Below are 57,671 nucleotides of genomic sequence, written 5' to 3'. Positions count from 1 at the left end.
TTCGATATTGTGCAGCGTTTAAACCAACAAGATAAACTCGTCCCAATTGCGGTCGAGAAAGTGCTACCAGAGATCGCTCAAGCCGTTGATAAGATCACGGAAGCATTTAAGGTCGGAGGTCGGCTGTTTTACATCGGTGCAGGCACCAGTGGTCGGCTCGGCGTCTTGGACGCTTCAGAATGCCCGCCGACTTTTGGCACGGATCCTGAGATGGTCGTTGGTATTATTGCGGGTGGAAAAGAGGCAATGTTCCGTGCAAAAGAAGGGGCGGAGGACGATCCAGCATTGGGTGAGCAAGATCTTAAAGAGAATACGCTAACACAACGCGATGTCGTCGTTGGTATTGCGGCAAGTGGACGAACACCTTACGTGATTGGTGGCTTAGAGTATGCGAACGAGCTTGGTGCCACCACTGTAGCACTATCTTGTAACCCTGACTCTCCGATTGCAGATATTGCTGATATTGCGATTAGCCCCGTTGTTGGACCTGAAGCGTTAACGGGATCCACTCGCTTAAAATCAGGGACGGCACAAAAACTCGTACTAAACATGCTCACTACCGCAAGCATGATTCGCCTGGGCAAAAGTTATCAGAACTTAATGGTAGATGTGAAAGCGACGAATGCAAAGCTAGTTGCAAGAGCGACTCGTATTGTTATGCAAGCAACAGATTGTACTAACCAAGAGGCTAAAACGGCGCTCAAAGAAACGGACTACGACGCCAAGTTAGCGATTTTGATGATTTTAACCGGGCTGGATAAAGAAAGCGCGACTGAGCAACTGAACGCCAAGCAAGGATATTTAAGAAAAGTCGTGATCGCGCAAACTAATCAATCTTAATCAATAAAGCGCCTCACTTATTTAAAAGTCAGGCGCCTTTTATGGCTTAATTTAGTAGTTCAATCGTTCAATGTGAGTAATACCGACTTTACCTTCAAGGTCACTGAACATATGAACCATTGCTGGGTATGGTTGTGCTCCAGGGTAGACAACTTCTGCATTACAGAAAAACGCATAGTTTTGTCCGGCTACGACTTGAGTAGCCACAACCAAAGGGGAGTATTTGACACCGACAAACCCCTCGATACCTTTAGCAAATACTTCTTTATTCTCTGCTGTGAGTTCATGAAATGGACTCCAGCCACCAGCCATTTGCGTTGACATAATGTGATTCCTTTTTTTCTGTGCTCACTATCAAGCAATATGAACATAGTTTAATAAGGAAAATTTTGCCACATTTATGTGATGCAGACAGTGTAACAACGGCTTTATTGACTATTAATTTGAGTATTCATTCCAACCACGTTGCCATTCCATGCGGAATTTTTGCGCTTGCTCAGTACCTTCACAAACCCCTTCGTAATACTGACCAGATAACCCCATTTGATACGCAAAAGCAGGATTACAGTACTCACGTAAACCTTCTAAATAACCTTGGTCGTAGTCACTTTGCTTAACACTACCCAACTCACGAAGCTCGCTCATCGTGCGCGATGTGTGTCCGGTTATGCCATCTTGATATCCGATCTGATGCCAATCTCCCGACTTGGCAAGATCTGCTGTCGTTGCTGTGCATCCTACAAGTAAAGCCAGTGCCAGACCTACCGTTACCTTTTTCATGGTTCTTCCTTAAGTAATTGTTTTCAAAAATAAGCTTACCACTAATTATTGGCGCTTGCCGCTGAGCTTGCAGATTTAACCACTGATGACTCAAATCAGCCGCTCAAGACTGTCATCAACCTTTCGCCATTTTTAAAAACCGCTCAAGCAGCATATCGACCACTCAGTGCTCTATTCGACCACTCATCTACTAACCGAATGCATTTAACACAAGTGACGCATAACATGCATCCTGAGATTAAAAAATTACCCTACCCAACTAAGACCAAGGACAATTGCTATGATGTGGTTTCTAACCTGTGTCGCAGCCCTAATCGGCGGATACTTCATCTACGGCGCTTTCGTCGAGAAGATTTTCGGCATCAATGAAAAACGCCAAACGCCAGCTCACACCAAATCGGACGGTGTTGACTTCGTTCCAATGTCAACAAAGAAAGTTTACCTAGTTCAACTACTTAACATCGCAGGTGTTGGTCCAATTTTTGGCCCGATCATGGGGGCACTATACGGTCCTGCGGCGATGCTTTGGATTGTAGTCGGTTGTATTTTTGCTGGTGCAGTACACGATTACTTCTCAGGCATGCTTTCAGTGCGTAACGGCGGTGCATCTGTACCTACCATTACAGGTCGCTACCTAGGTAATGGCGCAAAACACTTTATGAATATTTTTGCCATTGTCCTATTGCTTCTAGTTGGCGTAGTGTTCGTTTCAGCCCCTGCTGGCATGATTACTAACCTCATCAATGATCAAACAAGCTTGAGCGTAAGCATGACTACAATGGTTATTGCTATTTTTGCTTACTACATCATTGCGACGATTGTTCCTGTCGATAAAATCATTGGTCGTTTCTACCCACTGTTTGGCGCCCTACTTATCTTTATGTCTGTTGGCCTAATGACAGCCGTTGCTTTCTCTAGCGAACACACAGTAATGGGTGACTTCCAAGTTTCGGACATGTTCTCTAACCTCAACCCAAATGACATGCCGTTATGGCCTGCATTGTTCATCACTATCGCATGTGGCGCTATCTCTGGCTTCCACGCAACTCAGTCTCCACTGATGGCGCGTTGTATGGAAAATGAGAAAAACGGTCGCTTCGTATTCTACGGTGCAATGATTGGTGAAGGTGTTATCGCGCTAATTTGGTGTGCTATCGCTCTGTCTTTCTTCGGCTCTCTAGACGCTCTATCAGAAGCTGTGAAAAACGGTGGCCCTGGTAACGTGGTATACAGCGCATCATTTGGTCTGCTAGGTGTGTTCGGTGGTATCCTTGCGTTCCTGGGTGTGGTTATCCTACCAATTACGTCTGGCGATACAGCGTTCCGTTCAAGCCGCTTGATCCTTGCTGAATACTTCAACATGGAACAAAAAACGCTACGTAACCGTCTACTGATGGCACTTCCACTGTTCGTTATCGGCGGTATCTTAACTCAAGTAGACTTCGGCATTATCTGGCGCTACTTCGGTTTTGCAAACCAAACAACAGCGGTAATGATGCTTTGGACTGCGTCCGCTTACCTACTGCGTCACAACAAGCTGCACTGGATTACCACTATCCCAGCTATCTTCATGACCACGGTATGTGTCACGTTCATCTTAAACAACAGCTCGCTAGGTTTTGGTCTGCCAATGCAACTATCAACTATCGTAGGTATTGTGTTTGCCCTAGCTGTGACAGGTTACGTTATCAAAACCTCTAAGGGTAAAGGTGAAACTGAACTGGCTGACGAAGAGAAACCACAAGCCGTATCAGAAACAGCGTAATACTCGTCACATCTGAGTGACTAAGATAGGAGCCTGCCAATTGCAGGCTCTTTTTGTTTTATACCCAAGTCACTTTAAGACTCAGAAAGCACAGCGCAGCATCATTTACTTAGCTGTTCTTATCTATCTGAGCCAAGCATCTTGAGGTTACTTAGGTATACAATAACAACATTGATTCTAGGTTAGGTTCACTATGGAACTGGTCATCTCCCTTTTACAACAGATGTGTGTGTACTTAGTTTTGGCTTACATGCTAAGTAAAACGCCAATCATCTTACCTTTGCTGAGTATTTCTTCGCGCTTAAGCCACCGCCTAATTTGTTACGTACTCTTCTCTGGCTTTTGTATTCTCGGCACCTATTTCGGTCTGCACATCAACGATGCTATTGCCAATACTCGTGCGATCGGCGCAGTTATGGGCGGGCTGTTTGGTGGACCTGTTGTAGGTTTCGCCGTCGGATTTACTGGTGGCATCCATCGATACTCTCTTGGTGGCTTTACTGACCTAGCCTGCGCAATTTCAACCACCGCCGAGGGCGTAATTGGTGGCTTGCTCCACGTTTACCTTATCAAGCGAAATAAAGGCGCATTGCTGTTTAATCCAAGCGTCGTATTCAGCGTCACGTTTGTTGCAGAAGTGGTGCAAATGATTTTGCTGCTCGCCGTCGCGAAACCTTTTGATCAAGCCTATGAACTGGTGTCCGCTATTGCAGCGCCTATGATCATCGCGAACTCATTTGGTGCAGCGTTGTTCATGAGTATCCTGCAAGACAGAAAAGCAATCTTTGAAAAGTTTTCTGCGACGTTTTCGCGTCGAGCGCTCACCATTGCTGATCGCTCAGTGGGAATTCTAAGCAACGGCTTCAACACCGAAAACGCAGAGAAAATCGCACGTATTATTTACGAAGAAACCAAAGTGGGCGCTGTCGCGATTACTGACCAAGAAAAGATCTTGGCGTTTGTGGGCATTGGCGATGATCACCATAAACCGAACACGCCGATTTCATCGCAAAGCACATTAGACTCCATGGAGAAAAACGACATCATTTATCTTGATGGTGCGGAGCGTCCATACCAATGCTCCATTGCAAAAGATTGCAAGCTCGGATCTGCGCTGATCATCCCACTGCGTGCAGGGAAAGAGGTCATTGGTACCATAAAGCTGTATGAACCGAAGCGTAAATTGTTCTCGACGGCCAACATGTCGATGGCGGAAGGAATAGCCCAGCTTCTATCTAGCCAAATCCTTTATGGCGATTACCAACAACAACAAGCCTTACTCGCCCAAGCAGAAATAAAATTGCTTCACGCTCAGGTGAATCCACACTTTTTGTTTAATGCACTCAATACTATTAGTGCGATTACTCGTCGTGACCCTGACAAAGCGCGCGAGCTAATCCAAAATTTATCGCACTTCTTCCGCAGCAATTTAAAGCAGAACATTAATACCGTGACGCTAAAGGAAGAGCTTGCACATGTGAACTCGTACTTGAGCATCGAAAAAGCGCGTTTTACGGACCGCTTAGAGGTTGAAATCGATATTCAACCTGAATTGCTGGACATCAAATTACCAAGCTTTACACTCCAGCCTTTGGTTGAGAACGCCATTAAGCATGGCATTTCAAACATGCTTGAAGGTGGTAAAGTTCATATATACAGCGAAGCACACCCACAAGGTCACTTGATTACCGTCGAAGACAACGCAGGCAGTTTTGAACCGCCAAAAGAAAACCACTCAGGGCTAGGTTTAGAAATTGTCGACAAACGTCTCACTAATCAATTTGGACGTGATGCAGCGCTAAAAATTACGTGCGAGCCACATCAATTTACTAAAATGAGCTTTATCATTCCCCCAAAATCATAAAAGCACGCTGAAGCAATAAAGGTAATGTTGGATGTTAACCGCACTCGTCATTGATGATGAACAGTTTGCTCGTGAAGAGCTAGCAGAGTTACTGGATGAAACAGGCCAAGTTGAGGTCGTGGGCGATGCCTCAAACGCAATCCTTGGCCTAAAAAAAATCAATGAACTTAAGCCTGATGTGGTGTTTCTCGATATCCAAATGCCTCAAGTCACGGGGATTGAACTACTTGGGATGCTTGATCCAGAAACCATGCCTTATGTGGTTTTTGTCACGGCTTATGATCAGTATGCGATTCAAGCATTTGAAGACAATGCCTTTGATTACTTGCTCAAACCTGTCGACCCATGCCGGTTAACTAAAACGGTCAAACGACTAAACAAAGTCATTAGCCAATCCGCCCTAACGCAACAACTGTCTGCTATTACGCCTGACACTTTAGATCAGATACCGTGCATCGGACACAACCGCATCGTTATCATGGCCACCGACACGGTGGAATGTGCTTACAGTGATATCAGCGGCGTGCATGTACGCTCCACCAGCCAAACCGCGAGCACCCAACTGACATTAAAAACGTTGGAAGAGAAAACCCCTCTAGTCCGCTGCCATCGTCAATACTTAGTCAGTATTAAAGCGATTAGCGAAATCAAGTTACTGGAAAATGGGTTAGCGGAAATCATCACCAAAACAGGCTTTGAGATACCAGTAAGCCGCCGCTACTTAAAGGTGCTCAAAGAGATGCTCGGCATTAGCCACTAACACAAAAACTTCACACATCATCGCTGAGTTTCCGCTAGCGTATAAATAGGACGCTCTGAAAAGACGAGGCGATGATGTATAAAGTTTTATTCATATGTAAGCACAACGCTGGACGAAGCGTCCTCGCGGAGTCAATCGCAACCAATATCCTGCCAGCAGATTTTAGTGTCACCAGTGGAGGCTCACATCCCACAGGCAAGGTGCACCCAGTGGTGCAAAAATATTTAGATGACCACCAACTCCCCATTCCGCATATCCACACGCATTCATGGGAGGAGCGAACTCAGTTTCTTCCCGACATCGTTATTATTCTCTGTGATTCTTTACATCAAGAAACCGCTCCTCAGTGGCTTGCAGGTGGTGTTCGAGTAAACTGGCAAGTTGATGCTTTTCCGACCGATGGTTCTGATGAAGACATGTACGCACATTGCGAAAAGGTTGCTCAATCGCTTGAGCGAAGAATCACGAAGGTGTCTGATATGATTATCGATGGTTTAGGAAAAGACCAAATTCGTGATTACCTAAATGAGTTAAGAGAGATGTAAAAAAGGCGACCCCACAGGTCGCCTTTTGAATATTCGATAAATGGAGACTAATCCACTTGCTTGATTTGCAGTTCTTTAGGTACTTCAAAGAACATATTCTCTTCACGGCCAAGTACTTCATCAACCGCTTCGGCACCAACGAGTTCTTTGATTCGCTCTAGAATCTGATTAACGAGCTCTTCCGGAGCAGATGCTCCCGCAGTCACGCCGACCTTTGTTTTACCTTCGAACCACTCAGGTTTGATATCTTCCGGACAGTCGGTTAAGTAGCCAGGTGTCCCTAGCTTTTCAGCTAGCTCTTTAAGACGTGTAGAGTTTGATGAGTTTTTAGAACCCACCACAACCATCACATCTACGTCACCAGCTAATTCACGTACGGCATCTTGGCGGTTTTGTGTCGCATAACAGATATCGTCTTTACGTGGACCTTGGATATCTGGGAACACGCGGCGTAGCTCTTCGATAACATCGGCAGTTTCATCGACAGAAAGCGTCGTTTGGCTTACGTAATGAAGATCGGATGGATCTTTCACAATCGCCTTCAGTTTCTCAACATCGGCTGGAGTTTCAACCAAGTACATACCACCGGTTTCACTGGCGTATTGCCCCATCGTACCTTCGACTTCAGGGTGACCTGCGTGACCAATCAGAACCACTTCCATATTACGACGGCTCGCACGCGCCACTTCCATATGCACTTTGGTTACTAGGGGACACGTTGCGTCAAATACGGTCAAATCACGCAGCTTGGCTTCCTGACGAACTGCCTGCGATACACCATGAGCAGAAAAAATCACAATGTTGTTGTCTGGCACTTCATGCAGCTCTTCAACGAAGACAGCGCCACGTTGTTTTAGCCCTTCAACCACAAAACGGTTATGCACCACCTCATGACGAACATAAATCGGTGGCTGATACATCTCTAGCGCACGCTCTACGATGCTAATCGCACGGTCTACACCAGCACAAAAGCCGCGTGGGTTAGCTAATAGGATTTTCATTTCATTGCTCATGGAAATTATCTTTATTGGGTTCGCTATTCTACTGACAAAATTTCAACTTCGAAAGTCACGTCTTGTCCCGCTAGAGGATGGTTGAAGTCCACAGTGACTGAATCGCCAGCAATCTCTGTAATAATGCCCGGGATTTCCATGCCATCAGGACCACTGAACGCCATGATTGTACCCACTTCTACTTCTGCATCACCTACAAACTTAGTGCGATCCATATGGTGTACATGGTCTGGGTTTGGCATGCCAAACGCGTCTTCTGCTTTTAACTCAATCGCTTTTTGTGCGCCTGTTTCGAGGCCTATCAAGCACTGCTCAAAGTTTTCACTCAAGCTGCCATCACCCATAACAAATTTCGCTGGTTTACCCATGTTATGAGTACTATCCGCAACCGATCCATCTTTCATTTTAATCGTAAAGTGAAGGGTTACTACAGATTCATTGGTTATTGTTGTCACGTTACTGCTTCCTTGTTCTTGGGTTATTACGCTGTCAGCTTGGTCTTTTTATACATTGATATGCTGATTGGCGCTCCAACATAATAAAAAGCGTCGCTCGAATCAACGGGCGACGCTTAGGGTTATTCAACTTTTCACAATATACACTGCCACTACTTAGGCTTTCGCCTCGTCTTTCTTTCGAAAGCCGTCAAGAATAATCATCGCGGCACCAATACAGATCGCCATGTCTGCAAGGTTGAACGCTGGCCAGTGATAATTACCCCAGAAAAAGTCCAAATAATCCACGACAAACCCATGTATTACTCGGTCGAATACGTTACCTACTGCGCCACCAATAATCATGGCATAAGCAATATTATTCCATTTCTCTTTCGCTGGTAGTTTACTCATCCAGTAAGTCAAAAGACCCGTAACGATAAAAGCAATACCTGTAAATAACCAACGTTGCCAGCCCGCTTGATCACTCAAAAAGCTAAAAGCAGCACCATAGTTATGCACGTACAAAAGATTAAAGAATGGCAAAATTTCTATGCGGTTTGCCCAGCCATATCCCATGTTGTTCATTACAACATACTTAATGCCAATATCAGCTAAAAAGATAACCACCGCTAACCATAACCAGCGAATACCAGATTGCTTTAAAGACAGTGCTTTTTCACTCATTACTTTACCTACAAACAGCCCCAGTAAATACTGGGGCTGTTAATTTTAAAAAAAGTTCAGTCGTTCTAGGCAATTACGCGAATTTACGTACTTCACCTTCGCCTTCTACGTTAGATACACAACGACCACAGATTTTCTCGTGACCTTCAATTGTGCCTACGTCTGGCGTGTGGTGCCAACAACGATCACACTTCTCGCCTTCAGCTGCTGCTACTTCAACAAACAAGCCTTCGATATCCGTGGCTTGTGCTGCATCAGTCTTCTCACCTAGAGGCTTAACTTTCGCCGCAGAGGTTAGTAGAACAAAGCGCAGTTCATCTTCAAGTTTGTTGATCTTCGCTGCTAAAGCGTCATCAGCAAATAGAGTCACTTCAGCTTGTAGTGCACCACCGATGGTTTTCTCTTTACGCGCATCTTCTAGAAGTTTGTTTACTGCACCACGAACCGCTTGGATCTCAGCCCAGAATTCATTGTTCAGCTCTTCACCTTCAGCAAGGCCGAATAGACCGTCGAACCACTCACCAGTGAATACGAACTTGTCGCGCTCGCCTGGCATTTCGTTCCAAATTTCATCTGCAGTGAACGACATGATAGGAGCCATCCAACGAACAAGCGCTTCAACAATGTAGTAAAGCGCAGTCTGACAGCTACGTTGAGCGTTGCCGCCACGTTTTGCTGTGTACTGACGGTCTTTAATTACGTCTAGGTAGAAAGAGCCCATTTCGATCGAACAGAATTGCATTAGACGCTGAGTCACACCGTGTGTGTTGTACTCTTCGTATGCTTTAACAATCTCTTCTTGTGCTGCTAGCGCACGACCAACTGCCCAGCGATCTAGCGCAACCATCTCTTCAACAGGAACGATGTCTGTTTCAGGGTTGAAGCCGCTTAGGTTAGCAAGGAAGAAACGCGCTGTGTTCCGGATACGACGGTAAGCATCTGCGCTACGTTTTAGGATTTCATCAGAAACCGCAACTTCACCAGTGTAGTCTGTTGAAGCAACCCATAGACGAAGAATATCAGCACCTAGCTTGTTAGTTACGTCTTTTGGCGCAACCACGTTACCGATAGATTTAGACATCTTACGACCCTGACCATCAACCACGAAACCGTGTGTCAGTACTTGTTTGTAAGGCGCTTCGTCTTTCATCGCGATAGATGAAATTAGAGAAGATTGGAACCAACCACGGTGTTGGTCAGAACCTTCTAGGTATAGGTCTGCACTGTTGCCGTTGTACTCTTCACGAGCATCAACAACGGAGAAGTGAGTGACACCTGAATCGAACCATACGTCTAGCGTATCTAGTACTTTTTCGTATTGGTCAGCGTCAGCACCTAGTAGTTCAGCGGCATCTACATCCCACCATGCTTGGATGCCTTTCTCTTCAACCAGCTTAGCGACTTTCTCGATCAGCTCTAGCGTGTTTGGATGAAGTTCTGCTGTTTCTTTATGAACAAACAGAGCAATTGGCACACCCCAAGTACGTTGACGAGAGATACACCACTCAGGGCGACCTTCGATCATACCTTCGATGCGGCTTTGACCCCACTCAGGCATCCACTCTACGTTCTTGATTGACTCTAATGCTTTAGCACGTAGGCCAGCTTGGTCCATAGAAACGAACCATTGAGGTGTAGCACGGAAGATGATTGGAGTCTTATGACGCCAACAGTGTGGGTAGCTGTGCTCGTAAGCGTGGTGGTGTAGTAGTGCACCTTTTTCTTTTAGTACTTCTACTACTGCATCGTTCGCTTTAAATACGTGCTGACCAGCAAATAGCTCAGTGTCTGGAAGGTAAACACCGTTTGAGCCAACTGGGTTCGCTACTTCTAGGTTGTACTTGTTACCAACCGCAAAGTCTTCTTGACCGTGACCAGGTGCAGTGTGAACAACGCCAGTACCTGAATCAGTCGTAACGTGATCACCCAGGATCGCCGGTACAGTGAAATCGTAGAATGGGTGTTGGAATTGAGAAAGCTCAAGCTCCGCACCTTTAGCAAAGCCAAGGTTGTGGAAGTGCTCGATACCCGCACGGTCCATAACGTCTTTCGCTAGTTCAGCTGCAACGATGATACGTTCAGGTTGCTCGCCTTCGACTTGGATAAGTACATACTCAAGGTCATCACGTAGACACACAGCACGGTTCGCGGGAAGCGTCCAAGGAGTTGTCGTCCAGATGACAATAGAGATATCGCCTTTACCTTCATGACCTTCAGTCAGCTCAAACTTAGACAACAGTGCCGCTTCGTCAGCCGCTTTAAAACGAACGTCGATAGATGGCGATACTTTATCTTTGTATTCTACTTCCGCTTCAGCAAGAGCAGAACCACAGTCTGTACACCAGTGAACAGGTTTGAAACCTTTTAGCAGGTGACCATTACTTGCGATCTTACCAAGAGCACGAATAATGTTCGCTTCAGTTGCGAAATCCATAGTGCGGTATGGCTTGTCCCACTCACCCATGATACCAAGGCGTTTGAAGCTCTCTTTCTGACCTTCAACCTGACCTGCAGCGTATTCGCGACATTTCTCGCGGAATTCTGCTGCCGTCACTTTTTGGCCTGGCTTGCCTACTTTTTTCTCTACCATTAATTCAATAGGTAGACCGTGGCAGTCCCAACCAGGAATGTAAGGTGCGTCAAAACCTGAAAGTGTTTTGGATTTAATAATAATGTCTTTAAGAATCTTGTTTAGTGCGTGACCAATATGAATGTCACCATTTGCGTAAGGAGGGCCATCGTGCAATACGAATGACTTTTTGCCTTTCTTAGCTTTACGGATTTCACCGTAAAGATCTTCTTTGTACCAACGCTTAAGCATTTCTGGCTCACGATTGGCCAGGTTGCCGCGCATTGGAAACCCTGTTTCAGGTAAGTTCAGGGTATCTTTATACTCACTCATCGATTCTTAATTCCGTTATATTGGGCGAAAATTAGACATTATGTTGAACGGTGGAATAAACCGCTCAACGCTTAAGCTGACGCAGCCACACCCTTGCTGCTTCAGCATCCAATTCGATTTGTTGTTTAAGTGCTTCAAACGACTCAAACTTTTGCTCATCTCGAAGTTTATGCAAAAGTTCCACTTCTAGTTGCTTGCCATATAAATTGGCATGAAAGTCGAATAAGTGTACTTCTAACTGCTGGCGAACGCCATTGACAGTCGGTCTTTGACCAATATTAGCGACACCGCCAATTGGCTTATTTCCTAAGCCAAGCGCTTGAACAACATAGACTCCGGAAACCGGAGAAACACAGCGTTTCAAAGGAATATTCGCAGTAGGAAAACCTATCGTTCTTCCCAGCTTTCTTCCGTGAGAAACACGACCGCTGATGCTGTAGTTTCTTCCCAGCATCTGTTGCGCGGAATGCAAATCGTCACGCGCCAGCGCTTGACGGATAGCCGTACTGCTGACACGTAATTGTTGTAAACAAAAGCTCTGGGTACTCACGACATCAAAACCGTACTTTTCCCCCGCTTCCTGCAGCATTGCAAAGTTACCTGTACGGCCTTTGCCAAAGCAGAAATCATCACCAACGACAAGAAACTTAACACCCAAACGCTCGACCAACAAGTCACGGATAAATTCTTCCGCGGTTAAACTTGCAAAATGACGATTGAAATTGACGCAGAGCAAGCGATCAATATCGAGCTTACTCAATTGCACGAACTTATCGCGTAATCGCGTCAACCGTGCAGGTGCCTTATCTTTGGCAAACAGCTCCATCGGCTGAGGTTCAAAGGTCATCACAACAGAAGACAATGATAGCCTGTCCGCTTGCTCAGACACTTGCTGCAATACTTGTTGATGGCCTTTATGGACACCATCGAAATTGCCAATAGTCAGCACGCAACCATGATGTCGCGGGGTGATATTGTGAATGCCTCTAATCAGTTCCATTGGATACTGCTTTCTGCCTCTGTTTTTACTTTACACTGTGTGAAACTGACGGATTATATACTAATCACCCTTAGTCTGTCCCAGCTTTTAGGTCTTTTAAGCGTGCACCCGTTAAAAATAGAACCACTAGGTAAACCACGGCTCCTAGACCGATCAACATTCCTAGTACACCGCTGCGGTGAGCAAAGCTCCAATCTAGCCACACTGACATGTCTTCCAATTGCCATAAGATCGCAGCCACCATCGCCGCACCTGCAATAACCAAACGTATAATAAAGAAGACGGTTCGTTTGGTGATTTGGTATACCCCTGCGATATGTAGACCACGATACAGCAATGCCATATTCACAAACGCCGAAAGTGCCGTCGCAATAGCCAAACCAACGTAACCATAAAAGTACGCAAAAATTGCGTTAAACACCATGTTGGTCACCATCGCAATGATGCCGTACTTTACTGGCGTTTTAGTATCTTGACGCGAGTAATAACCTGGCGCGAGCACCTTGATCAACATGAAGTTCAACAAACCTGAAGCGTAGGCAAAGAGCGACAATGATGCTTGATGTACGTCTTGAGGAGAAAATTCACCTCGCATAAACAGAACCATGAGCATAGGTTTTGCCAGTACCATCAGACCAAGCATTGCAGGAAGGCCAAGCAAGATCACCATGCGCACCCCCCAATCCATGGTTTGCGCGAAGCCTTCACTTTGTGCGTCAACGTGTTTACGTGAAAGCGCGGGTAAAATCACAGTCGCAATCGCAATACCAAACAGACCTAAAGGAAATTCCAATAAGCGGTCTGAGTAATATAGCCAGCTGATCGAACCGGTTTGCAAAAAACTGGCGATGAACGTATCAAACAACAGGTTAATCTGACTGACCGATACACCAAATAAAGCGGGGATCATCAAAGTACGGATTTTCACTACACCCGGATCGCGCCAGCCCCATTTTGGCTTAACCATGACGCCTGCTTTAATAAGGAAGGGAATTTGGAATAAGAACTGGACCAAACCACCTAAGAAAACACCAATGGAAAGCCCTATTTCTGGCATTTCCATTTGCGGCGAGATAAACCACGCCGCCAAAATAATCATCACATTGAGGAAAACAGGGGTAAAGGAGGAGACAGCAAATTTACCTAATGTATTGAGGATAGCGCCCGATAGAGCGACGAAGGTAATGAACCATAAATAGGGAAAGGTGATTTTGAGCATCACGCTAGCAAGCTCAAACTTTGCTGCAGCCGGGCCACCATGCATCCAGTCAAGGAACCAACCAAAACCAAACACTGCAGTGACCACGCCGGAGCCTAGGACACCTAAAATGGTAACAATAGAGACTATCACCCCTAACGTACCCGCCGCTCTAGCAATCAGTTCCCGAGTTTTATCCATGTCGCCTTGAGCATGGCTTTCCGTTAAAACAGGTACAAACGCTTGGGAAAAAGCCCCTTCAGCAAACAAACGTCGTAAAAAATTAGGAATTTTATTGGCGAAGAAAAAGACGTCTGCGCTTGCTCCTGCCCCCATTAAATTTGCCACTACAACATCACGAACTAGGCCAAGAACGCGGGAAATAAATGTCATAGCACTGACGATCATGCCAGACTTGAGTAGTCGTTTACTCACTGTAACCTCGGAATATCACCATAAGACAGCTAACCCTATACTGTTTCTCTGACAGGTGCTGTAAATAGACGTCAAAAATCTATCCGCGGGTTGTAAGGAATAAGTGTGCCTTTCGCGGATAATTATTAGCATTGGTATAAAAATGCTGTTAGAATCCCCGCCATCTTAACCGCGATAACCTCTCTTACCAAAATTTGTTTTGGCTTAGATCGGTTTTTGCACAAATCATTTGACATTTAAGCGCAAATGAGGGATATTCCTCGCCCTTAAATTGTCACAGAACTAAGTTTTTGGGAGTTAGACCCTTGGCAAATAGTAAATCTGCTAAGAAGCGCGCTATCCAAGCTGAGAAACGTCGTCAGCACAATGCTAGCCGTCGCTCAATGATGCGTACTTACATGAAGAAAACTGTTGCTGCTATCGAAGCAGGCGACAAAGAAGCTGCAACTGCTGCATTCGCTGTAGTTACACCTATCCTAGACCGCATGGCAACTAAAGGCCTTATTCACAAGAATAAAGCAGCTCGCCATAAGTCTCGTTTCGCTGCACAAATCAAAGCTCTTTAATAGAGTCCTGATTTTGCAGTGAAGAAAAAACCGACCTTGTGTCGGTTTTTTTATATCTACAAAATTTTCTTAATAAAAAAGCTGGCAATGCCAGCTTTTCTTTTTTCTGCACGCCTATTCAAAGGCATCAGCTTATTTACCTTATAAAGCTCAAACTGGAAAGCACTAATAAAACACTTGAGAACAAAGCAAATTGGTCGATGCGCAGTAACTCTACCATCAAAAGTTTAACGCCACTCTCAAATATTCCAACGAGTTAGATTCACAGCCTAAAATGAACGATATATTCGGTATATGTAATTAACGCTAAGCGCTTTCAGCACAATAAAGACTATGCAGTGTTTTTATTAACGCTTTCACTTCATCACTCTTTAATGTGTAGTACACGGTTTGTGCTTCTTTCCTTGTCGTGACTAGCTCATCACGGCGAAGCCAAGCAAGATGCTGAGATAATGCCGACTGGCTTAGCTCTAACTTTGCACACAGCTCTCCCACGGACAGCTCTTGGTTATGCAGCATACAAAGGATTTGTAGGCGTCTCTCGTTTGCCATCGCTTTGAGCAACACGACGGCTTTTGCGGAGTTCTGCTCCATTTCTTGTAGATTCATGTGTTGGACCTCTAGCTACAACTTACTTATTCCAACCCTGGCCAGCTTGTTGTGTTGCACTGATTTATATATCTAAGAAAATCAAGATACACTTCCAGAGTCTTCATTATTAGAACCTCTAATTTAGTTGTTAGTGATACACCAATATTATCCACCAAAGTGGAGAATTGATGCGCCATCAATAATTAATAGTTTTGCTCACTAAAACAAGTATCTTGAGTTACTTAGGTATTATTTAGAATTATATTTTTATTGATAGTAATCTATTTATTTGCGCAACGATACGGGTTTACTCAAACATTTGACTGAAATCAGCATCACAAACATTTTTTACCGCTGGGTGTTGGATCATTCGTTCCGCAAAAATCACGTAGTACTCTTCTTTTAACCCATCGACATGACCAATTAGCTGTAGATTTCGGTCGTCCTCAATCTCCGACATGTATACGGTCGGCGCTAAGAAAATCACATCATCGTGATACCGTGCGAAAGCCTTCATCAACGCAACATCATCAAATTCTCCCAACACATTAGGCTGAAGACCTTGACGATCAAACCACTGAATAACCTTACGCCCCATTGCTGTTCGGCTTGCAGGAATCAAAAGCTTTTTCTGTTCCAGAATCTCAGGGAAACGCACATTTTCAATTTCAGAAGAGGCGAAAAAGCTCATGCTGCTCTCACCTAGCTTTTTGCTATAAAGGCCAGGGCTTTGAGTTGAGTCAACGGGACAATCCGAGAGGATCATATCCAGCTTGTGCTGAGACAGTCGTTCAAGTAGCAATTCGTGGGTTGACTCATAACAGCGTAAATGAATACTGTTATCTTCCGGGACAGTCGTCATTAGTACTTTACTGACCAAGCGTTTAGATAACGCATCGGCTACGCCAACTTCAAACAGAATGTTCGAGTGCTGGCTGTAATTGACGATATCTAACATCTCATAACTCAAACCAAACATTCGGTCGGCGTACTTAAAAACAAGTTGCCCTAACTCAGTTGGCTCAACTGTACGACCATTTCGTTTGGTTAACTTTCCTTTCATGCGTTCTTCAAGCGCTTTAATCTGCCCTGTCACTGTTTGCGGTGTCAGGAAAAGCGCATCGGCCGCTTTAGTTACAGAGCCCTGTTTGCACACCATCCAGAAATAATATAGATGGTTGTAGTTTAGATGTGACATGATCAAGTCCCGAAAAGAAAGTGATGCTTTTTATACCAAATGTGACAGAGACAAACAATAAACTCGACAAAACCATACAATACATTACAAAAACATAAGTTTTACCGAATATATAAAATTAATACTGTCATAAAAGTTGAACTGAGGCGCATTTTATTTCTAAAGAAAACGCAATAACCACACAAAGCGAAAGCCAATTTTATTCATTAAATTCAAACAGTTAAAAACCTTCATTTTTCCCTACTCACACCACTATCAAAAAGAACAATAAAAATTACTCACAGCAAGAAATCTGTAATATTACTGAAATATTTGTTCTCTAACATCGCCCGCAGTTTCAACTACAGACCGAAAAATGAACTGAAAGGTCAACGGAGAAAATTATGATGAACCAAGCTACTTCAACAGTGGCGCCAATTTCGAGCACTGCTCGTTGGTTACGCTGGGCTAACTTGGCATTCATGTTGTATCTGCTTCTTCTAGCAGTATCTATGGTTGGTAGTGGCTTCAAATGGGCAACTGGCGATCAAGCTAAGGTGCTATTTGAGTTTGCCGCTCACCCTGTTGCAGGTCTAATGATCGGCTTGGTGGCAACAGCCTTAATTCAGTCCTCAAGCACTGTAACGTCTATTATTGTAGGTTTAGTTGCAGGTGGCTTACCAGTAGAAACCGCGATTCCAATGGTGATGGGTGCCAATATTGGTACCACAGTGACCAATACGCTTGTTTCTCTTGGTCACGTACGTTGTAAAGAAGAGTTCAAACGTGCATTTGCAAGCGCAACTATTCACGACTTCTTCAACTTACTTGCTGTTGCTATTTTCCTTCCGTTGGAAATGATGTTCGGCATTTTAGAGAAAGTTTCTCATTGGCTTGTTTCTCCACTACTTGCTACTGGCGATATGAGCATTAAAGGCTTCAACTTCATTAAGCCAATAACAAAACCAGTTGTGGGTGCAATCAAAGAGCCACTTTCAACATTCGGTGATACTGTTGGTGGCATCATGCTTATCGTTTTGGGCATTGCGACAATCTTCGTTGCAATTACGGTAATGGGTAAGCTAATGAAGAGCCTAATGGTTGGCCGCGCACGTGAAATTTTGAAAAACGCGATTGGTCGTGGCCCTATTCACGGTATTGTATCGGGTTCAATCGTGACTGTGTTGGTACAATCTTCATCAACAACAACTAGCTTGATGGTTCCACTTGTGGGTACAGGCGTTCTTAAAGTTCGTGATATTTACCCATTCACGCTAGGTGCAAACATTGGTACTTGTATTACGGCGCTACTAGCAGCAACAGCCGTATCGGGTGAGTTTGCGGTATTCGCGCTTCAAATCGCTCTGGTACACCTAGTATTTAATATCATGGCAACGCTGTTTATCTTTGGTATTCCGTTCCTACGTGAAATTCCAGTGAAAGGCGCTGAGATGATTTCTGAAATGGCTATCAAGAACAAAGCTGTTGTCGGTGGCTACCTAATGTCTGTATTCGTTATTTTACCAGGCGCGATCTTAGCCCTAACGACATAACAATAACTTACATACCATCGCTTATTGTTTAGGCTCCACATTGTGGGGCCTTTTTTGCGTTAATGACGCTGTTCAAATTCGTTGTCTGGTGATAATTTGAGCCATACCAGCATACTTATGCTGGGCTACCTCATTTGGAGTCGACAACATGACGCAGCTTAATGGCACTATTTCTGATCAGCTACTCGCAATAGACGAAAACCTAACTCAACTGGTTGCTGATATTGATATCCTCAGTAGCGTGAATCCTCTCAATTATGCTCAGGAAAGAGAGCGCTTTATTAAGAACAAATACTCTCAAGAGCCTAACTTCCAATACTCAACTACCAATCTAGATACTCACAGCGCAAAGCGACGTCTGTATGAACTGCCTTTAGAAAATATTCAAGACACCCAATTACAAAAGCTGTACGCGGATGTGATTCAGTCTTACGCAGATAAATTGGATCAAGTGAATACTATCGGTACACAAGAGTTTCTTTATAACTCCTTGCGCTATTACGGAGAGCCGAGCGCCAAAGATATTGCCAGCGCCCATTTCATTTTACACCTTCCCACGGAAGAAGAGAGCAAACCGCAGCATGATAGCCGTGCGATAGCACACTTCATGCAAAACTTTGCTCAACGTAATGGATATGAGTGTGAAATACAGGTGTTGGATGGGATGTTAGCAAACGCACTCGTTTCGGGGTCTCGAGTCAAAATTAACCACGCAGCATACATCACGACCGATGAGTTAGAGGCTCTCGCACATCATGAAATGGGTGTACACCTTCTTACTACGCTTAACGGTCGTCAACAACCGCTAAAGGTCCTGAGCTTAGGGTGCCCAGCTAATACAAACACCCAAGAAGGGCTGGCTATATTGTGTGAATATCTGTCAGGACATTTCAGTATCAAACGCCTAAGAACCTTAGCCTTACGAGTCCTGGCGGTAGAGTCGATGATCAAGGATCGCGATTTCCGCCATACGTTCATGCTATTAAAAGAACAGTATAAAACGTCTGACCTTCAAGCATTTACAACGACTGCTCGTGTGTATCGAGGAGGCGGTTTAACGAAGGATTACTTGTATCTAAGGGGGTTCCGAGAGGTGCTCAATGCCTACGATAAACTGGGCGATGACTTTTCATTGTTGCTATGTGGAAAAACAGAACTGAAGTATTTTGAGCTTATCCGCTCATTAGTGAGCAAGCAAATATTCACCCAACCCAAGTTTATTAGCCCGGCACTGTCTGCACCGATGCAGACCAACCCTATTCACCGCTATATTGTCAGTGCACTCAAGTAATACCTTCAAAGTACAAAAAGCAAAAAAGCTCCATTTGGAGCTTTTTTCATATCTTGAAGAACAACACTGGTTACACTGAGAATGGGTAACGAATAGGGTCGTGATGCTCGTATCCTTCAACCCAAAAGTCATCCAGTGTGACCCATGTTTCCAGATCTTCTAGAGATTTAATCTCTCGATTGATGTGGAACGTCGGCGCTTTTAATGGTTCACGTTTCAACTGAACATCACGCATCAGTTCAAGCTGATCTTCATAAATGTGCGCATTCACAATCTTATGAAATGCCTGACCAGGTTTCTTGCCCGTGATTTGCGCCATGATCGCCAAGAACACGTAAACTTGAACCATATTGAAGTTTAAGCCAAGCGGTACATCACACGAACGCTGAGTACTGTTTAGGTAAAGCGTATCATCCAGCAATGAAAAATGGTGGCTATACATACAAGGACGCAAGCACCCCATGTGGAATTCACCCGGGTTGTAGAAGTTCAAGATTTCACCGCGATCATCAACACCACGCGTTAAGTCATCCACTATCTTGCGTAATTGGTCAACATGCCCGCCATCAGGCTTCGCCCATGCGCGCCCCTGGACACCGTAGACACGGCCCATGTCGTCTTCACCTTTACGGTATGGATTATTTAACCAAGCATCATTTAGGTTGGCATTGGCATCCCAGGTTTTCGTGCCCAGCTTACGAAAATCTTCCGCATTATCGTAACCACGAATGTACCCTAGTAGCTCTGCAACGGCCGCTTTCCAAAAACTTTTACGTGTGGTTACCAACGGAAATTGATTGTTCGCAACATCGTAGGTTAAATCCGCGTTGATTACGGTCAGGCAGCGCTTGCCTGTACGCTCATTTTCAACCCAAACACCTTGGTCAACGATGCGTTGACACAAATCTAAATACTGTTTCACACCAATACCTTACTTCGTCTTTTGTGGTAACTCGTCTTTGTAATGACCACGTTTGTATGCCCAAACCATCATTAGGACACCGATAACTACCATTGGCAGGGATAAAATCTGTCCCATGGAAATAAAGCCACCGAATAACCCCAAATGAGCGTCTGGTTCGCGCACGTATTCTACTAGGAAACGGAAGGTTCCGTAACCCGCAAGAAAGAGTCCTGAAACAGAACCTAGAGGACGAGATTTCTTGATGAACCAATTCAAGATGAAGAAAAGTACGATACCTTCAAGCGCCATTTCATAAAGCTGCGATGGATGACGTGGCAGTGGACCACCATTTGGAAAAACGATCGCCCAAGGCACATCCGTTACTCGGCCCCATAGTTCGCTGTTCATGAAGTTACCCAAACGCCCCATACCTAAACCAAATGGCACAAGCGGCGCGATAAAGTCGGCAACGCCGAAGAACGTTCGCCCGTTTTTGTGTGCGTACCAGAACATCGCGGTAATCACACCCAGTAAGCCACCGTGGAAAGACATACCACCGGTCCACACTTTAAACAGATACAAAGGGTCAGCCAGGAAAAGCTCAAAATTGTAGAAAAGCACGTAGCCTACACGGCCACCAATCACCACGCCAAGGAAGCCTGCGAACAACAAATCAGAAACCTGTTCTCGTGTCCAACCACTTCCCGGCTTATCCGCACGTCGGTTCGCTAACCATAGGGCGAACATAAAGCCCACAAGGTACATCAAACCATACCAACGAACCGAAACAGGACCAATAGAGATTAAAACCGGATCAATATTGGGAAATTCAATATATCCCTGAGACATAAATCATTCTCTTCTTATCACAACAAAATAAATATACCCAAGTAACCTCTAGATGCTTGGTTCAGCGAGAATGACTTGGGTACAAACTTAGAGCAGCATGGTCGCTGCTACAAACATTAAGAACACCGCGAATATCTTTTTTAATACCGCAGTTGGAAGGTTAGTTGCCAGCTTTGCGCCCACTTTTGTTGTGAGCATCGAGGCCATGGCAATTGCTAATAAAGCGGGAAGATAAACATAGCCAATACTGTATGAAGGCAAGCCTTCTACTTTATAGCCATGTAAGATGAAACCGATCATACCAGAAATAGCAATCACGCAACCACAAACGGAAGATGAACCTACCGCTTTACGCATTTCTATCCCGTGTTTATTTAAAAATGGGACCGATAGTGAACCGCCACCAATACCAGCAAGGCTTGATACGACGCCAATCCCCGTGCCATACGCAACGGTCACCGGGCTGCTCGGCATAGGTTTACTGCTCGTAACTTTAATGGAACGGAACATTTGTACTGACAGGCAAAGTACAATCACACCAAATACTTTCGGCAAATAGTGCGTAGGGATCCACTCAGCAATATTGGCACCGACAAAACCACCTATAACCACACCTGGCATCAACCATTTTACGACGAACATATCGACATTGCCGAGCTTAAGGTGATTCATCGCCGATGAGCCTGACGTGACAATAATACTCGCTAACGAAGTGGCTAGGGCCATGTGCATACTCATTTCTGGAGAGATTCCAGCAAAAGGAAGCAAATACAACAAGGCAGGAACAACTATCAAACCACCACCGATACCGAGTAACCCCGCCATCACACCCACAAAAGCGCCTAGCGCCAACAATAACAAAAATAAAGAGACGGTCACGATTTCCTACTTTTTACCTGCACGGATAAAGCCCGCAAAACCCTGTTGGATGAAGAAGTCATGCATCATTTGATGAATGTCCTCCCCGTAGGACTTTGTCATTGCTTGCTCCGCTAATTTTTCTAATTCTTCTTGTTGGCTATGACGAATCAAATATTTCACCTTAGCCACGTTGGAGGTGTTCATACTCAAACTGGTATACCCTAACCCAAGTAAGAGAAGAGCGCCAAATGGGTCGCCAGCTAACTCACCACAAATACACACTGGCACCTGATACTTATCGCACACGTCATGGATTTGCTTAAGCGCTAACAGTACCGCAGGATGCATAGATTCATAGACATCCGCGACGCGCGAATTGTTCCTATCAACTGCTAATAAATACTGGGTTAAATCGTTTGTCCCGACAGAAACAAAATCAACACGGTGAGCAATCGTTGGCAATAAATACACCATTGATGGCACTTCGATCATGACCCCAACTTGTGGGAACTGAATTCTATCATCAAGCAACACGGCTTCGCTGTGGGCTTGATTAATCAAGCTAATGGCATCGTCTAGCTCTTTTACCCCAGACACCATTGGCAACAAAATACTTAAGTTACCGCTTTCTGCACTCGCCCTTAACATTGCACGCAGCTGGATCAAGAAAATATCTGGGTGATCTAATGTAAAACGAATGCCACGCCAGCCTAGAAACGGATTATCTTCTTCGATCGGCAAATATGGCAAAGGTTTGTCACCACCAATATCCAAAGTGCGCATCACCACTCGTTGATTCGGATAACTGTTGAGTATCGCTTGGTATTGATGATACTGCTCATCTTCTGACGGAAAGTGATGCTGAAGTAAAAATGCAATCTCAGTTCGGTACAACCCAACTCCATCAACACCTGTATTGATGGCAATATTACTGTCTGCACTGAGCCCCGCATTGAGCATAATTTCGATGTGGTGATTGTCTTGCGTAACCGCTGGTAGTGCTAGGTCCTTGTTTACCATTGCAAACAATTCTGACTCTTCACTCACTAAGCTGCGATACTCTCGCAATAATTGACGGTTTGGCTCTAGGAAGATCTCGCCCGTATAACCATCCACTATCCCGAGTTTGCCATTGACCATATCCGGGTTAATGTTGGCGCCCATGACAGCGGGAACTCCAAGTGCGCGAGACAAAATAGCCGCATGAGAGTTCGCGCCACCTTCTAGTGACACGACGGCTAACAAAAATTCTTTAGGTACAGATGCAAGCAAGGTGGCTGTGAGTTCATTCGCCACCAAAATAATGGGACGATCAATTGCAGAATTTTCTTGCTCACTGTTATGTAGAAAATAGAGCAGCCTTTGCCCTAACTCTCGGATGTCTTGCGCTCTCTCGCGCATGTAGACATCCGACATTCTGGCAAATCGATTCGAGTATGATTCTACCACTTGGCGTAACGCCCAGTCTGCCCTATCTCCTTTTTCAATCTGCTTCTTCAAATCACCGCGAAGCATCGGGTCATTGAGTAAGTGCGTAAACAGATCGAAGATCGCCAGCGCATCTTTGTTGATTTCACTGTCCAGCTTTTTCCGCATACGGCGAAAGTCATTTAACGCTCGCTCTATCGCCACCAGCAATGTCTCGTGCTCACGTTCTTTATCTAACGTGGACGAAGGGAAAACATCCGATAAACTCGGCTGGGTATTGTCGAACCAAAACTCTCCAATCGCGACACCAGTAGATGCAGGCAAACCTTTTAATACCGTGGGTTTAGATGCCAACTGCCAATGCCCAAGATTCTGCGCATGCGCAATAAGCACTGCTAGCTGAGCGGACAACGTGACAAGAAACGACTCTTCCATTTCACTGAACAAGCGCGGTGTTTTTTGCTGGATCACCAACACACCTAAAACTTGTTTTCGATGAATGATTGGAGTGGCTAAAAAGGAGTGGTAAATCTGTTCGCCGAGTTGAGGGAAGAATTTAAACTCGGGATGTTTTGAGGCTTCGGCAAGGTTGAGTGGCTCTGCGCTTCGTTTAACCAACCCAACCAAGCCTTCATTGAAGTTGATATGAATACTATCACCTTCAAAAATAAGGCCTTGAGTTGCCATTAACTCAAGGCGCTGCATTTCTTCATTAGCAAGATAGATAGTACAGCACTCAGTGCGAAGGGCAGCACAAGTCTCTTTCACCAATATATCGAGTGCCAGATGCACATCATCGACCCTGGAGACTTTCTCAACTATTTCCCTTAGCTGACTGAGCATGATTATCCTCTACGTTGCTTTTTTCTTTTCCCTTTCGCTGTTCTCTCTCGAAAAGGCATGGCTAAGGATGCAAACTCTTTCATCGCTCGTCGATAAACATCTCGCTTGAAAGAAACAACTTGCCTAACTGGATACCAGTAACTCACCCAGCGCCAACCATCAAATTCAGGGGATTTTCCGCGTTGCATATTAATACGAGATTCATCGCATTCTAATCTCAGCAGAAACCATTTCTGTTTTTGGCCGATACAAACAGGCTTGGAGTCCCAACGCACCAATCGCTTTGGTAGCTTATATCTTAACCAATGACGACTTGTTGCAATGATCTTAACGTCTTTTTTCGTTAAACCGACTTCTTCGTATAACTCCCTGAACATGGCTTGTTCAGGGGTTTCACCTTCGTCAATCCCACCTTGTGGAAATTGCCATGAGTGTTGCCCGTATCGTTTAGCCCAGAAGACCTGACCATGGTTATTACATATCACAATACCAACATTAAGTCGGTAACCATCGCCATCTATCACTGGCTAACCTCTATGAATAAATTTTTTATTACCGTGATTTTTCCACATATCCCCATTACTAGCAAACTTACTGATGTGATATGAGCAAGATTTATTACCTTTTCACCATATTTGGATATCTTTTAATCAAGCCATACCTTATCAACACAAGAGTGAGACATTGCCCACATTTATTCACCTTTTCTGTGAATAACTTTGTGAAGAATTCAATTCAAATGAGTAATTCTGTTCAACCCCATCACAAGCAAAACAAATAAAGAAACAGAAAAACAAACATAAAACATTGATAAAAAAGTCTTTATTTTAAAAAATAGCGATAAATCGATCTTCAGTTTCTTGATGATCTTTTCACCAAACTCAGATCGGTCAAAGATCCACCAATAGGCTATTTATCCACACTCACCTGCTATTCGTTTAGATGATTACAACAAAATCAACCCCAAAAATGCATTTTAACCCCTGTTTATTCATACAGACCCCGTCAGGATCTTATCAATACCTCCTCCACCTGTGGATAAGTTATGAATTGATCGTTCTTACACCGCCTCGGTGAAATCTTAAACAGTAGATTTGGCCGGAGTTTGATAAACTATATTTTTTGTAATACCACCTTGTGACTATGAAACCAGAACCACAAACAGAAGCAGAGCTATTGGAACGAGCGCATGATATGGCAGGACTCAGTTTTGCTGAGTTGGCCGCCGAGGCGAATATTATTGTTCCTGAAAACTTAAAACGTGATAAAGGTTGGGTGGGTCAATTACTCGAATGGCACTTGGGCGCCCCAGCTGGCAGTAAACCTCAACAAGATTTCGCTAAGCTAGGGATCGAGTTGAAAAGTATTCCGATCAGTTACTCTGGCAAACCTTTAGAAACAACCTTTGTTTCTGTGGCTCCCCTCACTGGTGTTCATGGTCTTACATGGGAAACAAGTCATGTTCGAAACAAGCTATCTCGTGTGCTTTGGGTACCAGTGGAAGGGGAACGAGAAATTCCACTTGCAGAAAGACGTGTTGGTAGCCCACTGATTTGGTCACCAGACGACGAAGAAGAGCGTATTTTACGAAACGACTGGGAAGAGCTAATGGAGATGATCGTCTTGGGGAAATTTGATCAAATTTCCGCCAGACACGGAGAAGCGCTGCATCTTCGCCCTAAAGCCGCGAATGCAAAAGCACTCACCGAAGCATACAGCTCAAATGGCAAGCCGATAAAAACTCTGCCCCGAGGTTTTTACCTCAGAACACAGTTTACTGAACAGATCTTACTCAAGCACTACATCAACACGCAATCTGAGTAATGTTGTTTCCGCCATTTAGTGCGTCACGAGCGATAACTCGATATCACAGTACGAGGCTGCCTCTTCAGTGCCACATTCGTCATACGCGTTGTGCAGCCTTAAGTACGCTTTATCTACCCCTAACCTCAGCAGCTCTTCTTTCACCAAATCTAGCGAACCGAAATGTATCGGATCTTCACCGTCTTTAATTGGCTCAAGTTGATGCTTGTACTCCACTGCTAGCAAATAGTCAGAGACATCAGAACACCCAATCACAAATACTTTGGGAGTTTTATAAGTATCTTTATGGGAACCATGTAACCACATGTCCAATTGATGCTTCTGCATAACGTACCTCCTTCACACGATCATTTAAGTGTAGTTAGGCAATGTATAGCTTTCGAGTTTGGTCTTCCTTTATACGTAAATCATTTGCGATAGCGGTTAAAAATCCCCTATATTGGAATCACTTATTTAGTCGGTAACTCTTCAAGGACGTGATATGCAATACACAAAACTACCGCACTCATCACTTGAGATCAGTAAAATCTGCCTCGGAACCATGACGTTTGGCGAGCAAAATACAGAAAAGGACGCCTTTGAACAGCTCGACTTTGCCCTTGATCATGGGGTGAATTTCATTGATACCGCAGAGATGTACCCTGTACCTCCCAAAGCGGAAACGCAAGGACTCACCGAGCAATACATCGGTAATTGGTTAGCAAAGAGCGGCAAACGTGAAAAAGTTGTGCTGGCAACAAAAGTGGCTGGCCCTCGTGGTGTCCCTCACATCCGAGACAACATGAGCCTTAATCGTCGCCACATCCATACAGCAATTGATGACAGCCTTAACCGCCTGCAAACGGATTATGTCGATTTATACCAATTACATTGGCCTCAACGTCAAACTAACTGCTTTGGTCAACTCAACTACCCTTACCCAGACAAACAAGAAGAAGTCACATTAATTGAAACCTTGGAAGCGCTGACTGAGCTAGTGAATGCAGGCAAAGTACGCTACATCGGTGTATCAAACGAAACGCCATGGGGTGTGATGTCATTACTGCGTTTAGCTGAAAAGCATGATTTGCCACGCATTGTCTCGATTCAAAACCCATATAACTTGTTGAACCGCAGCTTCGAAGTTGGCTTGTCTGAAATCAGCCACTATGAAGGTGTCCAGCTACTGGCCTACTCTCCACTGGCATTTGGCTGCCTAAGTGGCAAATACTTGAATGATGAGAGACCAGAGGGTGCTCGATGCACGAAGTGGGAGCGTTTTGCGCGCTACTTTACTCCTCAGGGGATAAAAGCGACCGAAGCTTACGTCAATTTAGCCCAAGAGCATGGTTTGGATCCTGCACAAATGGCACTCGCATTTGTCAATCAGCGCCCATTTGTAGCATCTAATATTATCGGCGCGACTAACCTCGACCAATTAAAAGCCAACATCGACAGTATCGACCTAAAACTAAGCGATGAGCTCCTTACTGAGATTCAAGCAATTGGTACAACCTACTCGAATCCATGCCCTTAACAGTAAAGCTCCCCTCAAACGAAAACAGCTGACCTTCAAGGTCAGCTGTTTATCAAATGAAGTATGACTTCATATCGCACGTTAAGCGTGTTGAATGACTTGATAGCAACTCAGTCAGTCCAACACGCTAACGATTACGTCATTATTCGCGACGTTAAAACTCGACGAAGGTGACGAACTCGACGTTCAACTTTTACTGCATCCGGAACATTGGCGCGTGTGGAACGACCATCGCTATCTAAACCAATATCCCTCAATAGATGAACATTCGTCCATGGAACATCATGAGCAGTGCGGCGTATGGTTCGCTGCCATTGCTTTTCTTCGCGTTTAAGGTCTGCTTTCAATAGCAAAGTTGCCAGTTGTAGGTAAATAGAGTGACGCATAATATTTTCTCCGATTATCGATGTATTCGACTGGGAAAAATAGTGCGTAAAATGAACAGAGGTGCTCTGTTGATACTAAGCCGCTACTTTTCCGCAGCCTAGTAATAAATAAGATAGGTTACGGATTAATTTTTATCTTGTGAGCCAGTGGTATTGGTATCATCCGACTTAAGAGTCATCGGAGCGATAGGCATACGATCAGCGCAAGCAGTGGTGTTAACAACGTAATGTTTCATCTTGCGCCTCCTAGCTAAAAATTAATCCGTTTATGAAAGGTATAACTCATTGAGTTACGGTTAAATTGTAAGCTTTGATGAATATATATCAAACATTTTTTGTCTTTTTGATTAAAAACAAATCAATACACCGCAATTCAGTTTCATATACTTTTCTATATAACATATTCACCTAGGGAATATATAAAATTACGGATTTTATAAATCAAACTGAATACAAAACAAAAAGAGCGGCTTTGTAGCCACTCCTTTACTGATATTCATTCACCAATTTAACTTCAGAAAGAACAAATTACATGGCTTGATCGGAAATCAAATTATGTTTGTTCAGTAGTCGATACATGGTCGCGCGTGAAACACCAAGCTCCTTCGCCGCATTCGAAACTTGACCAGAATGAGATTCCAAAACAACCAGTAACGCGTCACGCTCACTCTTCTCACGAATCGATTTCAAACTACGCTTTGAGTCATTACGCTGAGGCAAATCTAGGTGATGCTCTTCAATCATTACGCTGTCAGACATCAGAACCGCTCGTTTCACTTGGTTCATCAACTCACGTACGTTACCTGGCCAGAAATAACGTGTCAGTGCCTTGAATGCATCCTCAGAAAAGCTTTTTGCTTGCGAGTTATACTCTTTAGAAAACTCTTGTAAGTAGTAGCGCGCTAACAAAGAAATATCGCTCGCGCGCTCTTTTAAGCTCGGGACATTAATGCGTAATACGTTAATGTAGTGATAAAGCTCTTCATTAAAATCTCCGTCAATCAAGGCTTTTTCTACATCTGACGAGTTAGCCGCAAGGATGCGCACGTTGACCGCTTTTACACCATCTTTGGTATCAATGGTGCCTTCTTGCAAGAATCTCAGCAGATTCATTTGTTGCTCTTTTGAGATGGTAAGAATGTCATTAAACAGCACCGTACCGCCATCCGCTTGTTCGAGCATACATGCTTCCATATCTTCATCGGCGTTAATACCAAATACTTCAGCTTGGAAACGTTGCTCATTGAGTGCGCGACAGTTAATTGCCATAAACGGTTTATGAGAACGTGAAGAGACTTTGTGGATAGCGCGAGCAACCGCTTCTTTACCTGTACCACTTTCCCCAGAAATCAGAATACTGACGTCCGTCGGACCGATTCGCTTTACTTGATCGCGTAAACGCTTCATCGGGATAGATTCACCGATCAGCCCCATGTCTAAGCTGCTACCAAAACTAGGCCAAACTTTTTTCTCCAACTTGAGCATACCAAGCTGGTGACCAATCGTGCTTAAAAGCTGGGCATCCGGGATTGGCGCAGTGAAAAAGTCGATACAAAAGTTAACAATGAACTGGCATATGGTGTCAGTGCCAAGCTGAGATTCACGAATAAACGCTAACCAACGCACGTGTTTGTGAGAACTGACTAAGTTCGCCAAACCGTTCAAGCTGAATTCGTCATGGCTGAGATCGACAATACCGATACATGGACCAATATCCTCTAACAACGTATTAGCTTTGCGTAAGTCACCCACTTGGTGACACTTCCAGCCCACTTGCTCAAGTACTGATAACCAAGGCTCATAAGTACCGCCAACTACCACAAGCGATCCCGGGATGGAATCCATCTTAAACTGCCCAGCCATTCTCTAACCCTTTTTCATTGTTAATAGAAATTTTGCGCCACAAACCTATCTTTGCGAGCGGGTAACATTATCGAGACTCCGCGCCCCCACGTCTGTCTCAGTATTAAGACTATGCAATAGATTGAGATTTGGCGAATGTTTATTTGCATATCCTATTAAAAAGCAAATGCAACAACTTGAACTTATTTAACTAAAAGGCATAAAAAAACCACCCGAAGGTGGTTTTTTTTGATCATCCTGCCAAATTACGCTTGTGGGCGCATTGCTGGGAATAGGATCACGTCACGGATAGTGTGCGTGTTAGTCAGTAGCATAACCAGACGGTCGATACCGATACCTTGGCCTGCCGTTGGTGGTAGGCCGTGCTCTAGTGCAGTGATGTAATCTGCATCGTAGAACATAGCTTCGTCATCACCAGACTCTTTAGCTTCAACCTGTGCTTTAAAGCGCGCGTCTTGATCTTCTGCATCGTTAAGCTCTGAGAAGCCATTCGCTACTTCACGACCGCCGATGAAAAATTCAAAGCGGTCTGTAAAGAACGGGTTGTCATCGCTACGGCGAGCCAGTGGAGAGATGTCCGCTGGGTAGCCAGTGATGAACGTTGGCTGCATTAGCTTAGGTTCTGCTGTTTCACCGAAGATTTCTTCTAGAAGCTGACCACATGTCCAGAAGTCTTCTACTTCAACATGTACTGATTTCGCGATAGAAACCATCAGTTCACGGTTTTGTAGATCTTCTTCGGTTAGCGCTTGGATTTGCGCGTGATCTGGGTTGTACTGCTTGATTGCTTCAAACATGCTCATACGAGTGTAAGTGCCACCAAATTCAACCGTTTCATCACCGTAAGGCATTGATGTTGAACCTAGAACTTCTTGCGCTACCGAGCTTAGTAGTTCTTCAGTAAAGTCCATCAGATCTTTGTAATCCGCGTACGCCATGTAGAATTCCATCATAGTGAATTCTGGGTTATGACGTGGAGAAAGACCTTCGTTACGGAAGTTACGGTTAATTTCGAATACGCGATCGAAGCCACCAACCACTAGACGCTTCAGGTATAGCTCAGGTGCAATACGTAGGTACATTGGCATGTCTAGCGCGTTGTGATGCGTAATGAATGGGCGTGCACTTGCACCACCAGGGATCACGTGCATCATCGGCGTTTCTACTTCCATGAACTGTTTTGAGATCATGAAGTTACGAATTGCAGACATCACTTTAGAACGTACAATAAATGCTTTACGTGAATCTTCGTTCACAATCAGATCAACGTAACGCTGACGGTAACGCATTTCTTGGTCAGTAAGACCGTGGAACTTCTCAGGAAGTGGACGAAGTGCTTTAGTTAGCAACTCGTATTCTTCCATGTTCACGTATAGGTCACCCTTACCAGATTTGTGCAGCGCACCTTTAACACCGATGATGTCACCGATATCAAGACCTTGGTATTTCTCTTTTAGCTCTTTTTGTACGTCTTTAGCAGCGTAAGCTTGGATACGGCCAGATGTTTCTTGAATTACTAGGAATGGACCACGCTTAGCCATAATACGGCCAGCAATTGCAACCACGTGGTTAAGCTCTTCTAGCTCTTCCTTCGTCTTTTCACCGAACTCTTTTTGAAGGTCGCCCGCTAGTGCGTCACGACGGAAGTCGTTTGGGTGGCCGTTTGCTTTGCAGCTCTTTCGGATTTCATCCAGTTTAGCGCGGCGTTCAGCAATCAGCTTATTTTCTTCTAGTACAGTTTCGTTTTGAACAGCATCAGTCATTTTCGATGTATCCTGTTTTTGTCGGTGAAAAGCTTTATAGGCCTGATTTCAGGCTAGCTTCAATAAATTTGTCCAGATCGCCATCAAGAACCGCTTGAGTATTACGGTTTTCAATGCCCGTACGGAGGTCCTTAATACGTGAGTCATCCAATACGTAAGAACGGATCTGGCTACCCCAGCCAATGTCAGACTTAGCGTCTTCATTAGCTTGTTTTTCCGCGTTTTGCTTTTGCAATTCAAGCTCAAATAGCTTCGCTCGAAGCTGTTTCATTGCCTGATCTTTGTTCTTATGTTGAGAACGGTCATTCTGACACTGAACCACTGTGTTCGTAGGTACGTGCGTAATACGTACCGCAGATTCTGTGGTGTTGACGTGCTGACCACCTGCGCCTGACGCACGGTAAACGTCGATGCGTAGGTCAGAAGGATTAATGTCGATGTCGATGTTTTCATCAATCTCTGGATAGATGAACGCAGACGCAAATGACGTATGGCGACGGCCGCCTGAATCGAACGGAGATTTACGAACAAGACGATGAACGCCCGTTTCAGTGCGCAACCAACCGTACGCATACTCACCAGAGATGCGAACTGTTGCCGACTTAAGACCCGCGACCTCACCTTCAGAGACTTCAATCACTTCAGCTTTGAAGCCCTTCGCCTCTGCCCAGCGTAGGTACATACGCAGCAGCATGTTGGTCCAGTCTTGTGCTTCCGTACCACCAGAGCCAGCTTGCAAATCGATGTAGCAATCTGAACTATCATGGTCACCCGAGAACATACGACGGAATTCAAGCTTTTCTAGCTTCTCTTCCAACTCAGCAAGTTCTGGTTCAATTTCGTCAAATGTTTCTTGATCTTCTTCTTCTACAGCCAGCTCAAGAAGACCTTCTACGTCTTCTACACCTTGCTCTAGTTGATCAATAGTTTCAACAACCGCTTCTAGCGATGCACGCTCTTTACCCAGTGCTTGTGCACGTTCAGGTTCGTTCCATACATCAGGTTGTTCAAGCTCTGCGTTGACTTCTTCTAGACGCTCTTTCTTCGCGTCATAGTCAAAGATACCCCCTCAGGACATTTGTGCGCTGAGACACGTCCTGCAGACGGTTTTTAATTGGATTGATTTCAAACATGTTTACTCAACATTTTAGAATAGAATTTAACCGAGAAATTCTACTGAAAAATGTGACCGAGATACAGGAAAATTTCGGATGAGAAATCAGATTGCGGTTAGAGAGAGCACGGTCATAAAATTTTACACCCTCTTAGGGGCAACCGTACTCTATAAGAAAGGTTAATCTAAATATTACTTAGCTTCGATATGATCGATCATCAATTGCAGTGATTGATTACCACGAAATTCATTCACATCCAATTTGTAAGCTAAACGTACCGTTTTAACTGATGCATCCGGCCAGCGACGCAAATCGATATTAAATGCAATGCCATCGATCATCACATTGGTAGGATGACCTTTGTAAAGCGGCTCTAACATCAATTTAAGATGCTTCTCACCCACCAGCTTTTGATGCAACACTTTAAACTCACCATCAAAGATTGGTTCAGGGAAGGCTTGTCCAAAAGGGCCACCAGACCGTAGCTGTTCAGCGACATGCATAGAGAATTCTTCAGGCTTAAGTTCACCATCTGACATGATCACGCCTTTTAGCGCCGCTTCATCGAGTTCCTTTTTTACCACTTCATCAAATAGACGGCTGAAACGTTCGAAATCCTGCTCTTTAATTGTTAAGCCTGCCGCCATCGCGTGACCACCAAATTTGATGATCAAACCTGGGTTTTGCGTGTCGATGAAATCCAACGCATCGCGCATGTGTAACCCCGGAATAGAACGACACGAGCCCTTAATTGTCCCTTCTCCGCCATCAGCAAATGCGATGACTGGACGGTGAAACTTCTCTTTGATGCGCGAGGCCAAAATACCAATCACACCTTGGTGCCAATCACGTTGGAACAAGGCTAATCCGTAAGGAAGCTCACTGCCTTCACCAAACTGGAGACGCTCGCAGAAAGCCATCGCTTCTTGCTTCATGCCTTCTTCAATCTCTTTACGAGTTTGGTTCAAACCATCCAGTTCACTTGCCATACGACGAGCGGCGTGAATGTTGTTACACATCAACAGTTCAACACCAAATGACATATCATCAAGGCGACCTGCAGCATTGATACGAGGACCTAAAGCAAAACCAAAATCGGACGCCACCAAACGACGCGCATCGCGCTTCGCGACCTCAATCAATGCTTGAATGCCAGGGCGCGCTTTGCCCGCACGAATACGCTGCAGGCCTTGGTGCACAAGAATGCGGTTGTTTTCATCCAGTGGGACAACGTCGGCAACTGTACCAAGTGCAACAAGGTCAATCAGTTCCATCAACTTAGGCTCTTGCATGCCCTGCTCAGCAAACCAATTGTGTTTTCGCATATGAACGCATAGTGCCATCATGAGATAAAACGCGACCCCGACACCAGCGAGCGCTTTAGACGGAAAATGACAGCTCTCAAGGTTTGGGTTCACCATTGCATCCACATCAGGCAACACTTGTCCCGGTAAGTGGTGGTCGGTAACGAGCACGGTAATGCCGTTTTCTTTTGCGTAACGCACGCCTTCGATTGATGACACACCGTTATCCACCGTCATGATCATCTCAGCACCAAGCTCTAATGCTTGGTCAACGACTTCTGGGCTTAACCCATAACCGTCTTCAAAACGATTCGGTACTAGGTAGTCCACATTGTGACTACCAAGCATACGCAGCGCGAGCACCGACAATGCAGAGCTCGTCGCACCATCAGCGTCAAAATCACCGACAACGATGATGCGTTTTTGTTCTTTTATTGCCTGAAACAAAAGCTCGACCGCTTGCTCAATCCCCCCGAGTTTTTGGTAAGAATGCAAACCACGAGCTGACGTTTCTAGTTGCGCAGGATCCGTAATCCCACGGTTGATGTAGATACGTTTGAGAATCGGAGGAATGGAATCAGGAAGAAGGGAAAGATCAGGTTCAGGACGTCGTTGAATTTCTATCATGCTTGAAAAGAGCCGGCGACTTTGCCGGCTCTGCTCCTAAAGGATTATTGTTGCTTTAAACGTTTCAATAGCTCTGCAGGTGGTAGGTAACCGCCAACCATTTCGCCATTCGGTAAGAAGATCGCTGGCGTACCAGAAATTCCCAATTGGCGACCTAGATTGTAATGTGATTGGATGGTTTCTTTACACTGTTTTAAGTCTTTCGCAGGGTTATCAAACGTACGATTCACTTTCGCGTTGTGCATTGCCGACTTTGGATCTTCAGCACACCAAATCGTCGCCATTTGCTCTGCCACTGGGCCAGTAGCACCTTGGCGAGGGTAAGCCATGTAACGCACTGTAATGCCTAGATCGTTATAGCCTTGCATTTGGCTGTGCAGACGCACACAGTAACCACAAGTGATATCAGTAAATACCGTCACAGCATATTTTTCATCGTCGGCTTTGTATTCAATCATGCTATCGGAGAACTGCGCGATTTTCTCCGCATTAAGCGGCGCTTGGCGCTCTGCAATGACATCTTTGTAACTACCATCGTCATTGATGGCATAAAGCGTACCGGCGATAAAATGGCTACCATCATTTGAAGCAAACAAGATCCCGCCATTAGTTTGGATTTCCAATAAACCAGCAACTTCTGATGGCTGAATATCAACGATAGATAAACCAAGCTTTGAGAACTTAGTTTTTAATGCTGCTTCATCAAAATTGCTTTGCGCAGCTGGCGCCACTTGCTGTGCAGGAGTGTCCGTTTTAGCCTGACTTTCTTCTGCACCACACGCGGTAACAAAAAATGGTAAAGTCAGCAGAGTTAGTCGGCGTAATACGCTCATGAAATTCACCTTAATATAAAATCGTTTTTCCAAGAAGACATGGATGAATCTAACCATTGTTATGCTCTTGGGTGGTGTTGACTGTGGATCTGCTTCAATCGTTCAGTCGCCACGTGAGTATAAATTTGCGTGGTCGATAAGTCACTATGTCCTAATAGCATCTGTACGACCCTGAGATCTGCGCCATAGTTCAATAAATGCGTGGCAAAGGCATGACGCAGTACGTGCGGCGACAGCTGTTCAGTGTCAATCCCTGCTATCAAAGCATAGTACTTAATACGGTGCCAAAACGTCTGACGAGTCATTTGCCTTGCGCGTTTGCTAGGAAAAACAATATCAGATGATGTATCACCAAGTAACGCAGGGCGCCCTTGTTGAATAAACGTCTCGATCCAATCTACCGCGTTCTCCCCCATTGGCACTAAGCGCTCTTTACCGCCTTTACCTGTGACACGCACAACACCTTGACGCAAACTTATGTTTTCCATAGTTAAACTGACCAATTCCGTCACACGCAAACCAGTCGCATACAGCAGTTCCAGCATCGCTTTATCCCGCAATTCCACAGGATCATTCGGGTCTGGCGCTTCGAGCAAGGCGTCCACTTGCTCTTCACTAATATCTTTGGGCAAGCGTTGTGGCAGTTTAGGACTGACCAAGAGCGCACTCGGATCATCAGCACGTACTTTCTCACGATGCAGATATTGGAATAAACGGCGAATTGCCGACAACATACGCGCACGGGACGTCTGCTTGTAATCCAAGTCTACAAGGTAGCTTTGGTATTCTTGCAAGCCAGACAAACTAATGAAATCAAGACGGTAGCGATGTTTCTCCATCCACGTGAGCAGCTTCATCAAATCATTTCGATAGGAAGTCAGCGTGTTCTCTGATAGCCCACGCTCCATCCACATCGCATCTAAGAATTGCTCAACAAGCGAAAAATCTTGTTGATTGACAGGCTGTTGTGCCGTCATGAACGCTTCCTTATCTGTTTATATTTACAGTATTTAGATTAAGGCACCTGCCGATCCAATACCATAAAAAAATCATCCCGCTTAGGATATTCGCTGCAATCTTCCTCAATTTATGGTTAGAATCTTCCACAACAGCAACACAAATAACGATGAATATAATGAAAATCGGACTCTTTTACGGCTCAACGACCTGCTACACCGAAATGGCAGCAGAGAAAATTCGTACCATTATTGGTGAAGACCTTGTCGACATTCACAATGTGAAAGAGACACCGTTATCACTAATGGCAGACTACGACTTACTACTCCTTGGCATCTCAACTTGGGACTTTGGTGAAATTCAAGAAGATTGGAATGCGATTTGGCAAGACATCGCGACAACACCATTAAAAGGTAAAGTTGTCGCGCTGTTTGGTCTGGGTGACCAAGAAGGCTACGGTGAGTGGTATTTGGACGCGATGGGCTTACTTCACGATGAATTACAAGCGACTGGCGCAACCTTTATCGGTTACTGGCCAAATGAAGGCTACGAATTTGAAGCATCGAAAGCACTGATTGAAGATGGCAGTAAGTTTGTTGGACTAGCGTTAGATGAAGACTCGCAGTACGAACTGAGTGATGAGCGCATCGAAAAATGGTGTGAACAAGTTCTTGTGGAGTTCCACGACACACTTTAATAGTGTGAACGCTTCAAAGATAAAAAATAAAAAGCCCGATGAAGTAATTCATCGGGCTTTTTAATATCTTGATAGTGCGAAGTTATTACGCTGTTTCTTGTGCTAGCTCTGGACGAGGTTTCGCGATGAAGAACATGCACACGATAGCCGCAAATGTTGGAAGCACCCAACCCATGCCCACTTCGAATAGTGGCAACATGTTAAACGCAGAAACATCAACACCCGATACTTTTGCCGCGTCAACCAACGCAAACAACAGAGATACAAGCAGTACCGCGCGGTAAGCAAAACGTGGATTTGGCAGTTTGCTGCGTACAAATGTTAGTGCAACCAACGCAATCGCCACAGGGTACAGCGCAAACAATACTGGCACTGACAGAGAAATCAGTTGTGCAAGGCCGACATTCGCAACCAACGCACAAACAGAACCGTTAATCAGTACCCATTGCTTGTATGACAGTGGCGTTTTCGAGCTGAAGAAGTCTGAACACGCAGAAATCAAGCCAATAGCCGTTGTCAAACACGCTAGTAATACAATGACAGACAGAACGATTTGACCGTATGGACCAAACAGCGCTTGAACGTATTGGCTAAGTACCAGACCACCGTTATCTGCACCAGCAGCAACAGTTGCACTCGTCGCGCCCAAGTAGAATAGTGAGATGTAAACAAACGCAAGACCGGCAGCGGCAATACAACCTGCATAGATCAGATATTTAGTCGTTGCAGAACGCTCAGTAATGCCTTTACCGCGCAGTGCATCAACCATCAGCATGCCAAACATCAATGACGCGAACGTATCCATTGTGTTGTAGCCTTCTAGGAAGCCTTTGGTCAGTGGTTGCGTTAAGTACTCACCGTGCGCGCCCAGCATGTCACCTTGAGGATCAATAAATACCGCCACTGCAAGAATGATCAAACCCACGAACAATGCCGGCGTCAGTACTTTACCGATAAGATCAATCAAACGGCCTTGGAACCATGAGAACATCATCGCCGCAATAAAGAAGATCACTGAAAATGCAGTGAGATGCGTTTGTGACGCTTCAAGGAAGAAAGGTTTCACCGCCATCTCGTAAGCCACTAGGCCAGTACGAGGCGCAGCAAACGCAGGACCGATGATGATGAAGATCAACGCAGCCATAATAACCGCTGCTTTTTTCGGAAGGTCTTGCGTTAAGTGATCCCAAGAACCACCAGCTACAGCAATAGCAACGATAGTAATAAGAGGTAGACCTACCGCTGTTAGCAAGAAACCAAACATCGCTGGCATTAAGTTTTCACCGGCTAGCTGACCCGCTAGAGGTGGAAAGATGATATTGCCCGCACCCAAAAAGAACGCAAATAGCATAAAGCCTACTGCGATAATATCTGTTAGTTTTAACGTCTGCTTCACAGATAACCCTTGTCTTTTAATTAATGAATGTTGTGTATGCTTAGACCACTTTTTGTATACCTAAAGTCAATAAGTACACGTGGTTCAATCTATAAAATTTTCGCCGCATAATGACGAAAGACTCATCATTTGGCAACCTTTAAGAAAAAAACACCATATTAATTTAGTTTTCAAACTTAAAAGCAGTGGATATAACCAGATCTAAATAACAGACCAGTTCTTTATCTCGATCAATTAACAATACAATTTAATAACCAACAAAACAACAATCTATACAATTAATAAACAATAGAGAAATTCACTTAATTATTGAGCAAACATAAAACAATCATGAAGAGCAAAAAACTGAAAACTAAAGGCTTCAATTTTAAGCAATTTTGTATTGAGGGCGGTGAGAGTGGTATGCCCGTCAGCACTGATGGGGTCATGCTTGGTGCTTGGATTCAAAGCCCGAACAACGCTCAAATTCTCGATATTGGCACTGGCACCGGGTTGCTTGCCCTGATGTGTGCCCAACGCTTTACAGAAGCTCAAGTAACCGCGGTCGATATTGAATTAACAGCCATTGAAGCTGCGCAAAAAAATGTGGTTCAGTCGCCTTGGTCAGATCGTGTGAGTGTGCACCATTCCGACATACTAGACTTTACGCCGACGCATCCATTCCAACGCATCATTTGTAATCCGCCCTACTTCAACAGCGGCGAGCAATCGAAACACAGTCAACGTGCAACCGCGAGGCACACTGATACGCTACGCCACAACGCATTGCTACAACGTTGCTATCAGTTGCTTGATGAACAAGGGAAAGCTAATTTTGTGTTACCAATCACCGAAGGCGAACGGTTTATTGAACTAGCATTACACCAAGGTTGGCATCTATCGCGAGTCTGTCGTGTACAGCCATCAGAAAAGAAACCGGTACATCGACTGTTATTTGAACTGGCGAAGCAGCCTTGCGATACTCAAGAATCACATTTAATAATTCATTCGCATGACGGTTACAGTGACGATTTCGTCCAATTAACCCGCGAGTTTTATCTTAAGATGTGAAATAACATGTGATCCTTATCACCAATCACTTTATAATGTGCGACCTTTTTGTATTCTATGCTGTTGTGGCGAACCATTAACCAAGCTTTGCTTGTGGAGAACTCATTGTGATCAGAACCTTTGCTGAACTTGATCTAGACCAAAACCTACTTGAAGCCATTGAAGAGATGGGTTACGAACGCCCAACAAAAATTCAGGCAGAAGCGATTCCACAAGCGTTGGATGGTCGTGACATTCTAGCGTCAGCGCCAACAGGTACTGGTAAAACGGCAGCCTTCGTTCTGCCAGCATTGCAATACTTGCAAGACTTCCCTCGTCGCAAGCCTGGACCTGCGCGTATTTTGATCCTAACGCCGACGCGCGAATTGGCGATGCAAATCGCTGATCAAGCACGAGCTTTGGCAAAAAACACTAAACTGAACATTTTCACCATCACAGGTGGTGTTCAATACCAAGAGCACGCCGATATCCTTGCGACAACACAAGACATTGTGGTTGCAACGCCTGGCCGTTTAAAAGAATACATTGATGCAGAGCGTTTTGATTGCCGTGCGATTGAATGGTTAATTCTGGATGAAGCAGACCGTATGCTAGACATGGGTTTTGCTCCTACTGTCGATCGTCTATCTAACGAGTGCCGCTGGCGTAAACAAACCCTTCTGTTCTCAGCAACTTTAGAAGGTAAAGGCGTAGAGGGCTTTACCGCTGATCTGTTGAATGACCCAGCAGAGATCGATGCAAAATCGCCACTGCGTGAGCGTAAGAAGATTGCTCAGTGGTACCACCGTGCTGATGATGCAGAACACAAGCTTGAATTACTAAAACACATTATTACTCAGCAAGCAGAACGCACCATTGTCTTCTTGAAGACACGTGAGCGTTTGGCAGAGCTACGAGCGCAGCTTGAGAGCGCACAGATTCCATGTTCTTGGATTCAAGGTGAAATGCCTCAAGATCGTCGTAATAACGCGATTACACGTTTCCGTGATGGCACAGTTAACGTGCTACTAGCGACAGACGTAGCGGCGCGTGGTATCGATCTTCCGGATGTGTCACACGTTATTAACTACGACATGCCACGTACGGCTGATGTCTACCTTCACCGTATTGGCCGTACGGCTCGTGCGGGTAAGAAAGGTAATGCTATCTCAATCGTAGAAGCACACGACCAACCAATGATGGATCGCGTTGCACGTTACGTGAAAGAAGACATCAAAGAGCGTTTCGTAAAAGAGATGCGTCCAAAACACAAAAAACCTGTGTTTAAGAAGAAAAAGAAAAAAGAAGACAAGAAGAAACCAGCGAAAAAGAAAACCGCTAAGAAGAAGTAATCTTGTTGGGGCGAAATAGCCCAAGCTAAAACATAACAAAGGGTTGGCACTGCCAACCCTTTTTCGTTTGTACTGATAGAGATTAACGTAGACTACGTCTCAATCAGTTTTAGTTTTGCTCTTCGCGTTTAAATACTAACTCTGTTGGTGTCGATTCATCTTCAACAAAGTAGTAACCCGCCGTATCAAACTTAGTCAGGTCTGCCACGCTCTCAATACGGTTTTCGATGATGTAACGCGCCATCATGCCGCGCGCTTTCTTCGCGTAGAAACTGATGACCTTGTATTGGCCATTCTTACAATCTTTGAATACTGGCGTGATCACTTGCGCATCTAAGTGCTTTGGCTTCACCGCTTTAAAGTATTCATTTGATGCAAGGTTGATAAGCACATTATCACCTTGAGCAGAAATCGCTTCGTTAAGCTTATCCGTAATCACATTGCCCCAAAACTGGTACAAGTTTGTGCCCTTGTCGTTTGCAAGCTTGGTACCCATTTCAAGACGGTATGGCTGCATCAAATCGAGTGGTTTTAGTAAACCATAGAGGCCAGACAACATGCGCAAATGATCTTGGGCATACTCGAAGTCCGCCTCAGATAAGGTTTCGGCGTCTAGTCCTGTGTAAACATCACCTTTAAACGCTAGGATCGCTTGTCGTGAGTTTTCTGTGGTAAACGTTTCACTCCACTCTTGAAATCGCCCGACATTCAAATCGGCAATCTTGTCGCTCACTTTCATTAAAGAGGCAACATCAGCAGGAGTCAGTTTGCGGCAAACATCGATAAGCTCTTTTGAGTATTCGACCAACTCAGGTTGAGTAAATTTTTCTGTCGCTAACGGAGACTCGTAATCAAGAGTCTTCGCTGGAGAAACTACGATAAGCATGACTTTCCCTTCTCTAATTTTGTTTTTTAATAGGGTACAAAAAAAGCCATGCATTGTCTGCATGGCTTTTTACATCGTACTAATAGCTTTCAACTATGAGTGATAGCTCACTTAGTCTTTTTTATCGTTGTACCAAATGCCTTCTTCAAGCTGAGATTTCAGCTCAGGGAAATCATTCGCATCAAACGTTGGTACTTTACCTTCACCAAGTTGGCGGTTGTAATCTTTTGCTAGCTTAATCACGATGCCAGATAGCAAGATGATTGCCACCAAGTTGACTATCGCCATCAGCCCCATCGAAACATCAGCAAGTGACCATACGACTGGGAGCGAAGCAAGTGCACCAAACATCACCATACCAAGAACAACAACACGGAAAATGCTTAGGCCCGCCTTATGGTTGTGCTCTAGGAAGATTAGGTTCGTTTCAGCGTACGAGTAGTTCGCGATGATTGATGTAAATGCAAAGAAGAAGATTGCCACGGCAACAAAGATGCCACCCCAATCACCAACTTGCGAGCTCAATGCACGCTGAGTTAGCTCGATACCCGTCACTTCTGTTGCTTGACCGACATACTCACCTGACATCAGGATGATAGCCACTGTCGCTGAACAGATAACGATCGTATCCATAAATACACCTAGCATCTGAACATAACCTTGAGATGCAGGGTGTGGTGGGTAAGGCGTTGCTGAAGCCGCCGCGTTTGGCGCAGAACCCATACCCGCTTCGTTCGAGAATAGACCGCGTTTAATACCGTTAATCATTGCCTGTGCAATCGCGTAGCCAAGACCACCTGCCGCCGCTTCTTGCAGACCAAATGCACTCTTAAAGATAAGCATTAATACATCAGGTAGCTTTTCTAGATTAGAGAACATGATGAACAGTGCTAGAGCCAAGTAAAGCAGCGCCATGATCGGAACGATCATCTCTGCGACTTTTGCGATACGCTTGATACCACCGAAAATTACAATCGCAGACAGTACTACAACCGCGATACCAACGTACAGGTCACTCCAACCAAATGCGGTGCTCATTGCATTTGCAATTGAGTTAGCTTGTACGGCGTTGAATACCAAACCAAAAGCGATGATTAGGAAAACTGAGAACAATACGCCCATCCAACGCATGCCCAGGCCTTTTTCCATGTAGTAGGCAGGACCACCACGGTAGTTGCCATCATCATCTTTGGTTTTGTATAGCTGCGCCAGAGTACTCTCTGCAAACGACGTTGCCATACCAAGCATTGCGATCAGCCACATCCAGAAGATCGCGCCAGGACCACCTGCAGTCAATGCAACTGCAACGCCCGCCATGTTACCTGTACCAACACGTGCAGCAAGACTAGTACAAAGCGCTTGGAAAGAAGAAATACCAGCTTTGTCTGCTTTACGACTGTTCTTAAGAACAGAGAACATGTGGCCGAAATGGCGGAACTGAATGAACCCTAATCGAACGGTGAAGTAAATACCAACACCAACAAGAAGATAAACCAGAATCGAACCCCAAAGGAGATCGTTCATCAAATTGATTAAGTCTGTCATGTGTACCTCAAAGTGAGTTGCGCCGGTCTATGCGTCCAAGCCATCCACCAAATTGCCTGCTAAGTGTCAAAGTGTGCTTAGCTTTTTAAGTAATGTTTATGGGCAATCTAGAATCGTAAACGTCGCTTCATGCATCCATTTTACGTACCAGCGTATTTTTTGACGGGCGGATAATGCAACCTAGGAGCGCAAAAATCAATATGCAATCACAATCATAACATTGTTATTTTTCACTATAAAGTCACCAAAAAATAACATAAATGGAAGACTTAACACCCATAAGCCGCAACATTTCAATTACCAAATGCCAACATAAATAATTATCGCCCACCAAACAGAACGGAGACCCATATAATTAAGACCAAGCTAGTATTCACAAGGTGTTACATAAATTTGCTCTAGTGCCTTACCATCTAATTGAACACTATTTCATCAAACTGGTTTTATGCAACTTTGACCTTTGCACTGTCCCCCCACTCGCCAAATCGAATTAACATTGAAAATCTCTCTATTTAATCGTTTTCTTGAGATCGTTTGTGCATTTTTTAGCCACCACATTGCCATGAAAAGTGTGATTTTGAGAATATTTTTGCACGAAAATGTCATGCTACCGACACAAATGCGAAATATATCATGGTTATTCTCACGGCTATTGTGGTACTTAAAAAACTCCACAAGGACTGGTTACAACAGTTTAGCTTAAGAAAGGTAAAGGTGGCTTATGGAAGGCTTTCAACTAGATGACATTTTTAATCTGGATACTACCTCAACAACCAAATCTCGTGCCAAACCAGTAAAGCGAAAGTGGCGTGAAATAGAAGAGATGAACGACAGGCGCAATTTGCTTAAAGAGCTACGCGAACTTGATGCCTGTACCGACTACAACTTGGAAGACATTAAACTCTAATTCAAACAAAAGGCACCTTAAGGGTGCCTTTTGTTTTTGTTTACAGTAACGGGTAAACGACTTGAGTTTAAGCGCCAGGATTTGAGTATGAGTACCGTTATTACTCAATAAGAATTTTCCTGTCTTTGGGTCGAGAAGCGCAAACGATAAATTTACGTCCAATTCTCAATAAATAAGAAATGCAGCTAACAAACCCGAGTGATACTTTCGCTCGCTCAGGTTTTATCGCACACACTTAAACATACTCAGCATCACTTTGACGCACACGTTCAGCTAACTGTTTATAACGATCGGCGATGGTGTCACCAAAAACTGGGTCATCTTCACTGACGCTCCATAAGCTTTCAACATGCTGCCAATCCTCGGTAGTGAACAGCTCCTCAATGAGAGGCAGGATTTTTCGCTCCTCTAACTCCAAGTGGCGTCTTTGTGATTCAATGAAGTCCTCTAGGTGGGCCACAAACATGTCTTGAGGCACAACAGCATCCTGCAGGATCATCTCTATCAAGGAAGCAAACTCTTTGGTTTTACTTGCTAGCTCTTGGTGTTCTTTCTCTAAGTTTTCCATGGTCTGTTGCTTACCATAGTGCTCAAGAAAGTGGTGATAGAGAATATCTTCTTTCGGATGGTGAACTTTTTCTGAATGATTAGAGAGGTAATCAACTATCTCGCTTACTAATGCGTAGTTGATCGCACGTTCTTCTTTTATCTCATTAAGTTTATGGCGCAGTATCGCCAACAGACGAACCATATAGCCGTGTTCGCGTCGAATTCTTTCGATCATCATAGCGTCTCTCCTTAACACCTACTTTTAATAAGTGTACATGAGAAATTTGCCATCAGCCTCGAGCGTGCTCAAAAAAACAGCGATAATGGCAGCATTATCGCTGTCTCTTCTTTTATAAAGTTAATGGCAAATGCCAGTTGATTGGTGCTTTTCCTTGCGAGGCAAGTAACTGGTTTGCTTGAGAGAAATGCTTACAACCAAAAAAACCTCGGTGTGCTGAGAGTGGTGATGGATGTGGTGCGGCTAACACATGATGTTTATTGCGATCAATAAAGCGCCCTTTCTTCTGAGCGTGAGAGCCCCACAATAAAAACACCACGCCTTCCTGATGCTGGTTTATCGCTTCAATCACTCGGTCAGTGAACGTTTCCCACCCCGTTTTTGAATGTGAATGCGCTTTACCTTGCTCAACCGTCAATACTGTATTGAGCAACAATACACCTTGCTCTGCCCAGCTTTGTAAGAATCCATGCTGAGGGATCTGGAATCCTTCAATATCTTGAGCCAGCTCTTTATACATATTAACGAGTGACGGTGGCGTTTTGATTCCAGGAAGCACGGAAAAGCACAAACCATGCGCCTGATTTGGACCATGGTATGGGTCTTGTCCCAGAATCACTACTTTAACATCGTTAAACTCGGTAAAACGAAACGCATTAAAGACATCTTTCGCTGGCGGGAAAATCGCTTTGCCTGCGGCGCGTTCTGCTTCTACAAAATTCAAAGTGTCTACAAAGTAGCTCTGTTTTTTCTCTTCGCCGATCACATCGTGCCAAGTGGGTGACTGATTCATGGAAAGTTCCTGTCCTAAATTTTGCTTCTATTCTAACGAGCGAAACCCAAACAAACAAAAACTTACCACGAACTTGAGAACAGTAATAAAGACTAATGCTTCTGTGGCGTTCGAAAATGCCCCTGTCCGGTAATGTGACGATTAGGCATCGGCAAACGAAGCACGCGGCGGCTATATGCGTAAGAAGCAAAAGAGAGTGGTCGAGACATAGTGGCATCCTTCTTTCTTAATTCAAATTGACTTAAGTGGCTAAGAAAGAAAGGTGCCAACTCTGTGATCACATCATTGGTTATCTATCGCCGCTAGATGAAACTGACGCAGTGCGTTGATTTCTTGCTGCCAGATGTCCGGATCAATTGTTTCTAAAATCAGAGGGATACCATCAAATCGAGGGTCTTTCGCGATGTACTCAAAGCAATCCCACCCGATCTCTCCTTTGCCTAATGAGTGGTGGCGATCCACTTTGCTGGCAAACTCAACTTTTGAATCATTTAGATGCATTGCTCTTAAATAGTGCATCCCAACAATACGGTCGAATTCCGCAAAGGTATGCTCACAATCCTCTTTAGTACGTAGATCGTAACCGGCAGTAAACGTGTGGCAAGTATCGAGACATACACCAACACGTTCTTTGTCTTCCACTTGATCGATGATTTCAGCAAGATGCTCAAACTTCCAACCTAGGTTTGTACCCTGACCAGCCGTATTCTCGATTACCGCGATCACATTCGGCACCGCTTTGTGCGCAAGATTGATAGACTCAGCGATCGTCGCTAAGCACTCCTGTTCCGAGACTTTCTTTAAGTGGCTCCCAGGGTGAAAGTTCAGCAACGTTAAACCCAATTGATTACAACGCTCCATCTCATCGATGAATGCAGCGCGTGACTTATCCAACTTATCCGCTTCCGGTGCACCTAAGTTAATTAGATAAGAGTCATGGGGAAGAATATGTTCTGCGCCGAAACCCAGCATTTTACAGTTCGCTTTAAACGCACTGATGGTTTTTGCTTCTAAAGGCTTCGCCACCCACTGGCGTTGGTTTTTTGTAAATAGTGCGAACGCATTCGCGCCAATTTCGCGAGCTCTCAACGGCGCTTGATCGACCCCACCAGCAGCAGAGACATGTGCACCAATGAGTTTATTCCCAAGCTTGTTTTTCATGTTTGTCATTTAATCACTTTAGACTTTCAGTATTGATACCTAAATACAGATAGTTGCGTTAATTAGTTTAAACTTTAAGCTCAATTTGTAGTAAATTTACAACAAAATGAGTTATTAAATATTTTTTATATTATCAAATAAATTGTAATTAGTTTGTTTTCAAAGGTTTTATTGATTTAACTCAACAAAATCACCTTAATAAAAATAATGTTTTTGGTTGTTTTTTGACTTAAATCAATATTAAAATAGTGGATATTAGCTATATAATACTCAGCTCAACGAAAATTCGAAAATTAACACCAATAATCACCACGTAAGTGGTCTAGGAGATAGTGATGATCCAAGGTATCCAAATTACAAAAGCGGCAAACGACGACCTACTAAACTCTATCTGGCTATTAGATAGCGAAAAAAATGAAGCTCGTTGTGTTGCTGCAACTGCTGGCTACGAAGCAGACCAAGTTATCGCAATCAGCGATCTAGGTGAATACGAAAGCCGTGAAGTAGCAATCGAAACAGCTCCTCGCATCGAAGGCGGTCAACACCTAAACGTGAACGTGCTTAAACGCGAAACACTAGAAGATGCAGTTGCACACCCAGAGAAATACCCACAGCTAACAATCCGTGTTTCTGGTTACGCAGTACGTTTCAACTCGCTAACTCCAGAGCAACAACGTGATGTCATCGCTCGTACTTTTACTGAGACGCTATAATCTCAATAAAATCGACTTACTCACATTTAAAAAGCTTGGTCTCAATGGCCAAGCTTTTTTTGTTTTTCCATGCATCTAACCGTTCTGTTCCTTTACGGAGCATTTCTCTGTGACGGTTCCTTCTTAAACACTTCAGCCAATGAGGTTGGGTCAAGCCTTTCTCTTTGCAACGACGCTCCTTCTGCCCACCAAATCAATTGATGTATGGTGCGATTCATATAGCTGTCCCACTGCGTCTGCTGCAGTTCATCCGCAACGACACCCTGTTCGTCAAACACTTCTTGCGCTTTCGGAATGTGAATCATCGCCGAGACAGGTAAACATCCAAGTTCAGATAAGAAGGTACGCATCGACACTGCAGCTCGAACACCACCCCATTGTCCAGCAGAATAGGTCACGATAGCACTTGGCTTATAAGAAAACAGCGAACTACCAAAATGGTTAAGCATATTAGCCAAGGCAGGACTCATCGAATGGTTATATTCCGGACTGACCATCACGTACCCATCGGCACTTTTAATTTTGTCTGCCAGTTCTCTCAAGTGGGCTGGTACTTTAGCGCGATGGTAAGCAAACTCAGGCTTAAACACGTCGTCAAAGTCGTAGTTCAATGGGTCAATGATTTCGACGGTATGTTGCGAATACTGATTCTTAAACAACGTTTCACAAGCTCTACTCACTCGCATGCCCAAGCGGGCTGGTCGTGGCGGTGTGCTGTCCCTTACTGAGCCTAGAAAAATCAAAAAATGCATGCTTCTATTTCCATCTTTAAGTTCGTTTCTCAATCATAAAGAGAATCGAGACTTACCGACAATAAAAAAGGCGAATGATTGCTCATTCACCTTTCGTCGTTCATCATTTTAATAATTACTGTACGCGGCGCAGCACTTGTTTCAATGCATCAAAGTCTGCGTCTAGCTCTTCCGATAGCAGTTCCATCGCCGCGTGCTTCGCTAGCGGTGCAGGAAGCTCGATGTCTGATTCTAGAATATCATCCACCACTTCTTTGAACTTCGCAGGGTGAGCAGTACATAGGAACAGACCGGTTTCACCTTCTTGCAGTTGCTCTTCAAGAACGCGGTAAGCAATCGCACCGTGCGGTTCACATAGGTAGCCCAATGAGTACAAGTCTTTCACAGATTGTGCGCTTTGCTCATCTGAAACCGCGCCTTTACCTAGTGTCTCTAGGCCCCACTCTTTCACTCGGCAGAGCTCTTCAATACGCGGCCAGTTGTTCGGTTGACTTACATCCATTGCGTTCGATGTCGTTGCAACCGTTGGTTTTGGCTCCCACTTACCTGTTTCTAGGTAGCGTGGCACGGTGTCATTGGCGTTGGTTGCAGCAATGAAGCGTTTGATCGGCAGACCCAGCGCTTTTGCCAGTAGACCAGCAGTTAGGTTACCAAAGTTACCACTTGGTACAGACACAACTAGGTTTTCACGCTCTTGTTTGCTCATTTGCGCAGCTGCTTCAAAGTAGTAACATATTTGCGCCATCAAACGGCTGATGTTGATTGAGTTTGCAGAATTCAGGCCGATCTCTTCACGCAGTGCGGAATCATCGAAAGCTTGCTTAACCAGAGCCTGGCACGAATCGAAGTCGCCATCGATCGCGACAGTGTGAATGTTCTTGCCTAGCGTACAGAATAGCTTCTCTTGCAGTGGGCTAATCTTGCCTTTCGGGTAAAGAATCACAACGTTGATGTCTTCCATACCATAGAAAGCGTGCGCAACGGCTGCGCCAGTATCGCCAGAAGTCGCAGTCAGAATGGTGATCTTGCCACCGTCCGATACCGCCGCAAGAGATTGCGCCATAAAGCGACCGCCAAAATCTTTAAATGCCAGCGTTGGACCATGGAAAAGCTCTAACGCGTAAACACCGTCTTTGACTTGATTGATTGGCGCCGGGAATTGGAACGCTGCGTCCACAAGCGCGTTAACTTGCTCTTCCGCCAGCTCATCACCGATAAACGCTGATAAAATCTTAGTGCTACGAGAAACAAAGTCTTCTGCCAGTAGCGCATCAACGTCTTCAAACTTTGGTAATTCCGATGGGAAAAATAGACCTTGGTTACGGCCTAACCCTTGGCGAACGGCTTGGCCAAAGGAAACTTGTTCATCATTTTCTTTTATATTGTAAAGCTTCATAGCTCACTTCCTGTTACTTTCGAACCCTGCTTATCTAGACGACAAACGTGGACGAATCCTTCTTCGTTTTGTACGTAGTTCTGTTCTAACCAGCGAGCAACTCGCTCAGCGACATCTTTCTCTTTGCAAATACTGAACAGTGTTGGACCACTGCCAGAAATACCGGTTGCTAACGCACCTGCTGATGCAGCGTATTGACGTGCATTCGCAAAGCCCGGAAGCAGTTTCTCACGATACGGTTCTGCGATCACGTCTTTGATCATTTTTGCAGCTAGCTCTGGCTGACCAGAATGACACGCATGAATAAAGCCCGCAAGGTGACGACCATGAGCGATGATATCTTGTCGGCGGTATTGAGATGGTAGGATCTCACGCGCTTCTGCTGTTGATACTTTGATTCCCGGATACGCCATAACCCAGTACCAATCATCAAAACAAGGCACTTCTTGACTGATGATACCAAGCTCTTCAAGCATCAACTGGACACCACCAAGGTAACACGGCGCGACGTTATCGTAGTGAATACCACCAGAGATTTTGCCTTCCATTTCCCCCATCAGTGCTAGCAGCTCAGTCTCATTCAGCGGTTGACCATGGAATCGGTTTAAGGCATCCAGCGCCGCCACGATAGAACATGCACTTGAGCCTAAACCTGAGCCTATTGGCATGTTCTTTTCTAGCGTCATTTCAAGTGGTTTTAGCTCAACACCTTTTTTATCTAGCTCGCGAGAAAACACCAGCCAACAATCGTAAACGATGTTTTCTTTTGGCTCTGTAGGCAACTTAGAGACAAAATTACCCGCAGTTTTCAGACTGAACGGCTCAGTCCCTGCCTTAACTTGCACTCTGTCACCTAGCAAGGTCCCATCCACTGGGGACACCGCCGCCCCCAACACATCAAAACCAACACTTACATTACCAATTGATGCTGGGGCATAAACCACTACATCCATATCACTTGAACTCATTCTTGTTATACCCCTAGTTTCCAACCTAAAGTACGCATCACGTCAGAGAATACACCCGCAGCAGTTACCTCAGTACCTGCGCCATAGCCACGCAACACAAGTGGGATTGGCTGGTAGTAACGGCTGTAAAATGCCAGTGCGTTTTCACCGTCTTTGATTTTATACATCGGATCGTTTTCATCCACCGCAGCAATGCTTACTGTGCACTTGCCCTCGTTAATTTCACCAACGTAACGCAGTACTTTGCCTTCTTTTGCTGCTTTAGCTGATAACTCTTTGAAGTAGGCGTCCGCTTCTGGGAGACGCGCCATAAACTCATCAACACTGCCTGAATCATCAAAACCTGGCGGTAGCGCTTGGTCAACAACAACATCTTCAAGCTCTAGTGACATGCCCGCTTCACGAGCTAGGATCAACAACTTACGCGCGACATCCATACCAGACAGATCATCACGAGGATCTGGTTCAGTAAAGCCATTTTCTTTTGCGATATTCGTCGCTTCACTTAAGCTCATTCCTTCATCTAACTTACCGAAAATATAAGAAAGAGAACCGGAAAGAATACCGCTGAAACGCTCCAGTTCATCGCCTGCAGAAATTAGGTTTTGCAGGTTTTCAATAACCGGTAGGCCTGCACCTACGGTTGTTTCATACATCAATTTACGACGGGAGCTACGAGCCACATCGCGAAGCTGATGGTAGTACGCCATGCTTGCTGTGTTTGCTTTTTTGTTTGGTGTTACAACATGAAAACCTGCCGCTAGGAAGTCGGCGTATTGTTTAGCAATGTCTTCACTGGAAGTACAATCAACCAATACAGGGTTGATAATATGATTGCGTTGTACCAAAGAAATCAGACGCGCTAGGCTGAATTCTTCTGTGGCTGCTGACATACGATCACGCCAGTGCTCGAGCGGTAAGCCTTCGCTATCAAGCAACAGACCTTTGCTGTTTGCTAAGCCACAAACTCGAATCACAATGCCTTTCTCAGCCAGTTTGACTTGTTGGCGCTCGATCTGATCCACCAGCTCGCCACCCACACCACCAACACCAACAACGAACACATCGAGGAAGTGTTTCGAGTTGAATAGGTTTTCGTGACACGCTTTGATCGCCTCAGAAATTTTGTCTTCTGGAATAACGGCAGAAATCGCACGTTCTGATGAGCCTTGTGCTATCGCCACGATGTTCACGTTCACTTCAGCAAGAGAAGAGAAGAAGCGAGAAGCCACACCGCGCGATGTGCGCATACCATCACCAACAAGCGTAATGATTGAAACATTATCAATAAACTCAACCGGTTCTAGTAAGCCATCTTTGAGTTCTAGCTCGAACGCATCTGCCAGCACTTGCTGCGCTTTCGCTTTATCTTCAGCCTCAATACAGAAGCTGATGCTGTATTCAGAAGAAGACTGAGTGATCAGAACAATAGATACACCAGCAGACGACATCGCACCGAATACACGGCTCGCCATGCCTACCATGCCTTTCATACCAGGGCCTGATACGTTAACCATGGTTAGGTCGTTAAGTGTTGTAATACCTTTGATCGCAAGATTATCTTCACCAGTATCTTGGCCGATAAGAGTACCTGCACCTTGAGGGTTAAAGCTGTTTTTGATCAGACATGGAATGTGGAATTGAGCAATAGGGGCGATGGTTTTCGGGTGCAGAACGGAAGCACCAAAATAAGAAAGCTCCATCGCTTCTTGGTAGCTTAGTGATTTAAGTAGGCGAGCATCTTCGACTAAACGTGGGTCACAGTTGTATACACCATCAACGTCGGTCCAGATTTCACAGCAGTCTGCGCGTAAACAAGCTGCAAGAACCGCTGCCGAGTAGTCAGAGCCATTACGACCCAGCGTGACAAGCTCTCCTTTTTCGTTGCCAGCTGTAAAGCCCGGCATAATGTTCACGTGGCCCTGAGGAAGGGGGTTTTGACGGAAGTTTTGCGTTGAAATATCCACATCAACCATAGCTTCAAGATGATCACCTTGGGCATACAGATACTCGACAGGATCGATCAAGCTCGCTTGTTGTCCCTTCGCCTCCAAGACGGCTTTCATCAACTGAATGGAAACACGCTCACCTTTACTGATAATGCGTGCATTTACGTTGTTTGGGCACATACCTAATAGATTGATGCCGTGAACAAATTGACGTAATTGAGATAGCGAGGTTTTCACTTGGTTATCGAAAGCTGAACCATCAATATTGGGTAGTACTGCTTGGATTTGAGTGAATAGCGTTTTAAACGATTCATCCAACTCTTTGATTTGCAGCTCTGCTTCACCATTGCGCAACGCGCCTTCAATGACCGCAACCAACTTATTTGTTGTTTTACCTGGGGCTGAAAGAACAACCGCCACTTCTTCTTGTTGAGCGTTATTGGCAATGATGTCTGCCGCTCTTAAAAAGCGATCTGCATCAGCTAGTGATGAACCGCCAAACTTCAATACTCGCATCCCTTCCTCCGGTATATCTTCTCAAACTTGTCTAAATTCTGGATAAAAAAGCATAAAAAAAGGCCTGTATCTTGTTGGATACAGGCCTTTTTTGTGAATTTCTTTCGCTCAGCAGCCTGCCCCAACATGTGTCGTGTCGGTAATAATAATGGTCGTGGTCATTACTACTAGGCTGTTAGATGGCATAAATAAATATTCAACGTTAATTGTGTTTGCTTAACTCTACGTTTACCGAGTTTCCGATTCATAGTCAACAAAAAATTGTTTGTTTTTCAGTCTTACAGCGATTTCTGCTAAGCAATCTTATTGATATTTAACGCTAATTGGATGTTATTGCTCGTTAGGAAATCTGTCGCTTATTTTTGTAGGGGGCTCATCCCATCGTCATCAGTCTCACTTTTTACTCCATAACTAGTCTGATCTTCGTCATAAAGCGTAAGATCAAATTATGAAAGGGAGTTGTTGACACTTAACAACAACTTAACTGTGACCTATGTTCACAGGATCGAATTATTTAGAAAATAGGTGAGCTAGCTTTCATATTCTATGCTTTAATAGTGAGAAGCTTTGGGCACATACTAATAAAAAAGTTGACACAAGGAGTGGTGAGCATGAAAAGAGGGCTTTTTCTGTTGCTGTTTTTTGTGCCTGGCGTTTGTCTAGCGAACGAGCTTCCGCCTCTTCCAGGCAAAACATCCCCTTCTCCTCATAAACTATTTATTTCCAGCGACAGCTATCAATCTGACAGTTTCGATGTTTGGAATATCGACACGGGTTATGCGTACGAACTCTTTGACTCCGTAGACGTTTACGTCGGTGCACGAGTCAACAACTCTCCAACCCAAAACCAAAGCGGTTTTTTGAGTGGGATCAGCTATCACTTCAATGATCGTGTCACACTAAAAAGTACGGTTCGCTCTTACAAGAATGAGACTGCGGAAGGTATTCGACAAGAAGACAGCAGCCTCGCAGCTGAAGTCTCAAGTCGCGTAAAAATCACCGATAAACTGGATTTTCACGCGACTCTTGATTACCAAGATTGGCAACAAGGTATTGAGGTAGGTTTAGGCTTTCGTTTTTAGAAATCTAATTTTTGCTTTGAAATCAACACACCATTCCAATCAGCGTACACATAATGCTTCGGCTGCACGATTTGGTTTTGCATCGTTAAGGTCACATTGACCTCTCCCATACCTCGCTTCTCTGTCTTAAACGGATTGGTACCAAGTGCTTGCACGCCAATGTCCATCTGAGATATTTGTGCTACGTCGCGTATTGCACCATAGACAATAATGCCTTCCCACCCATTTTCTATTCCGAGTATTGCTAATTGATCGCCAAGCAATGCTTTCTGACACGAACCATGTCCGTCAACAATCAATACTTTCCCCGTTCCATCTTCGCCCAGTACTTCACGTACTTTTGAGTTGTCGTGATAGCAACGCACTGTGACAATTTCTCCGTAAAAAGCGGTGCGTTGACCAAAGTTCTGCAGTGGCAAAGTAAGCAGGGTAACTTGGTCTTCAAATTGGTCACAAATATCGGGTGTAATGTCTCTCATATTTCCTCCGTGAATTTTCTCACCCAAGCAGTGCTTCGGTGAGCAGTATCCTTTCCTATACGAGTCGAGGCTTAAGGGAGCCTAACTTATGCAACACTTTCGGTCGTGAGCACGCAATAAGGTAAAGTTGATCATCAATGACGTAGTAAATCGCGTTTTGTTGAAAGTCATTCGCCAATGCGACCGCCGCCTCTGGTGATAACTCGACGGCAAAGCTTTCCTCATACCATGTAAAAGAGCTGTCACCTACTGTGATAGGCGCGTAATTAACGTGCTGTAGCAGTGTTTCTAATGCTTGATTGCTTATGCAGTTCTCTTCTTTGGACCGCAAATTACTGTATGGGTTCCAAGCGGTTATCACAGCGTAGTTTGAAACGTACCACTCGGCCTCGAATCTGAAAAAAGATTCTGAATAAGCATTCCATAACGATGCGTCTATGTTCGTATTACTTTTTTCTATCATAAGTCTTAAACGATTAATAACAGTTACATTTCATCAATTGATATAAATCAACAAACTGAATGGAATTAACATTTGAGCATTGTTAGCATGCTGTTAACAATATAAAATCCGCTCCATATCTTAGGGTGTTTACGTTTCAGGCCCCACAGAAAGCAGGAAATGAAAGGTAAACAAGCCCTTTAGAATAAACGTCGCCATTGGATACTGGTGAGTTGGCAAAATTCCATGGAGGGCGGATAACTGAAAGAAGTGTTTTTTTGATCAACTTGATTTATTATCAAAATCACATTACCTGTATGTTATATTTTTGCCTAGAATTTATTCTATTAGCACAATTTTGTCACAAATTTAGGTACCGCCAATGCAAACCCCGCAGATTCTTATCGTTGAAGATGAGCAAGTAACTCGTAACACTCTTAAGAGTATTTTTGAAGCAGAGGGATACGCTGTTTTTGAAGCCAGTGACGGTGAAGAGATGCACCAAGTGTTGTCTGACAACTCAGTCAACTTGGTTATTATGGACATTAATCTTCCAGGCAAGAATGGCCTTCTGTTAGCGCGTGAACTACGCGAACAAGCGAACATTGCTTTAATGTTCCTGACAGGCCGTGACAATGAAGTGGACAAGATCCTAGGTCTTGAGATTGGTGCAGATGACTACATCACTAAACCATTCAACCCACGTGAACTGACTATTCGTGCTCGTAACCTACTTAGCCGTTCAATGAGCTCTAACGCGGTGCAAGAAGAGAAACGCTCAGTAGAAAAGTATGAATTCAATGGTTGGGTACTGGACATCAACAGCCGCTCTCTAGTAAGCCCTGCTGGTGATAGCTACAAGCTCCCTCGCTCTGAGTTCCGAGCTCTACTGCACTTCTGTGAGAACCCAGGTAAGATTCAAACTCGTGCCGATCTTCTTAAGAAGATGACTGGCCGTGAACTTAAGCCGCATGACCGTACTGTAGACGTAACGATTCGTCGTATTCGTAAACACTTTGAGTCTGTTTCAGGTACTCCTGAAATCATCGCGACTATCCACGGCGAAGGTTACCGCTTCTGTGGCGATCTAGAAGACTAATTGAATCGCTAATACGCAAAGGGCTTGCTCATTGAGCAAGCCCTTTTATTTTGGGTTTAGCAATTAGCGGACAATCACTGAATCTAATAAACCTTGTTAATCTTCACGTATTTTTCCACTAACCAGCGCTGTTTACCTGCGTCGTCTAAAAGTACCGCGATATCAACCGATTTTTCTGTGTCCGCGTCTACCTGAGACGTGAAGGCAACTTCCCATTGGCTCTCACTATGAGTTCGAGTTTCTAAAGAGTCTTCATCCACCCACCACTCTTTTTCCCCTTGCTTGATGATAAGCGCTTCGGCAGTCAGGTTGGCTGGGAGTAACTGGTCTCCTTCAAGGTAAAGTGATCCTTGAATGCTTTGCTCTTGTACTTCCCCAACAGTCGGCATCAGGTTCACCCATAAGTTACTTTTGAGCTCGACATTCACCTGGTTAATCGTAATCTGACTGTTTTGTTGCCAGTTCACACTTGGAACGGAACTGCAACCTGCCATCAATGCTATAACCAACGCCAACGGTGCGATTTTTTTCATGTTATTTCCTTTGTTCCAACCAACTTTTGAGGACTTGAATATCGTTTTGGTATTCATTTTTGATCTCTTCAACCCAGTCTGAAATGTTTTCCCACCATGCTGGCATATCGGGAGATTGCGCTTTCTGCGCCACACTTTGGATACGTTTGAGGCCAATCGAACCTGCAGCGCCTTTAATTTTATGCGCTTCAGAAACAATCCCATCTTGATCTTTTGCCGTCATGTTTGAGTCTAAAACATCAATATAGTCTGGCATCATGTCTTCAAACATTTTTATGCTGTCGTAGACCGGCTTGGCACCAACAATGTCGACGTAAGACTCTAACATATCCATATCGAGCAAGTGTGTCTCAATCACAGGAGAAGGGGTCGGCTCTTCCACTGTTTCTGGAACGCACTCAGGTTGCTCTTGCTGCTCTACCTGATGCGCGAAGAACTTATCAATTACAGACTGAATAGCGTTCACAGCAAGCGGTTTACTAATGGCATCATCCATACCGTTATCTAAATATTCACGACGATCTTTCATTACATTAGCTGTTAGGGCGACCAATGGAGGCAGATTGTTATAATGCTCGCGATAATAATTTGCGACATCAAACCCCGTCATATCAGGCAGCTGAATATCCAACAACGCCAAGTCATATTTTTCTGGCACAAAGTTCACGAGCGCTTCTTGTCCCGTCATCGCCACGGTAACGGAGTGCCCTAAGCT

Annotated in this window: 55 protein-coding genes and 1 other annotated feature (2 of these 56 only partly in view); of the genes, 17 read left to right on the top strand and 38 right to left on the bottom strand. The window is 44.6% G+C overall.

Going from position 1 to position 57,671, the window contains the following annotated elements:
- On the top strand, positions 1-840 hold the 3' portion of the coding sequence (murQ, locus tag NB463_RS07470; protein WP_258432356.1) for an N-acetylmuramic acid 6-phosphate etherase. 90 nt of this gene lie to the left of the window's left edge; the window shows 840 of its 930 coding nt (coding positions 91-930); the start codon falls outside the window, past its left edge; it ends in the stop codon at positions 838-840.
- Positions 841-891: 51 nt separating this feature from the next.
- On the opposite strand, the gene NB463_RS07465 is transcribed toward murQ, so the two are convergent.
- Together NB463_RS07465 and NB463_RS07460 are read right to left on the bottom strand one after the other, a co-directional pair.
- Positions 892-1,164, bottom strand: coding sequence for a hypothetical protein (locus NB463_RS07465; RefSeq protein ID WP_005381911.1), 273 nt, complete (start codon positions 1,162-1,164; stop codon positions 892-894).
- Between the two features lie 114 nt (positions 1,165-1,278).
- On the bottom strand, positions 1,279-1,620 hold the full coding sequence (locus NB463_RS07460) for a DUF2799 domain-containing protein (RefSeq protein WP_047103915.1): 342 nt from the start codon (positions 1,618-1,620) through the stop codon (positions 1,279-1,281).
- Between the two features lie 280 nt (positions 1,621-1,900).
- On the opposite strand from NB463_RS07460, the gene NB463_RS07455 reads away from it, so the two are divergent.
- The 4 genes from NB463_RS07455 to NB463_RS07440 all read left to right on the top strand — a co-directional run bounded on the left by NB463_RS07455 (position 1,901) and on the right by NB463_RS07440 (position 6,554).
- Positions 1,901-3,385 (top strand): carbon starvation CstA family protein, encoded by a 1,485-nt coding sequence (locus NB463_RS07455; RefSeq protein WP_005381914.1) that lies wholly within the window; start codon positions 1,901-1,903, stop codon positions 3,383-3,385.
- A gap of 193 nt (positions 3,386-3,578) precedes the next feature.
- Complete coding sequence (locus tag NB463_RS07450; protein ID WP_005381915.1) at positions 3,579-5,249, top strand: sensor histidine kinase; 1,671 nt, start codon at positions 3,579-3,581, stop codon at positions 5,247-5,249.
- Between the two features lie 31 nt (positions 5,250-5,280).
- Positions 5,281-6,009, top strand: a complete 729-nt coding sequence (btsR, locus tag NB463_RS07445; protein WP_005381917.1) for a two-component system response regulator BtsR — start codon at positions 5,281-5,283, stop codon at positions 6,007-6,009.
- 74 nt (positions 6,010-6,083) lie between these two features.
- Entirely contained in the window at positions 6,084-6,554 is a 471-nt protein-coding gene (locus tag NB463_RS07440) for an arsenate-mycothiol transferase ArsC (protein WP_250157638.1), read from the top strand.
- Between the two features lie 47 nt (positions 6,555-6,601).
- On the opposite strand, the gene ispH is transcribed toward NB463_RS07440, so the two are convergent.
- The 6 genes from ispH to murJ form a co-directional block, all read right to left on the bottom strand.
- A complete protein-coding gene (ispH, locus tag NB463_RS07435; RefSeq protein WP_258432346.1) occupies positions 6,602-7,567 on the bottom strand; it encodes a 4-hydroxy-3-methylbut-2-enyl diphosphate reductase in 966 nt (321 codons plus the stop codon).
- Between the two features lie 23 nt (positions 7,568-7,590).
- A complete protein-coding gene (gene fkpB, locus NB463_RS07430; RefSeq protein WP_012842130.1) occupies positions 7,591-8,022 on the bottom strand; it encodes an FKBP-type peptidyl-prolyl cis-trans isomerase in 432 nt (143 codons plus the stop codon).
- A 156-nt stretch (positions 8,023-8,178) separates the two neighbouring features.
- Complete coding sequence (gene lspA / locus NB463_RS07425; protein WP_005397302.1) at positions 8,179-8,688, bottom strand: signal peptidase II; 510 nt, start codon at positions 8,686-8,688, stop codon at positions 8,179-8,181.
- A 73-nt stretch (positions 8,689-8,761) separates the two neighbouring features.
- Positions 8,762-11,590: an isoleucine--tRNA ligase gene (ileS, locus tag NB463_RS07420; protein ID WP_182019269.1), complete on the bottom strand. Its 2,829-nt coding sequence runs from the start codon at positions 11,588-11,590 to the stop codon at positions 8,762-8,764.
- A gap of 64 nt (positions 11,591-11,654) precedes the next feature.
- Positions 11,655-12,590 (bottom strand): bifunctional riboflavin kinase/FAD synthetase, encoded by a 936-nt coding sequence (ribF, locus tag NB463_RS07415; protein WP_258432342.1) that lies wholly within the window; start codon positions 12,588-12,590, stop codon positions 11,655-11,657.
- 70 nt (positions 12,591-12,660) lie between these two features.
- Positions 12,661-14,223: a murein biosynthesis integral membrane protein MurJ gene (gene murJ, locus NB463_RS07410; RefSeq protein WP_046873949.1), complete on the bottom strand. Its 1,563-nt coding sequence runs from the start codon at positions 14,221-14,223 to the stop codon at positions 12,661-12,663.
- Positions 14,224-14,528: 305 nt separating this feature from the next.
- Here murJ and rpsT point away from each other — a divergent pair, with 305 nt between their 5' ends.
- A complete protein-coding gene (gene rpsT, locus NB463_RS07405) occupies positions 14,529-14,789 on the top strand; it encodes a 30S ribosomal protein S20 (protein ID WP_005381938.1) in 261 nt (86 codons plus the stop codon).
- Between the two features lie 306 nt (positions 14,790-15,095).
- Here the strand turns inward: rpsT and NB463_RS07400 are convergent, their stop codons facing one another.
- Both NB463_RS07400 and nhaR read right to left on the bottom strand, forming a co-directional pair.
- Positions 15,096-15,398: an ArsR/SmtB family transcription factor gene (locus NB463_RS07400; protein WP_005397309.1), complete on the bottom strand. Its 303-nt coding sequence runs from the start codon at positions 15,396-15,398 to the stop codon at positions 15,096-15,098.
- Between the two features lie 289 nt (positions 15,399-15,687).
- On the bottom strand, positions 15,688-16,578 hold the full coding sequence (gene nhaR / locus NB463_RS07395; protein WP_005381942.1) for a transcriptional activator NhaR: 891 nt from the start codon (positions 16,576-16,578) through the stop codon (positions 15,688-15,690).
- 386 nt (positions 16,579-16,964) lie between these two features.
- On the opposite strand from nhaR, the gene NB463_RS07390 reads away from it, so the two are divergent.
- Both NB463_RS07390 and NB463_RS07385 read left to right on the top strand, forming a co-directional pair.
- On the top strand, positions 16,965-18,110 hold the full coding sequence (locus NB463_RS07390) for a Na/Pi symporter (protein WP_031780616.1): 1,146 nt from the start codon (positions 16,965-16,967) through the stop codon (positions 18,108-18,110).
- 148 nt (positions 18,111-18,258) lie between these two features.
- A complete protein-coding gene (locus NB463_RS07385; protein ID WP_258432335.1) occupies positions 18,259-19,401 on the top strand; it encodes a flavohemoglobin expression-modulating QEGLA motif protein in 1,143 nt (380 codons plus the stop codon).
- Positions 19,402-19,471: 70 nt separating this feature from the next.
- Here NB463_RS07385 and NB463_RS07380 read toward each other — a convergent pair whose 3' ends face one another.
- The 5 genes from NB463_RS07380 to rppH all read right to left on the bottom strand — a co-directional run bounded on the left by NB463_RS07380 (position 19,472) and on the right by rppH (position 24,810).
- Positions 19,472-20,323, bottom strand: coding sequence for a thymidylate synthase (locus tag NB463_RS07380; protein ID WP_258432334.1), 852 nt, complete (start codon positions 20,321-20,323; stop codon positions 19,472-19,474).
- A gap of 9 nt (positions 20,324-20,332) precedes the next feature.
- Positions 20,333-21,154: a prolipoprotein diacylglyceryl transferase gene (gene lgt, locus NB463_RS07375; protein WP_145473139.1), complete on the bottom strand. Its 822-nt coding sequence runs from the start codon at positions 21,152-21,154 to the stop codon at positions 20,333-20,335.
- An 87-nt stretch (positions 21,155-21,241) separates the two neighbouring features.
- Complete coding sequence (locus tag NB463_RS07370) at positions 21,242-22,033, bottom strand: sulfite exporter TauE/SafE family protein (protein ID WP_258432333.1); 792 nt, start codon at positions 22,031-22,033, stop codon at positions 21,242-21,244.
- Positions 22,034-22,039: 6 nt separating this feature from the next.
- Complete coding sequence (gene ptsP / locus NB463_RS07365) at positions 22,040-24,286, bottom strand: phosphoenolpyruvate--protein phosphotransferase (RefSeq protein WP_258432332.1); 2,247 nt, start codon at positions 24,284-24,286, stop codon at positions 22,040-22,042.
- A 2-nt stretch (positions 24,287-24,288) separates the two neighbouring features.
- The gene (gene rppH, locus NB463_RS07360) at positions 24,289-24,810 is read right to left on the bottom strand and encodes an RNA pyrophosphohydrolase (RefSeq protein ID WP_258432331.1); all 522 of its coding nucleotides are present in this window, start codon (positions 24,808-24,810) and stop codon (positions 24,289-24,291) included.
- Positions 24,811-25,429: 619 nt separating this feature from the next.
- Here rppH and mutH point away from each other — a divergent pair.
- Positions 25,430-26,110 carry a DNA mismatch repair endonuclease MutH gene (gene mutH, locus NB463_RS07355; RefSeq protein WP_258432330.1) on the top strand — a complete coding sequence of 227 codons (681 nt, stop codon included), beginning with the start codon at positions 25,430-25,432 and terminating at the stop codon, positions 26,108-26,110.
- Between the two features lie 15 nt (positions 26,111-26,125).
- Here the strand turns inward: mutH and NB463_RS07350 are convergent, their stop codons facing one another.
- Positions 26,126-26,437 (bottom strand): DUF6482 family protein, encoded by a 312-nt coding sequence (locus NB463_RS07350; RefSeq protein ID WP_258432329.1) that lies wholly within the window; start codon positions 26,435-26,437, stop codon positions 26,126-26,128.
- A gap of 154 nt (positions 26,438-26,591) precedes the next feature.
- Between NB463_RS07350 and NB463_RS07345 the strand changes: the two genes are divergently transcribed.
- A complete protein-coding gene (locus NB463_RS07345) occupies positions 26,592-27,626 on the top strand; it encodes an NADP(H)-dependent aldo-keto reductase (protein WP_046873963.1) in 1,035 nt (344 codons plus the stop codon).
- 134 nt (positions 27,627-27,760) lie between these two features.
- Here NB463_RS07345 and NB463_RS07340 read toward each other — a convergent pair whose 3' ends face one another.
- From NB463_RS07340 to xerD, 7 genes are all read right to left on the bottom strand, one after another.
- Positions 27,761-28,012 carry a hypothetical protein gene (locus NB463_RS07340; RefSeq protein WP_005397324.1) on the bottom strand — a complete coding sequence of 84 codons (252 nt, stop codon included), beginning with the start codon at positions 28,010-28,012 and terminating at the stop codon, positions 27,761-27,763.
- 528 nt (positions 28,013-28,540) lie between these two features.
- Complete coding sequence (gene vpsR / locus NB463_RS07335) at positions 28,541-29,875, bottom strand: cyclic-di-GMP-binding transcriptional regulator VpsR (protein ID WP_258432328.1); 1,335 nt, start codon at positions 29,873-29,875, stop codon at positions 28,541-28,543.
- Between the two features lie 245 nt (positions 29,876-30,120).
- Positions 30,121-31,638, bottom strand: a complete 1,518-nt coding sequence (lysS, locus tag NB463_RS07330; RefSeq protein ID WP_005397328.1) for a lysine--tRNA ligase — start codon at positions 31,636-31,638, stop codon at positions 30,121-30,123.
- Positions 31,639-31,672: 34 nt separating this feature from the next.
- Positions 31,673-32,771, bottom strand: a protein-coding gene (prfB, locus tag NB463_RS07325; RefSeq protein ID WP_100068604.1) for a peptide chain release factor 2 whose coding sequence is annotated in 2 segments (ribosomal slippage) — positions 31,673-32,695 and positions 32,697-32,771 — 1,098 coding nt in all. Because the reading frame shifts where the segments join, the coding sequence is not laid out codon by codon here.
- A gap of 173 nt (positions 32,772-32,944) precedes the next feature.
- Positions 32,945-34,684, bottom strand: a complete 1,740-nt coding sequence (recJ, locus tag NB463_RS07320; RefSeq protein WP_139059938.1) for a single-stranded-DNA-specific exonuclease RecJ — start codon at positions 34,682-34,684, stop codon at positions 32,945-32,947.
- A gap of 44 nt (positions 34,685-34,728) precedes the next feature.
- On the bottom strand, positions 34,729-35,517 hold the full coding sequence (gene dsbC, locus NB463_RS07315; RefSeq protein ID WP_047009104.1) for a bifunctional protein-disulfide isomerase/oxidoreductase DsbC: 789 nt from the start codon (positions 35,515-35,517) through the stop codon (positions 34,729-34,731).
- A 59-nt stretch (positions 35,518-35,576) separates the two neighbouring features.
- Positions 35,577-36,494, bottom strand: a complete 918-nt coding sequence (xerD, locus tag NB463_RS07310) for a site-specific tyrosine recombinase XerD (RefSeq protein ID WP_258432327.1) — start codon at positions 36,492-36,494, stop codon at positions 35,577-35,579.
- A 158-nt stretch (positions 36,495-36,652) separates the two neighbouring features.
- Between xerD and fldB the strand changes: the two genes are divergently transcribed.
- On the top strand, positions 36,653-37,171 hold the full coding sequence (gene fldB / locus NB463_RS07305) for a flavodoxin FldB (RefSeq protein WP_005397338.1): 519 nt from the start codon (positions 36,653-36,655) through the stop codon (positions 37,169-37,171).
- 85 nt (positions 37,172-37,256) lie between these two features.
- Here fldB and brnQ read toward each other — a convergent pair whose 3' ends face one another.
- Positions 37,257-38,567 (bottom strand): branched-chain amino acid transport system II carrier protein, encoded by a 1,311-nt coding sequence (gene brnQ / locus NB463_RS07300; RefSeq protein WP_006742676.1) that lies wholly within the window; start codon positions 38,565-38,567, stop codon positions 37,257-37,259.
- A gap of 330 nt (positions 38,568-38,897) precedes the next feature.
- Between brnQ and NB463_RS07295 the strand changes: the two genes are divergently transcribed.
- Together NB463_RS07295 and srmB are read left to right on the top strand one after the other, a co-directional pair.
- Positions 38,898-39,617, top strand: coding sequence for a tRNA1(Val) (adenine(37)-N6)-methyltransferase (locus tag NB463_RS07295; protein ID WP_258432326.1), 720 nt, complete (start codon positions 38,898-38,900; stop codon positions 39,615-39,617).
- 107 nt (positions 39,618-39,724) lie between these two features.
- The gene (srmB, locus tag NB463_RS07290; RefSeq protein ID WP_114323164.1) at positions 39,725-40,948 is read left to right on the top strand and encodes an ATP-dependent RNA helicase SrmB; all 1,224 of its coding nucleotides are present in this window, start codon (positions 39,725-39,727) and stop codon (positions 40,946-40,948) included.
- Between the two features lie 109 nt (positions 40,949-41,057).
- Here srmB and yaaA read toward each other — a convergent pair whose 3' ends face one another.
- Both yaaA and NB463_RS07280 read right to left on the bottom strand, forming a co-directional pair.
- The gene (gene yaaA, locus NB463_RS07285; protein ID WP_047009102.1) at positions 41,058-41,834 is read right to left on the bottom strand and encodes a peroxide stress protein YaaA; all 777 of its coding nucleotides are present in this window, start codon (positions 41,832-41,834) and stop codon (positions 41,058-41,060) included.
- Between the two features lie 111 nt (positions 41,835-41,945).
- Complete coding sequence (locus NB463_RS07280) at positions 41,946-43,379, bottom strand: alanine/glycine:cation symporter family protein (RefSeq protein ID WP_005396293.1); 1,434 nt, start codon at positions 43,377-43,379, stop codon at positions 41,946-41,948.
- A gap of 721 nt (positions 43,380-44,100) precedes the next feature.
- On the opposite strand from NB463_RS07280, the gene NB463_RS07275 reads away from it, so the two are divergent.
- Positions 44,101-44,286, top strand: a complete 186-nt coding sequence (locus NB463_RS07275; protein ID WP_005396294.1) for a DUF3545 family protein — start codon at positions 44,101-44,103, stop codon at positions 44,284-44,286.
- 235 nt (positions 44,287-44,521) lie between these two features.
- Here NB463_RS07275 and NB463_RS07270 read toward each other — a convergent pair whose 3' ends face one another.
- The 3 genes from NB463_RS07270 to nfo form a co-directional block, all read right to left on the bottom strand.
- Positions 44,522-45,073 carry a hemerythrin domain-containing protein gene (locus NB463_RS07270; RefSeq protein WP_005396296.1) on the bottom strand — a complete coding sequence of 184 codons (552 nt, stop codon included), beginning with the start codon at positions 45,071-45,073 and terminating at the stop codon, positions 44,522-44,524.
- 112 nt (positions 45,074-45,185) lie between these two features.
- On the bottom strand, positions 45,186-45,866 hold the full coding sequence (gene ung / locus NB463_RS07265; protein WP_258432325.1) for a uracil-DNA glycosylase: 681 nt from the start codon (positions 45,864-45,866) through the stop codon (positions 45,186-45,188).
- 282 nt (positions 45,867-46,148) lie between these two features.
- The gene (gene nfo / locus NB463_RS07260) at positions 46,149-47,036 is read right to left on the bottom strand and encodes a deoxyribonuclease IV (protein WP_046873969.1); all 888 of its coding nucleotides are present in this window, start codon (positions 47,034-47,036) and stop codon (positions 46,149-46,151) included.
- 326 nt (positions 47,037-47,362) lie between these two features.
- Here nfo and grcA point away from each other — a divergent pair, with 326 nt between their 5' ends.
- Entirely contained in the window at positions 47,363-47,740 is a 378-nt protein-coding gene (gene grcA, locus NB463_RS07255) for an autonomous glycyl radical cofactor GrcA (RefSeq protein WP_005381814.1), read from the top strand.
- A 92-nt stretch (positions 47,741-47,832) separates the two neighbouring features.
- On the opposite strand, the gene NB463_RS07250 is transcribed toward grcA, so the two are convergent.
- The 5 genes from NB463_RS07250 to thrL all read right to left on the bottom strand — a co-directional run bounded on the left by NB463_RS07250 (position 47,833) and on the right by thrL (position 53,507).
- The gene (locus NB463_RS07250; protein WP_258432324.1) at positions 47,833-48,492 is read right to left on the bottom strand and encodes an NADPH-dependent FMN reductase; all 660 of its coding nucleotides are present in this window, start codon (positions 48,490-48,492) and stop codon (positions 47,833-47,835) included.
- A 115-nt stretch (positions 48,493-48,607) separates the two neighbouring features.
- On the bottom strand, positions 48,608-49,888 hold the full coding sequence (gene thrC / locus NB463_RS07245; RefSeq protein ID WP_258432323.1) for a threonine synthase: 1,281 nt from the start codon (positions 49,886-49,888) through the stop codon (positions 48,608-48,610).
- A complete protein-coding gene (thrB, locus tag NB463_RS07240; protein ID WP_041852994.1) occupies positions 49,885-50,841 on the bottom strand; it encodes a homoserine kinase in 957 nt (318 codons plus the stop codon). Before thrB ends, thrC begins: the two co-directional genes overlap by 4 nt.
- Before the next feature lie 20 nt (positions 50,842-50,861).
- Entirely contained in the window at positions 50,862-53,321 is a 2,460-nt protein-coding gene (gene thrA, locus NB463_RS07235) for a bifunctional aspartate kinase/homoserine dehydrogenase I (RefSeq protein ID WP_047009098.1), read from the bottom strand.
- 53 nt (positions 53,322-53,374) lie between these two features.
- Positions 53,375-53,494, bottom strand: a sequence feature (Thr leader region).
- Positions 53,430-53,507 carry a thr operon leader peptide gene (thrL, locus tag NB463_RS07230; protein WP_074192076.1) on the bottom strand — a complete coding sequence of 26 codons (78 nt, stop codon included), beginning with the start codon at positions 53,505-53,507 and terminating at the stop codon, positions 53,430-53,432. It overlaps the preceding feature by 65 nt.
- Positions 53,508-53,932: 425 nt before the next feature.
- Between thrL and NB463_RS07225 the strand changes: the two genes are divergently transcribed.
- Complete coding sequence (locus NB463_RS07225; RefSeq protein WP_046873974.1) at positions 53,933-54,403, top strand: hypothetical protein; 471 nt, start codon at positions 53,933-53,935, stop codon at positions 54,401-54,403.
- Here the strand turns inward: NB463_RS07225 and NB463_RS07220 are convergent.
- Positions 54,400-54,882 carry a putative 4-hydroxy-4-methyl-2-oxoglutarate aldolase gene (locus tag NB463_RS07220; RefSeq protein ID WP_005396309.1) on the bottom strand — a complete coding sequence of 161 codons (483 nt, stop codon included), beginning with the start codon at positions 54,880-54,882 and terminating at the stop codon, positions 54,400-54,402. The genes NB463_RS07225 and NB463_RS07220 overlap by 4 nt on opposite strands.
- A gap of 55 nt (positions 54,883-54,937) precedes the next feature.
- Complete coding sequence (locus NB463_RS07215) at positions 54,938-55,345, bottom strand: DUF3293 domain-containing protein (protein ID WP_258432319.1); 408 nt, start codon at positions 55,343-55,345, stop codon at positions 54,938-54,940.
- A gap of 361 nt (positions 55,346-55,706) precedes the next feature.
- Here NB463_RS07215 and arcA point away from each other — a divergent pair, with 361 nt between their 5' ends.
- Positions 55,707-56,423 carry a two-component system response regulator ArcA gene (gene arcA, locus NB463_RS07210; protein ID WP_005381824.1) on the top strand — a complete coding sequence of 239 codons (717 nt, stop codon included), beginning with the start codon at positions 55,707-55,709 and terminating at the stop codon, positions 56,421-56,423.
- 83 nt (positions 56,424-56,506) lie between these two features.
- Here the strand turns inward: arcA and NB463_RS07205 are convergent, their stop codons facing one another.
- Positions 56,507-56,956, bottom strand: coding sequence for a hypothetical protein (locus tag NB463_RS07205; RefSeq protein ID WP_006742686.1), 450 nt, complete (start codon positions 56,954-56,956; stop codon positions 56,507-56,509).
- A gap of 1 nt (position 56,957) precedes the next feature.
- On the bottom strand, positions 56,958-57,671 hold the 3' end of the coding sequence (arcB, locus tag NB463_RS07200; RefSeq protein ID WP_258432317.1) for an aerobic respiration two-component sensor histidine kinase ArcB. The gene runs 1,641 nt beyond the window's last position; 714 of the gene's 2,355 nt are visible here — the last part of the coding sequence; its start codon lies off the right edge, out of view; it ends in the stop codon at positions 56,958-56,960.

The sequence above is a fragment of the Vibrio sp. RM-41-2B genome, from assembly GCF_024744415.1.
GTDB classification, from domain to species: Bacteria; Pseudomonadota; Gammaproteobacteria; order Enterobacterales; family Vibrionaceae; genus Vibrio; species Vibrio diabolicus.
This window is presented reverse-complemented; position numbering and strand designations above follow the sequence as displayed.

Bases quoted from the DNA above. Each gene is read 5' to 3' on its own strand.
- yaaA (WP_047009102.1), bottom strand. From the start codon at position 41,834: ATGCTTATCGTAGTTTCTCCAGCGAAGACTCTTGATTACGAGTCTCCG.
- NB463_RS07465 (WP_005381911.1), bottom strand. From the start codon at position 1,164: ATGTCAACGCAAATGGCTGGTGGCTGGAGTCCATTTCATGAACTCACA.
- NB463_RS07225 (WP_046873974.1), top strand. From the start codon at position 53,933: ATGAAAAGAGGGCTTTTTCTGTTGCTGTTTTTTGTGCCTGGCGTTTGT.
- NB463_RS07215 (WP_258432319.1), bottom strand. From the start codon at position 55,345: ATGATAGAAAAAAGTAATACGAACATAGACGCATCGTTATGGAATGCT.
- recJ (WP_139059938.1), bottom strand. From the start codon at position 34,684: ATGATAGAAATTCAACGACGTCCTGAACCTGATCTTTCCCTTCTTCCT.
- ung (WP_258432325.1), bottom strand. From the start codon at position 45,866: ATGAATCAGTCACCCACTTGGCACGATGTGATCGGCGAAGAGAAAAAA.
- fldB (WP_005397338.1), top strand. From the start codon at position 36,653: ATGAAAATCGGACTCTTTTACGGCTCAACGACCTGCTACACCGAAATG.
- NB463_RS07450 (WP_005381915.1), top strand. From the start codon at position 3,579: ATGGAACTGGTCATCTCCCTTTTACAACAGATGTGTGTGTACTTAGTT.
- lysS (WP_005397328.1), bottom strand. From the start codon at position 31,638: ATGACTGATGCTGTTCAAAACGAAACTGTACTAGAAGAAAATAAGCTG.
- NB463_RS07250 (WP_258432324.1), bottom strand. From the start codon at position 48,492: ATGCATTTTTTGATTTTTCTAGGCTCAGTAAGGGACAGCACACCGCCA.
- grcA (WP_005381814.1), top strand. From the start codon at position 47,363: ATGATCCAAGGTATCCAAATTACAAAAGCGGCAAACGACGACCTACTA.
- btsR (WP_005381917.1), top strand. From the start codon at position 5,281: ATGTTAACCGCACTCGTCATTGATGATGAACAGTTTGCTCGTGAAGAG.
- vpsR (WP_258432328.1), bottom strand. From the start codon at position 29,875: ATGGCTGGGCAGTTTAAGATGGATTCCATCCCGGGATCGCTTGTGGTA.
- NB463_RS07205 (WP_006742686.1), bottom strand. From the start codon at position 56,956: ATGAAAAAAATCGCACCGTTGGCGTTGGTTATAGCATTGATGGCAGGT.
- thrL (WP_074192076.1), bottom strand. From the start codon at position 53,507: ATGCCATCTAACAGCCTAGTAGTAATGACCACGACCATTATTATTACC.
- mutH (WP_258432330.1), top strand. From the start codon at position 25,430: ATGAAACCAGAACCACAAACAGAAGCAGAGCTATTGGAACGAGCGCAT.
- lgt (WP_145473139.1), bottom strand. From the start codon at position 21,154: ATGTCTCAGGGATATATTGAATTTCCCAATATTGATCCGGTTTTAATC.
- dsbC (WP_047009104.1), bottom strand. From the start codon at position 35,517: ATGAGCGTATTACGCCGACTAACTCTGCTGACTTTACCATTTTTTGTT.
- NB463_RS07345 (WP_046873963.1), top strand. From the start codon at position 26,592: ATGCAATACACAAAACTACCGCACTCATCACTTGAGATCAGTAAAATC.
- NB463_RS07455 (WP_005381914.1), top strand. From the start codon at position 1,901: ATGATGTGGTTTCTAACCTGTGTCGCAGCCCTAATCGGCGGATACTTC.
- xerD (WP_258432327.1), bottom strand. From the start codon at position 36,494: ATGACGGCACAACAGCCTGTCAATCAACAAGATTTTTCGCTTGTTGAG.
- thrB (WP_041852994.1), bottom strand. From the start codon at position 50,841: ATGGATGTAGTGGTTTATGCCCCAGCATCAATTGGTAATGTAAGTGTT.
- NB463_RS07400 (WP_005397309.1), bottom strand. From the start codon at position 15,398: ATGAATCTACAAGAAATGGAGCAGAACTCCGCAAAAGCCGTCGTGTTG.
- thrC (WP_258432323.1), bottom strand. From the start codon at position 49,888: ATGAAGCTTTACAATATAAAAGAAAATGATGAACAAGTTTCCTTTGGC.
- NB463_RS07270 (WP_005396296.1), bottom strand. From the start codon at position 45,073: ATGATGATCGAAAGAATTCGACGCGAACACGGCTATATGGTTCGTCTG.
- ispH (WP_258432346.1), bottom strand. From the start codon at position 7,567: ATGAGCAATGAAATGAAAATCCTATTAGCTAACCCACGCGGCTTTTGT.
- nhaR (WP_005381942.1), bottom strand. From the start codon at position 16,578: ATGTCACATCTAAACTACAACCATCTATATTATTTCTGGATGGTGTGC.
- NB463_RS07280 (WP_005396293.1), bottom strand. From the start codon at position 43,379: ATGACAGACTTAATCAATTTGATGAACGATCTCCTTTGGGGTTCGATT.
- NB463_RS07440 (WP_250157638.1), top strand. From the start codon at position 6,084: ATGTATAAAGTTTTATTCATATGTAAGCACAACGCTGGACGAAGCGTC.
- NB463_RS07220 (WP_005396309.1), bottom strand. From the start codon at position 54,882: ATGAGAGACATTACACCCGATATTTGTGACCAATTTGAAGACCAAGTT.
- thrA (WP_047009098.1), bottom strand. From the start codon at position 53,321: ATGCGAGTATTGAAGTTTGGCGGTTCATCACTAGCTGATGCAGATCGC.
- NB463_RS07275 (WP_005396294.1), top strand. From the start codon at position 44,101: ATGGAAGGCTTTCAACTAGATGACATTTTTAATCTGGATACTACCTCA.
- NB463_RS07390 (WP_031780616.1), top strand. From the start codon at position 16,965: ATGAACCAAGCTACTTCAACAGTGGCGCCAATTTCGAGCACTGCTCGT.
- ptsP (WP_258432332.1), bottom strand. From the start codon at position 24,286: ATGCTCAGTCAGCTAAGGGAAATAGTTGAGAAAGTCTCCAGGGTCGAT.
- ileS (WP_182019269.1), bottom strand. From the start codon at position 11,590: ATGAGTGAGTATAAAGATACCCTGAACTTACCTGAAACAGGGTTTCCA.
- nfo (WP_046873969.1), bottom strand. From the start codon at position 47,036: ATGACAAACATGAAAAACAAGCTTGGGAATAAACTCATTGGTGCACAT.
- arcA (WP_005381824.1), top strand. From the start codon at position 55,707: ATGCAAACCCCGCAGATTCTTATCGTTGAAGATGAGCAAGTAACTCGT.
- NB463_RS07295 (WP_258432326.1), top strand. From the start codon at position 38,898: ATGAAGAGCAAAAAACTGAAAACTAAAGGCTTCAATTTTAAGCAATTT.
- ribF (WP_258432342.1), bottom strand. From the start codon at position 12,590: ATGGAACTGATTAGAGGCATTCACAATATCACCCCGCGACATCATGGT.
- lspA (WP_005397302.1), bottom strand. From the start codon at position 8,688: ATGAGTGAAAAAGCACTGTCTTTAAAGCAATCTGGTATTCGCTGGTTA.
- NB463_RS07385 (WP_258432335.1), top strand. From the start codon at position 18,259: ATGACGCAGCTTAATGGCACTATTTCTGATCAGCTACTCGCAATAGAC.
- NB463_RS07460 (WP_047103915.1), bottom strand. From the start codon at position 1,620: ATGAAAAAGGTAACGGTAGGTCTGGCACTGGCTTTACTTGTAGGATGC.
- NB463_RS07340 (WP_005397324.1), bottom strand. From the start codon at position 28,012: ATGCGTCACTCTATTTACCTACAACTGGCAACTTTGCTATTGAAAGCA.
- NB463_RS07350 (WP_258432329.1), bottom strand. From the start codon at position 26,437: ATGCAGAAGCATCAATTGGACATGTGGTTACATGGTTCCCATAAAGAT.